The organism is Vibrio chemaguriensis (assembly GCF_012275705.1).
GTDB lineage: Bacteria > Pseudomonadota > Gammaproteobacteria > Enterobacterales > Vibrionaceae > Vibrio > Vibrio diabolicus.
Map to the genome: position 1 here is coordinate 115,344 of NZ_SHOE01000004.1, position 57,671 is coordinate 173,014.

A 57,671-nucleotide genomic window follows, 5' to 3' on the forward strand; every position below is an offset into this window, starting at 1 on the left:
GATGATGCTATTCCTAGTGGGGTTAGAGCTAGAGCCTAAAATGCTCTGGTCAATGCGAAATCGTTTAATGGGCTTAGGCGGTCTTCAAGTTGGCGGTACCATCGCGGCGATTATGGGTATTGCCCTGTACTTTGAGCAGCCTTGGACCATTGCCTTAGCCATCGGCTTGATTTTCGCCCTTTCTTCTACCGCGATTGTTTTGCAAACTTTTAGCGAAAAAGGGTTAACGAAGACAGAAGGCGGACAAAACGCGTTCTCTGTTTTGCTTTTCCAAGATATCGCTGTTATCCCGATGTTGGCCTTTATTCCATTGCTGGCCCTGCCGGAGTTAGTCGAACAAGCACAAAATGCTGTTCAAACGGCTGCGCAGCATCATGACGATTTAAACCTCGTGGCCGATTTACCGGGCTGGGCGTACGGAATAGTCATCACAGCATCGATAGCGATTGTTGTCGTTGGTGGTCACTTTTTAAGTCGACCTCTGTTGAGCTATGTTGCTAGCTCTGGGCTGCGTGAGATTTTTACCGCCACCGCATTGATGCTGGTGATCGGCATCGCAGCACTGATGAGTTTGGTTGGCTTATCTCCTGCTTTAGGAACTTTCTTGGCTGGCGTTGTATTGGCGAACAGCGAATTTCGCCACGAGTTAGAGTCCAATATCGAACCATTTAAAGGGTTGTTGCTGGGTCTGTTCTTCATCACCGTCGGAGCTGGGATCAATTTCTCGGTTCTATTTGGTGACTTCTGGTTGATCATGGCACTGACCATTGGCGTGATGGTATTAAAGGCCTTGGTGCTATTTATTCTCGCGCTGATATTTAGAGTGAAAGGCAGCAACCGCTGGCTGTTTACCTTAAGCTTGGCTCAAGCGGGTGAATTTGGTTTTGTGTTGCTAAGCTTCTCTGTGCAAAACCACGTCATTCCGTTTGAACTCTCGCAAACTCTTGCGCTGGTTGTTGCTATCTCAATGTTCTTAACGCCAGGTTTGTTCATTCTATTTGACAAATTAATACTGCCGCGTTTTGAAACTCAATCAAACGAAAGGGAAAGCGATACGATTGAAGAAAAAGGCACAGTAATCATCGCTGGTATCGGCCGTTTTGGTCAGATTGTTAACCGCTTGCTTGTTTCTAATGGTGTAACAACAGTGGTGCTCGATCACCAAGCCAACCAAGTTGATAACATGCGCCAGATTGGCACTCGTGCTTATTTTGGCGATGCGACTCGACCAGATATGCTGCACACTGCAGGCATCGAGCATGCGGCTGCGTTGGTCGTCGCAATTGATAACCAAGAATCGAGTGTGGAACTGGTGAAGTACGTCAAACACACGTACCCCAAAGTAACGGTGATCGCACGCGCCTTTGACCGTGGTCACGGCTATCTTTTGCGTCAAGCTGGGGCTGATATTATTGAATCGGAAACCTACCATTCCGCATTGGAGATGGGTGGTCACACGATGAAAGCACTTGGTATTCACCCCTTCTTTGTTGAGCAGCAAAAAGCGACATACAAGCGTGTTGAAGCACGCAAGTCCGAAATACTCTACAAAGCTTGGGAAGATGATTCTGAAGGCGAACGTTATGACAACAATTTCCGACAACTGTTTATTCAGTTAGAGGAAAAAATGGCGGAAGAGATGCAAAAAGATCGCCATGACAAACTCTCGCGCTCAGAACGTGGATGGACTCCACCGCCGAAAGGTTACGCCGATGACTTCAATGAAGATAACGTTCAAGAACTAACACCGCCGAGAGAAGAGCCGATCTGACGGTAACTTGCTCAATATTAAAAACCTCCCGTTTGGGAGGTTTTTCTTTTTCAGTACCGAGTCACATGCCGTGCAGGATAAAATGATCCTCTCACGAGATTACATAAGATCATTCATTAAAATCTCATATTCTTCGTTTGCTTCTTCCACTAAGTGAGAAAGCTCTAACGCATCAGTAACTGCAAGATTGAACTGCCACGGAGTTGTGTCTTCTTTACCACAGATTCGAGTTTCACACCCACGGCTCTCAAAAGACAAATCATCAAACTCTGTGGTATGGCGCTCTTGAAGTTCTACAATCTCAACTTCTAATTTACCGACAGGGTTAACTTTAACGTGAGCATGTAAATCTGAACTGTTAGACAAACAATAATCTCTATGAACCGCAATCATGGCCGCCTCCTTGGTCTGCCAACTGACAACTCACCCATGAGTGTAGACGAGGGAGTTTGAACGTGGGGTGAAATAATAATGAAGATTGATCTGTCTCATTGGAGTAGACAATTATTGTTGTGCTGGTATGAGCCGGTATGAATCTCATCTGATTTAAATCGTTCCTAGATCACAAGAGTTGGCATTTACCGAGACTTTCCCTATTATCGAAACAAATTTACTGTAGTCATTCTTTAGAGGTCAGTATGGAGCTTGAAGCCGTCGCTAAAGCACTAAAAGAGTTAGGTCATCCTACTCGTTTAAGTATTTACAAAGAAGTTGTCAAAGCGGGATACAAAGGTATCGCGGTAGGCGGCGTACAAGAAAAGCTTGGCATTCCTGCATCCACTCTCTCTCATCATATTTCTAGTCTAGCCTCAGCCGGGCTTCTCACCCAACGTCGTGAGGGGCGAACCCTTTTTTGCGTTGCAGAGTACCAATGTTTAGATGATGTGATCGGCTTTTTAAAGGCTGAATGTTGCGTTAATGAGTGCTCATAACTTCATAGCAGACGCGAAAGACTTCGGTTTTACATTAGACTTTACCCGTTCTTGAATGACCGCCGACAAAAATAAAACACCGAGCTCGCTAAGCTCGGTGTTTTATTTTTTAGTTTTCGACGAGCAACATTGAGGCTTTAGGTGGCACAATTAACTTACCGTCAGATGGAACGTCCTGATCCGTCATCAAATCCACCCAGTCACCATCCATTTTCAATGTCAAAGACTGCTGACGCTGCGATTTATTAAGCACGACAACGCCTTTGCTCCCTCGCTTAAATACCAGCATATCATCGTTACCTTCAAGAACACTCATCGACTCGCCATGCGTCATACTATGGAATTGGATCATTTTCGCCATTCGCGGATCGTTCCATGCACCTTGCCATCTTGGTTTGCCATTTTTATCTGTAATACCGCTAGTGTTTAAGTCGGTATAAACCAATGGCACACCACCATCGCGGCCTAGAATGTAGGCATAAGCTAACCATTCGTTTTCCTCATCCATGATCAGATCAAGAAAAACGTCATTGTTAGGAATGTCATGCGTGACAACAAATGTAATCGCGCGACCAGGCGAAAGGGCCTGACCGAAACAGTATGGGTCAATCAACGACTTGAAACTGCCCTTTTTAGCAAACGCCTTAAAAATGGTCGAGAACAACGGGAAATCGTAAGCGCCTAAGCGTGTTTCCTGTAAATACGGCTCAAGAAACAACTGATACTCTTCTTCTGTCGCACCGCCATCAGTAATAATTTCGCCAAATATATGCACATCGCGTGTGATGTCGTCTGTCCAAACACGTTTAAGATGCTCTAACGTCATGTGTTTCGCGGCATCAATACGAAAACCTTTCACACCAATGGCTTTCAGTGCTTTTAGGTAAGCGCGTTGCTGCTCAACGACATGGTCACAAACACGGAGGGTTGGCAAGCCAGGATCGGTTGGTCCACCTGTGATGCGTCCATTTTGTACCTGCCATTTATCTTTCCAGTCTTTAATACCGAACGCTTCAACAAAGTCCTCTTCATCAAAAAGCGGTTGAGATAAGTCGCCAAATAACGTTAGCGACTGATATTTCTGTTTGTTTTGTTGGTATTCCTCCAAGACCTCTTGCCTTGGGTATTGGAGGTCTCGGCGAAGATGGGCCTCATTTGCCATATGGTTAAACACCACGTCAGCGTAAACCCACACGCCAACTTGCTCCAGTTCACGAACCATACGGATAAAGTCTTTGGTATCACCCAACGCATTGTCGATGACACGGTAATCTTGAGGTTGATAGCGCTGCCACCAGCGATCATCGTGGGCGCTTTTCATTGGTGGCGAAACCAACACGGAGCCGTAACCTAGCTCGTGGATTTCTTTTGCTCGTTGGGCAATGTCAGCATACTTCCAATCAAACGCATGTAAGATAACATTCGCACCGAATGATTGTATTTCCTGTGAGCCACTCATGTTGTTCTCCTACTCGTTTTCACTCACGATTACTTGTTTGCATTTTTTTGTGAGTGAATTCAATAGTCGAAATTATAAGAGCTATTCATCAGACGCCCTCACCCTTTTCGCCCTAACTCAAGGCTGAAAATGAAGGCGTAGTGACTCCTCCATTGCACAAGTAGAAACAGTTCTGGACGTAAACGAGTAGATGGCATTCAAGCACACCGCACATAAAATAAATTAAGTCATTGTTTTGTATTGCAAAAAATTGCATTCAAAATATATGAAAGAAAATGCCCGGGTACGCCCTAAAGGAGGCCAAAGACTAAAAACAGCCAAACCACTCTATTGAGTAACTAATTTTTAATAAAGTGAAACTGGCAGGTGGATCACGTTTGGCGCGTATTCAAAATAGCCCCCTTCTGCGTATCCCACCTTAAAACATGGAAGATTACCGTTTGTATCTATCCCGAAATGACTTCAAAATGCGGAACTTAGCTTATGCCTATTGGTATGAATTACCTTGGAGGGTAATCATGAATATCAAAGAGTTTTCTAGCCTCGTCGGCTTGTCTGCTCATACACTTCGATACTATGAAAAAATTGGCTTACTTAAACATGTCCATAGAAACGCGAGTGGGCATCGAGTGTATAGTGCGAAAGATCTAAGCTGGATTAGCTTCGTAAAGCGATTAAAAGAAACTGCAATGCCACTTGAAGAGATTCTGGAATATGCAAAATTAAGGGAAGTCGGCTCAGAGTCTGTACGACAACGCCAAGCCTTGCTAGAGCAACATCAAGAAAACCTCAAGATCCACATTGAACAGCAGCAGAAGCACTTAACGGCTCTAGAAGAAAAAATTGCCTTGTATAAAAGTGGAAAAGTTCGTTGACTTAGAGTTAACTCTAAGGATTAAGGTATGTTTGCATTTATTCACTAGGAACATATCAATGGAACAATCACGCTTTAACAAAGGATTAGAACTACTCTCTCACATTGATGGCGACGCTGGTCATAACGTCATCGAAAGCTTACAAGATATTTGCCCAGATTTAGCTCAGTACACCATTGAGTATCCGTTTGGCGATATTTATGCTCGTCCAGGCTTAGACCTAAAATCGAGAGAAATCGCAACCGTCGCCGCGCTAACGGCAATGGGGAATTGTTCGCCACAACTGAAAGTACATCTCAATGCAGCACTGAATGTAGGCTGCAGCGAGGCTGAAATTAAAGAAGTCATCTTACAGATGTCCGTCTACGCAGGGTTTCCAGCGGCATTAAACGGCATGTTTGCCTTCAAAGAAGTGCTGGCGGAAAGAGCAGAGTAATCACGACGTTGAAATCAATTTAAAGGCAATTAAAAACGGCCCTTGGGGATCGGGCCGTGATTTAAACAACGAGTGAATTAGCGCTCAGGGGTTTCAAGCAGTTTAACCGCGCAATCTACCGCGTTGTTAATGCCTTGACTACTCTCCAACTTGCCTGAACTTGCAGGACCAAGGGCACAAGAATACAAAGCCAGCTGCTTATCGAACGGCAGATCCAACTGTTCATATAGATTTTGTCGGATTCTTGCATGTTGTTCTGGTTCTTGGTTAGCAAGGCTAATCAACGTTTCATAAATAAGCGTTTTCATGTCTTTCCCTTTTCACTTTATTGCACGGGGTGCATATATATTGTATCCGTTTGGAAAGCACAAATCAGAAGCTAGGTCACAGAACGCGTCGCTAAAAAAGTTTATGTGCACGGTAAATTGTAATACAAACCTAAAGCCGTTTAGAAAAAGAGCAAAGGATAACTCGATAAATCAGCCGATTAACTAGCATTCGCCGCTGTTTGATCACAATAGCGTCCGATACAAACAAAAACGCCGCTCAATGAGCGACGTTTTTATCTCGATTTCAGCTAATCAAGCATGTTTTAGTTGAAGTGCACTAACATTTCAACGTCATCACCTTGTTCTGGTGCTTGAAGAGAGAAGTGCACATAACCAGCTTCAGTAACAGGAATCGCAAGGTATTCGTTGCTACCTGCATAGTTGGACACGTACTCGTGTTGCTCAACCGTAGGCCAATGCTCTCTGCTGGCGTATAGATCGACATTACCCGTTTGAGAGTGAGCCGTTAGCCATACACGAATCTCTTCAACACCTTCAGGTACATACACTGCCGCATAACGCTGCTTGTGAACGGTCAGCATTTTTGCTTCACCAGACTCTAGTACCACCGGTGCCGAATCGTCTTGCACTTGTGTTGGCGGTGTTTGCGCTTCAACGTCTAAAGCAGCCACAAGATTCACAGAGTCATAGCTATCACGGCCAGTTAAACTGATGTAGTAACGACCTGCTTTCACGTAACCATCCTGCTCTGGCTCAAATACAATCTCTTCATTGCTGCCATCGCCATACTGGCTCATTTCAAAGTCGTAGTAATGCGCAACTTTGTTGTAGCTCATGTAAAGATCCGCATCCCCCGCACCTTCAATAGATACATTAAAGCGAACGGTGTTGGCTGGTACGTCAACGTAGAACAGTTTTTCGCTGTACGCTTCGCCACTGAGTTGAAGGCTTTGGTTCGCCGTCAATTCAGTCACTTGTGCTTCAGGTTCTGTTGGCTCTTCTGGGTCAGTACCTGGTTGCTCTGGCTCCACTTCTAACGTATCCAACCAGCGCTCAAACTCTGCGTCATATTGTTGGCCTAATGTCGTCACCTGTTGCGCCCACTGTTCAAACTGACCAGTGCGCGACAACGCCAACAAGCTTTCTACGTCTTGCGGATGATTTTCTAGCATGAATCGAACGGCCAAGTAACCCCAACGATAGATACGATTAGTGTCGTGAGAATATGTGGTATCAAACACAGTTGAAAGGCTCAGTTTACCGCCTGCAATCAGTTCGATCGCCGCTTGGTAGCCTTGTTTGTAATGCATGTATTCCGCAAAACCTTCTAGCCACCAAACAATATGACCATGAGCCAAGTTATCACTGAACGAGCCGTACTGGTTAAATCGCGCATCCAAATAGTGCGTGTACTCATGCTCTAGATTCAAGATCGATAAATCTTCGCCATTCGCATAGCGATAAGCCACGAAACGGGCGGTATTGTCCGCTTTTGATGGATTCCCCTCAAGGTACTGACCACCGTTGTCCGTTGTATTACCAAACAGGAACGAAGAATAATCAACGTAGCTGTCGTTGCTAGCAAACACCGCCACTTCAACACGATCATTCAAGTCATCAGCGACAGGTTGATTGCCCGTATTCGCCACTTGATGGAAGTCGGCTTCTTTCGCAGCCAGCACTTCACACGCTTTCGCAGCTTGAGCATCGGTTAGATCTTCAGAGCGAATGATGGCAGGTCCCTGACACTCAAAACGATTTGGCATCACGCGCGCTGCTAGATCTTGCTTCGCTTGGTCTAGGTCCAGACCGTTTAAGCCTTCTGGTGCGTAGTAGCTCATCATCTCTACGGCAGCAAGCCACAGTTTGTCATGCTCACTGCCCAATGGGTAACGCTGCATCACTTGTTGCATCACAGCCAAGGCTTTGCGTTTGGTCTCCTGATCTGGGCTCGCAAGCAAACGACCAGTTTCACGTAATGCATTGAAAACAATAAAGCTCGCATCCGTATCCAATGCCCAAGCGTTATCAGATGCGAATCTCGCTAATGTATCAATATGGTGAGTATTGTTTGCCATGTAGCGGTAGAACTCATCGTTTGCTACATGACCTGCCATAGAACGGAACAGGTTGTTTAAACCATCGACCCATTGCGTGTCCTGCGCGGTTTCACGGTTAAAGTGCATCAACGCGGCCATCATGCTATCCATGGTCAGCGGCAACTGCTTCACGTTATCAACCATCAAAGTCAAGCTCTTCATTGCGCCAACTTGTTCACGGCCTTGATCCAAAGCATGAGGGTTGTTAAGGAATAGGTTCGTCGACTGAGCAAAACGCTGACTCAACGCTTCTGAAAACTCAGGTGTACCTGTGCCAGCATTGTAACGAACGTAGTATGCAGCACGAATAAACTCGCCCAGATTTTCTAGAACACGAGCTTGCTCTGCTTCTCCACGATAGCGGGCAATTTCTTGATCCAACGCGACTTGGATACGGCTTAAGCTCGCTTCGCTGTAAATATCGTTCAGCGTTGCGGAAGGAGCTGAAAACCAAGCGTGGTAGCAATCATACTCAGCACCAGAAACGGCAGCAGCCAAGTCTCTCGATTGTTGTAGATCAGCAACAGCGCACTGGTTTTGTGCAAAAGAGAAGCTAGACACACTCGCTAGCATACAAGCAAGCGCCAAACGATGGCGCGGGAAAAAACGGATATGAGACATAACAACACTCATTGATTATTAACATACATTGAGTGGGGGTTTATATTCTTTACAGCTCAAACAGTGAAATCAGTATCATAAAATTTATGAAATCGCTCCCAAAAATAGGCTTTTTACTCTAAATTTATGGGATCAATCCCAACCCAAGATTTCTCACAATTATCAATAAAAACATTAATTTACCTTTTTCTAAATAACGACTTCATGAGGAAAATTGCCCTTAAACGCCACCCTTAACTCTTCCAGATAGAGTTCACGACAATCAAAGGTTCTAAATTAAATTTTGATGCTTGATACCATCTATTTTTATTTGTGACTCATTTCCAATAAGTTATCGAGTGCATATCAAAAGGCTGGCGTTAATGGTAAATTCTCTGCCAAATCAAACACATTTACTCCTCGAGTCATTGATGAGTGAATAAAGCAGATATTTGGCTAGGGATAATACATGTCACTTTGGGGATTTTTGGGAGCGGGGCTTGCCTACTTCATGACAACGTTTGCCTTTGTTTTTGGCGGCATTTTTTGGTTATGTGCTGAAGGTAATACATTAAGAGAAACAAAGCGCCAGTCATCAATAATGTCCGGGATTATTGCTTGTACTATTGGAACTTGGGTGCTTGCTTTTGGTGTTTACGCTTACGGTTACTTTTGGGATAACTCTTCTCACTATTATTTTTATTTGCTCGCTCCATGGGGACTTGCCATTTTTGGGGTAAAACTTCGTAACCGCTGGGTTAAGCAATACGCTCGTGTAAAACACGCAAAAGAAGAACAGTGGCAAAAGCGCTGGCGAGAATTATTAGGGGAAGATACTGAAGATCTTCCACCATATCCACATGATTACGGGCTCTACTCGGGCATTTGGCAAGCCAATGAAGCGCTCCGAGAACAGTGCTTTGCAGCGCTTCCTCACGGGAAAGCAGTCTACGAGAGAGTGAAAGCCTTCCAAACGATGACCTCCCCCGCTGGTGACATAAACAATCAAGTTTTGCTGAGTAAACTCGACCAACTAGAGGATGAAATCATTCAAGTTCTTGAGCAACACTCGCAAAAGAAAGTAAGCATTGAAACTGGCGCAGGTACTTTACGCAAAGAGTCAAAACGCAATGTTTATCGCCATGAGAATAGCCCAACAGAAGAGCAACTGTGCGATTCAATCAATCTCCAACATGATTTGGATCGAGAGCTACGCAACATTATCTATGATCGGCTCGGTTACGATGGCGAAGATGAGTACTTTTTCCTCCGAGCGCCACTCGAAGAGCTTACCGAGAATGAAACCGCAATCAACTGGATGCTCTGGGGTTTAGTAAGCGACCATTTTGCTGTTGACCCATACCAAACGGCGTTGGATCTCAGCCTAATGAATGCGGAACCAAGATGGGGGCAAAATGAACGGTTTGTAATGATTACGGCTCAATAAACGCAAGTACTAAGTCTAACTTTAATACCACCTATTCTGAAACCACCCTCGCGTTGGTTAACTTAGCCAATAAGCCGCCAACGCGATCACGCATTTCACGTCTGTCTACAATCATATCTAATGCACCATGTGCTAATAAAAACTCACTTCTTTGAAACTCGTCTGGTAGCTTTTCACGTACCGTTTGTTCAATAACACGCCTTCCCGCAAAGCCGATGCTTGCTTTAGGCTCACCAATATTGATGTCTCCCAACATGGCTAAACTCGCCGAGACGCCACCATAAGTTTGGTCCGTCAATACTGAGATATAGGGTAATCTGCGCTCAGATAAGTGGTTTAACGCGGCGCTGGTTTTTGACATTTGCATTAGTGCTACCAAAGACTCTTGCATGCGCGCCCCTCCGCAAGCAGAAAAACACACTAGCCCAGATTTTGTATTAATCGCAGTTTCAACGGCGCGGACAAATTTCTCGCCAACCACCGCCCCCATCGAGCCAGCCATGAAAGAGAATTCAAACGCACAAGCTACAACAGGCAAGCCTAGTAACTTCCCCTGCATCACAACCAAGGCATCTTTTTCTCCAGTCGTTTTCTGCGCGATGGCAATTCGCTCTTTATATCGCTTTAAGTCTTTAAAACCCAAAATATCCTGCGGTTCCAACTCACTTGCCAACTCTTGCTGTGTTCCATGATCCAGAAAAGTGTTCAACCTTTGACGTGCAGCCATTCTCATGTGATGAGAGCACCTAGGACATACTTCCAAATTCTCTTTTAATGCCGCGCGATAAAGTATTTGTTCACATTCAGGGCATTTTGTCCAAACGCCCTCAGGAATAGACGCTTTGCGCGAACCTATTATATTTTTATTCTCAAATAACCTTTCTAGCCAACTCATGAGTACCTCATTATTTATCACCTCGTAGCAGGACATCTGCATCGTTTGCCCGCTCTGACTTTTAAATAAAATTGTATGCTACTCAGTATGAGGATAAAGTGGGATATGCTGGCTTGATAATCCAATAAAGTGGGACAATAGAATGTTTGATAACGTCGACCAAACCTGGTTAAAAAGTTTTCATTGTGTTTATGAGAACAACAGCTTTAAGCGAGCCGCTGAGTGTTTGAATATACCAACATCGAATGTCAGCCGACATATTACCCTGCTTGAAGAAAAGTTAAACATCAGGTTGTTCAATAGAACAACAAGGCGAATGACGCCTACCGAGGCTGGAGAAGAGCTCTATAGCAGCACTCGTCCATTATTGGAACAACTCAACAACGCGCTAGAAACCGTGACTCGCCACTCGCACACCGTAACTGGAGAGCTACGTATTCTTATGCCAGACACACCTGTACTGGCCAAAGCGGTTGTCACCTTTTGCACGCAATACCCGTCAATCTCTTTATCTTGCGATACAACGCTAAACCCTAAAGATGAGATTATTGATAGCTTTGATGTCATTTTGAGTTTTCATAGAGGGACTTTGTCTGACTGCAATTGGGTAGCAAGGGAAATCAAACGCTGGCCCAGTGCTATTTTGGCTGCGCCTCGACTGCTTAATAAGTACGCCAGCCCTTACAAAATTACGGATTTAAATCATGTTCCCTGTATCACGACACTTACTGCAGTAAATGGCGCTCCCTGGGTATTTAAAAATCCCGACGGAGGTCATATTACGCAAACAGTACAATCCTCGTTCAAAGTAAACAGTGGCCATCTCGCTAAATCTGGCGCGTTATCAGGGCTTGGATACGCAATACTTCCAATAGAATCATGCAAAAGTGAGATCGAGAGCGGCAAGCTTGAAGTCATCCCTCTAGAATACGAACCTGAAGATTTAGTGCTTTATGCGTTTTACTCTTCTAGAAAGCACTTAGCCAAGAAAATCTCTATGTTTGTTGAGCACTTAAAACAACACGCGAAGCTTAACGCCTAGTTAAGCATTAATCATTTATCACAATAACTATAAAAACTGGCATAGTAGAGCAATTCGACATGCGATTTTCTCAAATAAAAAAGCCAGCAATCGAGATTTACTGGCTTTTGCAAAAGGATTTCCGTTGGCGTTTAAATTCTAAACGCTCCTACGTGACGATCGAGAGTTCTCGATAATTCCGCAAGTTGTTGACTTGATTCTTCCAATTGCTCACTCGCCGTTAGCGCGTTTTTCACGGAGTGACTGACGGTATCCATATTCATGTTAATTTCATTTGCTACCGTTGATTGCTGTTCTGTTGCCGTTGCCACTTGAGTATTGATATCCAAAATAGTAGTAACTTGATCAGCAATTGCCTCTAGTGCTTGTCGAGCGAGCTCCGTTTCTGCAGTGCCTTCTTCAATTAGGGTTCTACTATTACTCATTGAATTAACCGCACTTTGGGCTTCGGTTTGCAACTGATGGATCATGTTGTCAATTTCATCAGTGGACTGAGCCGTTTTAGTTGCAAGATTACGAACCTCGTCTGCCACTACGGCGAAACCTCGTCCGGCATCACCGGCGCGCGCTGCTTCAATAGCGGCATTTAACGCCAATAAGTTCGTTTGCTCAGAGATCCCTCTAATGACTTCGAGAATACTACCAATCGACTGAGTGTTGTCCGCAAGGCTTACGATAATATTGGAAGTACTGTTCATCTCGTTTTCAAGATTCGTCATCGCCGTCTTGGTGCGTTCTAGCGTCTTGTAGCCATCTTGAGTCTCATTACTTGCCGTGCTCGCAGCACTTGCTGCACCAGCAGCATTTGACGCGATTTCGTTGACGGTCGCGATCATTTCGTTCATAGACGTGACAACCAACATGGTTTGCTCATTCTGCTCCTGCCCTCTTGCGAGCGCTTGTTGAGATTGTCCACGCAGCGCAACAGCAGAACCATTCAGATCCACACCAGTATTTACAACTTGTGTAATGATTTCATGTACCTTGCCAACAAACACGTTGAACGCCGAAGAAATTTGTGCGACTTCATCATTACCTTTTGCTGGTAAACGAACCGTTAAGTCTCCGTCACCTTTCGAGATGTCTTGCAACGCCTCCTTAAGCGCAGATAGCGGTCGCATCAGCTTGTTGAGTAGAAGCGATAGAGCCAAAACACACAGAACGAAGATCACCACCATGGAAATCAGTTGGGAAGTAATAATTCCATTCGTCGCTTGGCTTACTTCTGTAATAGGAATACCAATATCAAACGTACCGTACAACTGACCATTCACGTAGATCGGCGCCATGATATCAAACACCCACACTTTCTGGACATCGGCATACCACTTTGAATACTGTTGTACACCCTTGGTTGCACCTTCAACGGTGTAGTTATCATTGTAGGTTTTATTTAGCTTTTGCTTATCACTGTGAGCAACCGCCGTCACATTGCGATCTATTACGACTGCATAGCTTACGTCTGAACGTTGTTTCAAACCCTCAACAAGCGATTGTAAGTCTTGCATTGGGTTGGCTGAGTTCTCCAAAATATAACTTGCATTTCCTGCTAAAAACTCAGCTTGAACTTGGGATTTGTTTAAGATGATGTCATCGATTTTCTGACTCGAAATTAGGTACGTTGATGCCATACTTGCCACGACAGCAATACCAAACATGGCGCAAACGGCTAATAAGATGATTCTTTTCATTTTAATTGTCTCGGTACAATTCAATGTGATGCTCACGACAGAGCGTTAAGCCTTTCGCCTCTTATAACCAACACAAACTGTATTTTTAGCCTGTCTGGCAAAGCTAGACGTAACTTTGTAGCCACTGTATCTGCCTGATTACCGATAACTTTAGAATGAAGGAAGAAAAGTCTTCAAAACGTCACATTTCTACGAGGTTTGACTGAAAAACAAGAGAGTAATCGATAACTTCAAGTAAGCGGCCACACTAGCATCGAGAGTTAAAAAAAGAGTTCTAGTTAGAGCCTTGAAAATATAAATAAGCGAGCGCTTCGACCTATATTCTTACAATTCTCCTTTGCTCAATTAAGTTAATTCTATTCCAAATTCTTTGATAACGATGGTCACAATAAAGAAACAAACGATTGAAATAATGGCGCAAATTCCCAAAGAGAACCAAAACGAATATCGGCTCAGTAAGAAAGGAAAAACTAGAAACATCGGCAATGTAGGCAGTACATACCAAAAAGTATAAAACGCGTGGTTCGCGAGCTTTTCCTGACCTTGCCCTTCAATATACATCCAAATCAAAGCTAAAATAGTGACCGTCGGGAGCGCGGCAATCAGCGCTCCCGCTTTATCACTTCTCTTGGCAACTTCAGATATAAGCACCACTATTCCTGCGGTTAACGCGTACTTAGTAATCATCCACAACATGAAAGAGCTACCTTTAATAAACAAAAAGCGACGTAATAATTACAACAGAGCCTAGCTCATTAACGTCGTAAACCCGTGCATGCCCATATATACACCAACGGCACTAATCAAGATCCCCGATAGATAAGGTGCACGACGAGCCACATCGTTCAAACCACTCCACTTCGATGTTGCTTTTTGAACGCCCACTGCCGCGACAACACCAACCGCAACTAAAGTTAACGCTAGACCAATACTGAAAGACACCACCAAGGTTGCACCAAGTGTCATGGCCTTAAGTTGCAAACAAATGAGTAAAACAGTGACCGCCGCCGGGCATGGTATTAACCCACCAGTCAAACCAAACAGAAGTATTTGTCCATTGGTAACATCTCGATCGCCAAAGCGCTTTTGAATATCTAGAGCGTGAGCACGCTCATGAGCATCTTGGTACTCTTTATTCTCACTTTCCGAATGGGAATCCGCATGAAAATGCACCTCGAAATCGTGGGTGTGATCATGGTGCCCGACCATCAATGTGACGAAAAAATCATCAGAGGCTTCAATACAGGAGGCGGATTCCAAATAGCCATCGCGCTCAATAAAGTGATAAATATCAGAAGGCTGCCTGATTGCGTTAGGTAGCACTAGTTTAACGTTTTCAGCCGTTAAAGGCTTACCGTTAAGTGTGCGTAACTGAAAACGGCAGTGATGCCCTTCTTCTACGATAGAAAGCGATAGATGCCCATGACCAGAATCGACAACTTGCGTTCTCCAGTCTCGAGCTTGCTTATGAGCTTTGTGCCAAGCTCGCTCATCACTCCACGTTCTCCAGAACATCCATAAACCCGTCGAAACGATAATCACCCCAGAGATAAGCTGCATCCATGGCTCCGCAGCTTCTGCAGTAAATCTTTGACTTATATACATCCCACCCGCAGCAATTATCCATACGATCGCCGTATGGGAAAGCGTTGCAGCCAACCCCAACATCACCGCCTGCTTCACTGTTCCTTTTACGGCCACAATAAACGCGGCCATCATCGTTTTTGAATGTCCTGGCTCTAATCCATGTAACGCTCCTAATAAAATGGCGCTGGGTATAAAAAACCATCCGTTACCTTGTTGTAATAATGTGACGAAATCCATTGTTATTCTCAATATGCTCTTCTAAAGTTGCCCTAAACTATACTCCCCCCCAGTATTTAATACTACCCCCCAGTATAAGATGAGTGCTACATTATCAGTTAGAATCTCGCAGTCAGTAACTTAAAGAAGATAAGTCATGTCCCATACAACCAGAGATCAAAAGAAGCTCAATACCCGTGTCAGCAAAATACAGGGTCAGGTGAATGGTCTTAAAAAAATGCTGGAAGAAGAACATGAGTGCCAAGATGTGTTGCAACAAATCGCTGCAATTCGAGGGGCTGTAAATGGCTTAATGAAAGAGGTGATAAAAGGCCATCTCATCGAACACGTCGTATTGGAGGAAGAATTAGAAAAGCGTGAAGCTGATATGGAAGTTGTACTGAAAGTGTTGGACTCCTATATCAAATAACACGATTTCATTAATTTTTTGAAGTGCCATTATCGATTTTCATTAAAATAGATAACGCAAGTCCTAAGGCGATAATTTGCAAATGCCTCGCTCGATATCCAATACATAAACATTTATTTTTATAAGACTCGAGTCGCAACGAACATATTGCCTGCATAGTAAACTCCATGCATTTAAACTGTACATGGAGGTTACTATGCCTGGTGCTTTCGCACATATCACAGCGGTAAATGAAGCTTCTGCTAATAATGCATTGATGAAGTTAAACATACCTCGAGAAGCAAAAAAGGCTTTAGCTCAAAATAAACGGTATTTAGAGCTCGGTTGTGTAAGCCCCGACTATCCTTACCTTGCTCTAATGAGTTCTGCGCAAAATAAGTGGGCAGATAAAATGCATTACAACCACGTTGGTAAGCTAATTGATGCTCTTATTCAACAGGTAAAAGCCGAAGATAACGAACACTTTGAAAAAGCCTTCTCATGGTTATGTGGCTTTGTAGCACATGTAGCAACCGATATTACTCTTCATCCTGTTGTTGAATTAAAAGTGGGCCCTTACGCAGAAAACGCCCAGCAACACAGAATTTGTGAAATGCACCAAGATGCTTATATTTGGCTGTCCAGGATGCAACTCGGAAGTATTGGCCTTGCAGATAGAGTCAGAGAAAACATCGGCAGTTGTGTGGACCAGAATAACAACAACCTAATAGATCCTGTTATTCGTATTATTTGGTCTAATGCTCTTTCAGCTACTTATCCCGAATATGCTAAAGAATGCAAACCTGACGTAAACGTCTGGCACGAAGGATTTCAATCCGTTGTGGACAATGCTGAGGAGTCGCATCGCTTATTTCCTTGGGCGAGGCATGTGGCTTCTAAACTAGGGTTAACTTACCCGCTTCCAAACGAAGTTGACTCTACTTATATTCAGGATTTAGAAACGCCAGATGGTATTAAGCACTACGATGAAATTTTTGATAAGGCGATTAAGACAATCCAAATATTTTGGGAAAAGCTGGCAGCTACCATTTATGAAAACCAATATACTGGCTTTTTTGAAAATTGGAATTTAGACACTGGCCGAAATGAAAGCGGACAGCTTAGTGCTTGGAGAAATCTATGAAGCTAATCATCGTTATCACCCTTCTTCTCTCATTGACTTCTTGCGCTAACAGCTCTCAATATCCTGAAGAGGTCATGTTTGATATGGCCTCGATTTTAAAAGATGTAGCCCAAGCTGTTGACGGTGAGCTCAAGTTTGGAGACACAGCAGGACTAACAGAGAAAGAAATATTCGAAAATGCGATGTCAGCTAATCCAGCTCAAATCACCAAACTCTCACAGTTAGCTATCGATGGAAACATTTCTAATTATCGAATTCTTTCAGAGTTTCAAGGTAATAATGCAGTTATGTTGATATGTGACGGAGATATAGCATTAATGGAAGATGCAGGTTGCAACTCAGAATTTGATAAGATCTATTGGGACTCTCCAAAACCTTACTCATGCCAAATCAAACTTGATGCGGCAGCTCTTTGTGCTGATTAACAGTAGGGAAAATAGAGGAAATTTATGAGTAATACATGGCTTTAACTTATGCCTGTCATGTATTACTCACAATATGCAGAAACAGGTAATATTTAAAAAGCTCAAGCTTACCTGTAAGAAATCACTACGTTCTGTAAAGCACCTTTACAACATGCCAGCCGAACTTGGTTTTGACTAGATGTGGCGTCAGAACCTCGCCAGAAAAGCACACTTTGTCGAACTGAGGTACCATTTGACCACGGCGGAACTCACCAAGATCACCACCGCGCTTGCCTGACGGGCAAGTGGAATACTTCTTCGCTAGTGTCTGAAACTTTGCGCCTTTTTTCAGTTGCTTGATAATGTCTTCTGCTTGCTCTTTGTGCTTCACAAGAATATGTAATGCGGCTGCTGTATTTGCCATTGATCTATCTCTCACTATTCTGGTCGCGCAAGTGTACCCAATCCCTTTTAACACGCCAAACATTTCTTGTTTATACCTAGGCGACTTCAAGGATCAAATACATGGGACTATAAAACTTTCGGCATAACAAGATTAAAATACAACCAAGTTTTGCTCAGTTAATCACTATTCTTTAAGAGATTGTCTAAAAAGCTCACATTTGTCTCTCCGATAGTTGAAGCCTTCGTCTGATAAGATTAGATTAGACACAATTCGGTGGTATTTATAAGGTTATTTCATGGCAAAAGTCGTTAGTAAAGCGAATCAATCTCAGGGCATGTTGATGTTCAAACTCACCCTGCAACAGAGTTTCGCGATAGGCACGCTAAAAGTCCGTGAAATTGTTCCGTATATGCCAACCACGAAGATCCCTTACTCGCATCATCACGTCATTGGCACCGTTACAATACGTAACTTAACAGTGCCTGTGATCGACATGTCAGCGGCTGTCGGCTTTCGTCCTATAAGTGAAGAAGAATACAAAAATTGCTACTTGATCGTGACAGACTGTTTGCGAACCGTGGTCGCCTTTATGGTTCGTAGTATTGAGAAGATCATTGAATGCGATTGGAAAGCCATTGAAACCCCACCTGCGAGTGCCGGGAAAAATATTTTCGTAACGGGTATTACTCGCTACGAAGACAAAACGGTTCAGATGCTGGATGTAGAACTGCTGCTTTCCAAAATTTATCCGCAATACGAAAACTCAAAGATCCCGATGCTGACAGATGTTGAACGTGAGCGCCTAAAAGCATTAAGCATTCTTTTGGTGGATGACTCTTCCATCGCTCGTAAACAGCTGTGTGATGCTCTTGATAGTATCAATATCGGATACCAAATTTGTAAAAATGGTTTAGACGCATTAGAGCTGATGAAAAGCGAGGCTGAGGCTCATCGACCAATCGATATTTTGGTCAGTGATATTGAGATGCCAGGGCTTGACGGCTACGAGCTAGCATTCGAAGTACAAAATGACTCCGCTCTTAATCACTCATACCGCATTTTGCATACGTCGTTATCGAGCGAAATCTGTGTAGACAGAGCTCACCAAGTTGGCGCACACGAGGCGCTTGAGAAGTTCAATGCTGGTGAGCTGATTGAAGCCATGCTGCGCGGTGCAAAAGAACTAGAAGCCAAAGCTATGGCTTCTTAACTCTTAACTAAACAGCCAAGAAGCAAATTGTCGAATATGGTGTTTTGCGGCCATTTTTTCGCGCAGAAGCTTTGATGTTCGCAGCTGCTAGTTTCTCAGGTCACTTCTTTGGCATCGAGTAACTACGAGATACAAACTCTGTCTCTTCGACTTGATTGATGTGATTAATATAAGAAGCCAAGCTATAAAGTACATTCGCCAATAAGTTCGCGTAACGAAATAGAATGGGGGCAGGTTGCTTCTTACCTGCATGTTCGATCGCAACTAATGCTCGTACCGTTTTTTTAGCTTGGCAACGGCACAAATGCAATTGACTGGATGCAGGGTGCCCTCCGGGTAGAACGAAACCTTTGAATCCACCATCAATGCGTTGCTTAAGCAATTCATAATCTGCCTTTAGCTCTTCAACTTCCGCTTCTGTAATCGCTAGCTTTCCGCGAACCGAACCATTTAGGTGATAAACATTAGGCTGCATTCTTGTCAGTATGTCGCGGCTAAACTCGTCCAGATCCATCGCGAGAACTAAACCAATACGACTACAAAGTTCATCAGCCGTGATTTCAAAGTCACAAACCGGGCTGTCCTCGTAAATAAACGGATAGCAAATCTCGCTCAATTCCTTGCTCACAGGCTTCATGCTTTTGTTCCAATATAAAAAAGGGAGCCAGTATAACCTAACTCCCCTTATGCGTTCATTATTCCGAATGATCGATATTTACATGACCGATTTACAATCAAGCACTTTCGATTTTCTTGTGACCTTCTTGAAGGTGAACAAAATCTACTAAATCATCACCAGACACTTGATACGCCTGACCAAAGCCTTTAACAAATAGCCCCGACTCTGGCTTTAAGTTAAACAACACGAAATCCTCTAGTTGGCTGAGACCATCAATTATCTCCCCAAAACGTTCTTTCATTTGTCCAACAACTTGGTGCCACATCTCCGTGTCACGCTCAACCACATTTGCCACAGCATCAAAAGTTAAGCGCTTACGAGCAAACAACTGCTTTGAAGATTCTTCATCTTCGATCATCATCAAAGAAACGTTTGGGTTTTCTAGAAGGTTACGAGCATGACGAGCGATTTTAGAAATGAGTACGAAGTAGCCTTCCTGATTTTGGACATAAGGCGCGTAGCTTACATTAGGGCGAGCTTCTGCATCGACAGTTGCAAGCTGAAGCGTACGACGCTCCTGACGAAACTCTTTGATCTCTGGCCCTAAACGACCTTGCAAACGCTCTTGTTTAACTTGTTGATCCATATTGATACCTGACTTTACTAATTAGTATTCGAGTTGAGCCTCGATTATGTTTGTGATTACTTTTTCAATTCGGCTTGCAGGGCGCGGAATGCCGTGACTTGATCTTCAAGTAGCTCGCGCTTTTCGTTACGGCCTAAATAAACTTTGAAAATATTGCTTCCGCACTCAGAGAAAAAGCCAAAATAGTGACTCTCTCTGCCCATAAACGGTTTGCTGACCAATGCAACATTTTTAACATTATCTAGCTTCAAGTGACCGTGTAGCTCACCTTCTCTGCCCATTAAATTGTAATAGCCACGCGCTACTTTTCCCTTTGGGAATGGCGCTTTGACTTCAAAAATAGAGCCAAAAGAGTGAACAATAGTCGTCACTGGGCCGAAGCCAACCAAACCTTCTAGAATGCTTTGTGCTTGCGCTCCTGGAGCGATGGCCACCATTTCCTGCGGCAAAGCCGCAACAACCTCAAATTCAGAAATACCGAGACGTTCTGCCATCGCTGCTGGCAATAATTGCGGTTCTTGCTCTAGTAATGCTTCAACTTGTTGTTTGATTGATTCCATATGTTTTCCGTCTTTTTTCAATTTTTTCATTAATTATTGGATACTTTCGGTACGGTTTCGTTCATCTCTGACGTAAGTACCTGAATACAACCTTGAGCCAATGAAACAGCCCAGAAACTACCAGCAAGAGTAAGAACTAGGCTGCGTTCATTCAGTTCCACTAAACCTTTTTGCTGCCACACTTTAAATAGGGGCATTAAAAATCCGAACGTGTCCTCCCCCATAAACGATGGCAGTTGGTTTGCCTGAACGATACCGCGATCAAACCCGGATTTGAGTGCAGCAAATAGTGGCTCTAGAGGGCTTTGCTTCATCATCATAGCGATGGTGCTTTGCCCTTCTTTGATGGCTTTAATATAGGTCGCCAATGTGCGATGTTGCATCACCCCGTAACCACCGATATTACCTCCAGCGCCACAGCCAATTGGCAGTACCTCTGCATATGTCTTGGCTAAACTGTTGTATAAACTACGTTCACGGTTATCGATTGCCCAATGGTTCACACTCAGTTGCTTCATATGGTGTTTGTCCATAAAGTTCACACCGAGCTCATACATGCCTGCTTTTTCTGGCGTGGTAGCTGGTGGGGGGATTTTTCCTTTTTCTACAAGGTTAAGCATGGGTGCTGAACCACCGACTACCAACTGATATAAGTCCAACCCGTGTGCGCCAGTCGAGAGAAAATCATTTAAATCTTGCTCTAGCACTTCTTTGGTTTGATAAGGCAAGCCGTAGAGTAAATCGATAATGACAGGAATTTTGTCTTCGTTGGCAATCTCGCTAACTCGCTTGAGCACATCTTCTCTATCATCTAATCGTTTCGCGCTGCGACGCACTTGTGTATTAAAACTTTGTACACCAAAAGAGAAACGATTAAATCCACCGTCGAGAGCGCCTTGGTATAGCTCATCAGAAAAACGGTTGATGCGACCTTCTAAGGTGATTTCACAATCCGCAGCCAAAGGAAAGTGATCATGAATCGCCTGACCTAACACGCGAACCTGTGCTGGAGACAGATCCGTTGGCGTTCCACCACCAATATACACAGCATGGAAAATACCGTTTTGTGTCCAAGGCAGTGCAGCTTTCTCCTTGAGCTCCTGCATCAGTGCGTCAAAGTACTCATCAACCAGTGCGCGGCTCGCAGCATTTTGAAAGAAGTTACAAAAGGTGCAACGTACGCGACAAAATGGAACGTGAATATAAAGACAACGTTTATTGGTCGCTTTAACCGAGTTAGCGGTAACGCTTGAAAAAATCGCCTGTTGCTGAGGTGGAGGTACAGGCACGCTCGCTCCGCCAGCGTGTGCCGAATGTTTCTTAACAAAGGCAAATCGCAATGGGTCAGGGCTATCGCTTCCCAACACTGATTCGTCAAATTTATCGATATCGACGCTCATATATACTCGCTTAGCTCCCACCATATAAGGGGTAGAGGCTCGTCTTTAAAAATCTGCAAGAATCATAATTTGAGCGTAATGATAATGCAATTGATAATTGATCTTATTTCGGTTGTGAGTAATAATCTGCTCAAGTTTTCATAGTTTCCCGAGATATTCCGTGAACGTACAAAGATATGTCATTGCAGGAGGTGCTTCCCTTGCCATCCATGCCGCACTTCTTTTTGTTTCTCAAGAAACGAAAGTGTTCGCGATGCCTGCTGGAAATCCAGCAAGTTCGGTAAGTTTAAACCTTGTATCGGCACCACCACCTACCGTCGAAAAATCCACGCCAGAAAATGTGGCGCCACCAAAAGAGCCGCAGCCTCAGGAGCAGCCTGAGCCAGAAAAGAAGATCGTAAAGAAACAGGTCGTTAAGAAAGACGCTGTTAAGAAAAAGGTAGTGAAGAAAAAAACAGAGCCGATTAAACAATCTAAGCCTAAGACGGTGGAACCAGCCAAAGCCGTAACAAAACAAGAGAATCAGCCCGAAGCCAAACCGAAGAAAAAAACGGAACCGGCGAAGAAAGAGATGGTCGCTCAGCAAACCGCGCCAGCGAGCCAATCCAAAGGGGCAACGTCTCAACCTATTTTGGTCGACAAACCAACGTTTGTGAATCAACCAACTCAGCCTCGCTACCCAAGATCTGCACAAAGACGCGGTATCGAAGGCGTAGCCTTATATGAAATATGGCTCGATGAAAATGGCAATCAAATTAAACAGGTTTTGATTGAGTCTTCCGGCACAGAATCGCTGGACGCCTCAGCGCTTCGTGCCATCAAACAGTGGCAATTTACACCACATATTTCGGGCGGGCTAAAAGTGGCTCACCGAGTACAAGTACCTGTTCGTTTTAAGTTGGATGGATAATGGAACAACTACAAGAATTACAAACTCAACTTGGCCTAATGACATGGCCTTTGATCATTTGCTCAGCCCTCACCGTCATGATCATTACCGAGCGGTTATTCCACGTTTTGATTAGCCTTGGCGTCGGGAAACGAGCCATTCGCCAAAAACTCATTGGGTCAGACCCAACGAATGGAAACGATCTTGAGACGCTTGCAGAAGAATTGTCGCATAAGCGACCGCTCCTTTATCGTGGCGTTGCCATGTTGCTTGCCCATCACTCTTTCTCAAAGTCTCTAAGAGAAGATGCCGCAGGCATTTGGCTACAAGAAAAACGTCATCAGCTGCATTCTGGCCTTCGCTTACTGACGTTGATTGGCGTCATTAGCCCTTTGATTGGTTTGCTTGGTACGGTACTTGGCTTAATTGAGATGTTCAAAGGCATCGCTGTCTCAACGGGGAATATCACCCCGAATGATTTGGCAGACGGTCTAGGTTTGGCCATGCGCACTACTGCAGCAGGTCTTATTATCGCCCTTCCTGCGATTTCAGGAGCACAAATCATTAGTTTGTGGGCGGATCGTGTGATCGCCAAACTCGAACACACATTAAACTATGTCAACTTATGGCTTGAAGGTATCTCTCTGCAACACGTGTCGCCAGACAATTCAACATTAGCAGTGCGCTCTTCTGCAAAGGTCGAGGCAGAAGCACAATGATTAAAACGCCACAAGACAACACTCGTAACGACTTAACTCCTGATTTAACACCGCTGTTGGACATCATTTTTATCGTAATGGTTTTCCTGATGTTAACTGCAGCGGTCAAGCTCGATTCATTAGATGTCAATTTACCGAGTACAGAATCTCAGGCCGTTGCAGATGTCGATAAGCAATCCATCACGGTAAACATTCTTAAAGACGAGCCTTACTGGGCCATTAACGGCAAGACATACATCGATTGGGACAATTTTACCCTCGCGCTGCTAGAAGAGAGTAAATCAAGCGATAAACCGATTGTGATTGGAGCAGAAAAAACCGCGAACATTCAGTCGCTAGTTCAACTTCTCGGCTTTTTACAAGAAAACGGAATTCAGGCAACTCAGTTACTCACTGAAGAGCCATCATAAAAATAAGTAAGATAGAGATCCTTTCAAAATGAAGAACACACGTGCCACCATTCATGCTGTTGTTACGGCAGCCATTTACCTACTTGCGAGTAGCCAACTTTTTGCCAATGAAACACCATCATCAGAGCGTGTTGTTAGTGCAGGCAGTGCCGTCACTGAACTGTTGCTTGAACTCGAAGCCAAAGATAGCTTGGTTGCTATCGACGTAACCAGTCAGTTACCAAAAGGCATGGATCTGCCTAAAGTAGGCTACCATCGCCGCCTTTCAGCAGAAGGGTTGCTCGCCTTACGTCCGACAAAAGTCATTGGCTCTGATGAGATGGGGCCGAAAACGGCATTGAACCAATTAAAAGCAGCGGGGGTAGATGTAGAAATCGTCAATACCGATGCCAACGTTGAGGGCCTTTACCAACGTATCGATCAAATTGCGAACCTTATGAATCGCCAGGCTAAAGCTGAAGATTTAAAGCAAGATGTGAAAGCGCAAGTTCAAGCACTCAATGCAAATCAACCTGCTCAAGCTCAGAAAAAGAAAGTACTGTTTCTACTCATCCATGAAGGTCGACCTGCGAACGTTGCAGGATCAGAAACCACACCCGATGCAATTATCCAGCTAGCAGGCGGACAAAACCCAGCTGCTGACCAGTTGTCTTCTTACAAGCCTTTATCCACAGAAGCCATGGTAGAGATGCAGCCTGACGTTATTCTCGTTAGCGGTCGCAGCTATGAAACGCTGGGCGGTGCCGATGCGATTTTAAAAGCAATGCCACTTCTCGCCGCAACACCTGCGGGAATGAATAAAAATATCATCACGATTGACGGTCACGCCCTTGTTGGTGGTTTGGGTCTTAAAAGCCTTGCAGAAGCCGAGCGTTTGAATGCGCTGCTTTACCCATAGAGACATGACATGTTGTTCAGACGTATCTCCCTTTCAACGACGTTATCCGTACTTAGTGGCTTTTTAGCATTTGTTGCTATCGCCTCTATTACAGTAGGTCCAATGAGCATTAGTTTCACTGACAGTTTGCGTAGCCTAACAGGAAGCAGTTCTGATCTCGCTCCTCACATTCAGTTGGTGATTAATGAGATCCGATTACCTCGCACCATTTTATGTATGTTCATCGGGGCTATTTTGGCGATTTGTGGCGTGGTTATGCAGGGCTTATTCCGTAACCCGTTGGCCGAGCCCGGCATCATTGGCGTGTCTGCTGGCGCTGCTCTTGGTGGTGCATTCGCTATTGTTGTATTTGCTGAGTTTAGCCAAAACTATCCGCAGCTAATGAACTTAGCTGCGCTGCCTCTTTTTGCTTTCCTAGGTGGTGCGTTGACGACCATTCTCGTTTATAAGCTCGGCACAAGTAAATTTGGTACCTCAGTTACGATTATGTTGTTAGCTGGTGTTGCCATCAGTGCGCTTTCAGGAGCGGCGATCGGTTACATGAACTTTATTGCTGATGATCAGATGCTACGAGATCTAACACTTTGGTCGATGGGCTCATTAGCTGGCGCAAATTGGTCGGGGATAGGCCTATCCGCTGTCACGCTGGCCATCCTATTATTCTGGTTCCAGAAAAAATCGATGGCGCTAAATGCTCTTCTGCTAGGGGAATCAGAAGCAAGACACTTGGGAGTTCCGGTCCAAAAACTCAAACGACAGCTTATTTTGCTCTCTGCATTGGGGGTTGGTATTACGGTGAGTATTAGTGGTGCAATTGGTTTTATCGGGCTCGTGATTCCTCACTTAGGACGCATGCTAGCAGGCCCCGACCATCGAACGCTACTGCCAATCTCTGCACTAATGGGAGCGCTGCTTCTTACCGCTGCTGATATGTTTGCTCGTATTGCCGTGGCACCAGCAGAATTACCCGTCGGTATCGTGACCGCCTTGATCGGTGCACCCTTCTTCATCTACTTATTGTTCCAGCAGAAAGGGAAGATTTTGTAATGAACCAGATCGTTTTATCGGGTAAAAACATTTCGATGAAATTTGGCAAGCGCGTTGTTCTCGATGACATCAATATTGATATCCGAGCTGGTGAAGTGACCGCCCTACTCGGCCCCAACGGTGCGGGCAAAAGTACTTTGCTCAAGCTTCTGTGTGGTGAAATCTCTTCAAATCATGACATCGCCTACTTCGGTAAACAAAAGCATGATTGGGAGCCAGAAAAAAGCGCAAAACACATTGCGATGCTTCCACAGCACAGTACGTTGACCTTCCCATTTTTAGCCAGAGAAGTGGTCGAATTAGGCGCGATTCCGCTATCGCTGTCCAATAAAGAAACCACTAAGTTAGCTTTACATTACATGGAACAAACCGATGTAATGCATTTGGCAGAAAGCCTCTACCCATCTTTATCTGGTGGCGAAAAGCAACGATTACATCTAGCACGCGTGATGACACAGCTACACCAATCTGGCGAGGAACGAATCTTGATGCTTGATGAGCCAACCTCTGCGTTAGATCTCGCCCACCAACACAACACGTTAAAGATTGCTCGTGAGGCCGCGAAAATACAGAACGCCGCAGTCGTTGTCGTGTTGCATGACTTGAATTTAGCCTCCCAGTACGCAGACCGACTTGTACTTTTGCATAAGGGAAAACTGGTTTGTGATGACACACCATGGAATGCACTGACGCCAGAGCGCATTGAGCACGTTTATGGCTACCGCTCCATCGTGACAAAACATCCAACTTTAGACTTTCCTCAAGTTCACGCCGCCGCTTAGCGTGTATCTCTTCTGAGCCGTCTCTTCTGCTTTCCAAACGACAAAGGCCCGCAATAATCATATTGCGGGCCTTTGCTTTGATATTTAATCGAATCTTGGGCTCAAAAGAGCGGCGAGAAAATTACTGTGTTCTGCCTTGGCTTTACAACCAAAGCAGCAAACAAGTGTTCATCTATCGCTCTCAATTGCGATTACTTACTCATTTGGATCAATGAACGACCAATCAACCACTCGAGCTCTTTGTCACCACCTGCGCCAAACTGGCTTTCAACCATTTTGTATAAACGGTCAATTCCGTTAGCAGCAAATTCTTGCGCATTTTCGGCCGTGACAATGTGATGGAATAGCAGTCGTAAAATCGCGAGGAACTCAGCATCTTCCAGTGCTTTAATCCAACTTTGTGAAAATGCACTTAGCCCTTTATCAAACTCTAGGTGTTCAATAAACATTTTAAAGATACGGCCATCCAGTGCGGCGGTGAAGTCCGTTTTCTTAGGGAAGTGATGGCTAATACCGGTACGAGATATACCTGTCTGCTGACTTAGAGTCGTGTACGACATTTTGTCGTAACCTAGTCTTAGTAGCTGATCAACAACGGCATCCATGATCTTTTGGATAGTGATTTCGGTATCTTCTTTACTACGCTTTGGCATATTTTAAGCTCTTCTCTTTGTAAATCCATCTAACTCACTATTAAATGAGGCCAGAATGAAATCATTCTTAGCATTATACCCAAGTTGCCCAAGGCACTTCGTTAAGCGAAACCTAAAAATTGAACCGCTAACACCTGCGCATTAAGGCCATTTGGATATATGTACTGCGACTACTTAATATAAAGTTAAGTTCCAAATCATAACGTCTTTACACTGCGTAATGTGCAATTTGCAGTTATGTTTTTGTCAATACATGCTACTCAAAATAAGGCGAAAAGTTAGTCTCATCAAAACCTTGCGCCATTTATTCATCGAAACTATTCAAAGACCAAGAATGATAATTATTAAAAATAATCAATCAAGAAATAGTCTTATAAATTGTCCATTAGTTCAACTGGGCTGAGCGAAATCTCGTCACTATGTTCGTTAATTGATTTTAAATGTTGATATATATCACATTAACGTTCTTGATGATTTAGTAATCCAATCTTTAACCCTTACTTAACAAGCGCCTATTCTGTTCTTTTTTTATTCAAAACTCGTCATTTTTGTAGATACAGATCAAATACCTGATAGAATACCCTTAGTATTTACAAGAGGATTCGTTATGAGTGTCGAATTAGAAAAAAACCAAGTATGTGAAGCTTGCGGCTGCGCGGGCGAGATTGGCTTCATCATCAAAGAAGGTGACGAAGTTGCCGACGTAACGGTTTTCGCACAGACAAAAACAGAGCTAGAGTCTGAACTACAAAAATACATTGAGCTCGCTAAATCAGTATGTGCTGATGTTGAATACAATGTTTCTGAAATAACAGAAGAGTCAAAACAAGCGACGGCTCGATTCAAATTTGAAGTAAGTGCTGAAAAGCTTATCTTTGAATTAAAAACTCGCTCACTCGCGCGTTAATGGAAAAAGCGAGCTCTGTGCTCGCTTTTTTATTTTTCCGCTACCCTAATATTAAACAGACCGTTTTTTGGCGTTTATTTATCTTTTTTGAATACCACCCACTTTAACGAACCATTCGTTTCAAAATCGTTCTCAGCTGTACACATCAGTAATACACCCTCAACATTAATCACGGCTCCGGTGGTGTAGGCTTTATCATCGTAGTAACAGATACGCTGACCTACCTTGCCGTCAGCGACCACCAGCGCTTTGCTTTCTGGCGTACTGTATGATTTAGCAAAAGCGGCCCCAGATAGTAGTACTACTACAGCACCAGCGGCAAAAATAGACACTCTTTTTAACTTCATGAAAATCTCCCTCAGACGCTCATGATACTAACAAGGACGCTTGTTCAGTTCTTGGCAGAACCTCATATTCTTCATATCTCTACTGATATTTTTCTCACATTTACTTTTAAATAAACTATATAATCAATCACTTAATCATTCCCTAACTTGCACACTGAAGCAACTCGGCATCGTGAGAGCGTGTATGCTTTCAGATAAAGCCCTAATTTGAAGTTCTTGGGCTAAAAATCAAAAACTGTTAACAAAGTATGCATAATGAGTCTATTTAAGTATAAGATGAGCACTTAAGATCTCTATGTTTAACTAAGTCTCTGGCTATGCGTTTTGTTTCCCTTTTCCTTACCTTGATGCTGCTCTGCTTCCCATCTTTCGCATATGAGCTAGATTACTACTCTAAGTTTGGTCACACCGATAATTACGGTAATCTTGATCTACGAAACAAACCTTACACCCAATTACCTTCTGGGTTAGTGGTCAAAGGCAACTTAAATATCTCGCAAACCCCGATCAAAAAGCTGCCTAAGGGGCTTGATGTGGGAGGCAGTTTGGAAGCAACCAACAGCGCACTCAAAACCATTCGCTCAGGTACAAAGATAAAAGGTTATGCGAATCTACTGGGTAGTAAGATCGAAAACTGGCCTAGGGGCATCAAACTCGGCGGTTATCTGAACTTGACGGATACACCATTAAAAACGCTCCCAGCTAAACTTCGAGTCAAAGGCGATTTAAGTGTTATTCGCACTCCTATCTCTGCTCTTCCTGAAGGATTGGTGGTTGATGGTAACCTTTATATAGGAGGATCCGCGCTACAAGTATTTCCAGACACGATGACGGTGAAAGGGAATATCTTTTTAGGTGGCAACAAGATTACCAAGTGGCCTAGCAATTTAACCCTTGGCGGGGCTGTTGCTCCTTAAAAAGTAGACGAAAAAAAGCCCCGGAAAACCGAGGCTTTAAGGCGTTCATAATCCATCAAGTTCAGTGATTAATATTACTCTTGATTGTTCACTGGGTTGGCATAGCTCGCCACCAAATAAGGTCTTGCACCTTCAGGTAACTGCTCCAATTTATCCGCGAGGTGACGCTTCACCGCCTCTGTGATGATGCTCGAATCTTCGCGTCCAGCAGCTAACAAGTTGATTGGGTACAACTTGTAGTTATTATGAATTTGGCGGTCGATTTCACCGGCAAGAGATTCTGGCGTTTCAAACTCTTGATCAATCACATCACCAAACGCGACATGCACACGGCCTTTATAACCAATGATGCCCTGAATAATGCTTTCGATATCTTCAAATTCACCTTTTTCATAACGGCCATTTTCTGCTTTTTCGTACAGCTCTTTTGCTTTGGCAATGTCACATGGATCATTTTCATAGGCAATCGAGACAGGAACGATTTTCAAAGAACGCGTGTATTCACCAAAGCTGATCTTCTGCTTGCGGCCTTCAACATGGAACATTTTTAAAATCGCAGGATCAGTAAAGTCGTTTCCATCTTTGGCACGACCTTCCTTTTGGGCAATCCAAATTGAATTACCGGTATCAAGCGAGTGTTTAATGTAGCTCGACAGTTGTCCTAATGCTTTCATCATTTCTCTAGGCGCCTTAGCAGAGCGCTTAACGATGAAGCTTTTATTGAGTCGCATCAATTCAGTCGCACATGGCTTCTTCAGCAGGTTGTCACCAATCGCAATACGAACTGTACGGTGCCCACTTTGGTACAAGCCATAGTTTACTAGCGCAGGGTCCATCGCAATATCACGGTGGTTAGAAACGAATAAGTACGACGTGTTTTTATCCAGCTTATCCAAACCAGAAAAAGTGACGCCATCCGTTGTCTTATTCAATGTATCTTTCAGATACTTCTTCACTTCAATCTGAATCGCTTCTACAGAATCAAGCTTGCTCCATTTAGCTTTCAGATAGATGCGCAGGATCGGGCTCATTAGCGTTTTAAACCACGCTGCTTTATTAGCAAAGCGATGATCGAGAATAGCAGTGATAAATTCATCATCTTGGATTAGACGATCCAGCGCTGCTGGAATTTCTTCGTCATTGTAAGGACGAATTTCAATATAAGGATCGGTATTGGCAGTCATTGTTCATTACATATCAAAAAAAGCTGGCACATTTTACGCATAGTTTTGCTGACAAGCAGCATTTCAACCCATACTTTTAACATGGTCATACCAGTTAGGCTACAATTTCTCATGCTAAAAAATTCTCTCAGCTGGTTGGAATCGTATAGGTTTAACGTTACCCTTAGCGCCAAAAAACACTGGTACTCATAATGAACTACGCAATTGAATTTCACGACGCTAAATACCCCTTTCTTGAAGTAGCTGCGCGCAAAAAAGCACTGAAGCACAGTCTGCTGTCTGTCGTCGAAGGGTTAGCCGTCATTAAATTGGGTAAGCAGGAGTATGCCATTGAACCAGGCCAATATTTTTGGATTCCTCAAGGATGTTTGAGCTCCCTCACCTTTTTACCTAATTCTCGTGTATATCGTTGTGATTTTTCTGTGCGTTTAAATGATGACTTCTCACAACAAGCAGGGTTTGTGAAACCTTCACCGCTGCTAAAAGCCCTCGTCGAGAAACTAGCAACAACAGCCGAGCGCTCAGATCTGCAAACCGATCTGCTGACGGTAGTAAGACATGAAGTATTGACTCTCTCTCCTAAACTAGCGCACTCAACGTTAACAAAAACCATCAATCAGTGGACGCCTGGTTGTGACATGGACATTTCTAAAGAGCTGTGCTTGGTACTCACACTCCGTGAAGCAAGAAAAATGAAGCTGTCGGGAAAGAAAGAAGAGCAGATTGTCGATACGCTTTTTGCGGGTAACACAGAAGAATATGAGCAACTTTGCTTTTTGGTCTTTGGAGAATCGCTATAAGTCGCACTCTAACGAGCCATCTTTTCAGTATTACGCAGAGTAACGCGCGCAGAAAATAGAGACTCAGATAAAAATAAAAAGGGCGTACATGGATGATGTACGCTCTTTTTATGTTCGCTCAAGGTGACTAGAAGGGAACTTCAATCTGCATCATCCAGTCAGCGTCGTAATATTCGTGCCAACGATAATCAAATCGCATTCTTGGCTGTCCGTCGGATTTATCACCAAAACCCACGCTAAACATCAGGCCATGACTACGGAGCCACTCTTCTGTGTCCATTTTGCTCTCTTCGTCTCGGAGCTCTTCCGGCATCCAAAAACCAAGCCCAAAATAATTCTTTTCTAGATTTTGGGTTAGGAGTGGTGTGTCTTCCGGCTTAATCGCCCACTCTTCCCAATAGTTTTCTGTTGGCCCTTCGAATTTCGCTTCCGCAGCATACCAAATCAACGCATCCGTACTTAATACGCCAATGGAATCTAAAATTTCTTCACAGATAGGAAGGGTGTTATCTTCAAACACAACAGAACGATCAGAAAAATAGTTACACGCAGAATGAGCTTGTGTGACCACAAGCAGCGCACATGCACTAAATACGGCTAATCTGACCATGAAAATCTGACCTCTCAGTTCCCAGATAATGTTTCTTTGTATAAGCCTTCGTTAAGCAACAATTCACAGACGGACGGGGTTGTGTAGGCGTTTATGTCTTCACCCGTAACCAATGCGTTACGTATATCCGTGCTTCTGACTTTTACTTTTTCAGGGCACGCCATAACAGTCCAACGTTCCATAATCTCGTCTGCTCTACTAAATTTAGCAAATTTGAAGAAATTATCAGGACCTATGACAAAAGTTATATCGGCTGTTGGGTAGATTTCTTGAATTTTTTCTAACAACGCATAGGTTGTCACACTTTGTCCGGGTTGGTACAAAGCTTGCTCTGCATCAGAACGCTGAACATTAGAAAGCCCCATATCTTTGATGAATGCATCAACCATTTTGCACCGAGTTGGGTAATCGAGCATATTCTTGCCCCAAGCGTGTGCAATGCTAGGTTCAAGTAGCACAAGGTCAAAGTGGCTCAATGACTCAATAACACTTTTGTGCCCTAAACTAGGTGGGTTAAATGCACTACCAAAAATGGCGATTTTTTTCATATCCGGTGATTACCTGGTTGAAGAGAGTTTTCTAATCTGATGATTTCGGTATGATACTACTAATCTTTACAGCTTTTGACCCTAAAGTCGTATTTATCAGTCTCAATTGCATGGTTTATCACCATTTGAGCAAGCGGGCTTTGGTGTCTGAAATATTTGCAGGAAAAGGAACCCTAAATGGAACAATCCATCCGTGATGAAATGCGTGTACTCCCTTCAATTGATCCGCATTTTGAAATTGAACGCCGTATTGCTTTTATTAAGCGTAAGCTACAAGAAGCAGGTTGTAAGTCACTGGTGCTTGGCATTAGTGGCGGTGTTGACTCAACCACGTTAGGTCGCCTTGCCCAGCTTGCAGTAGAACAATTGAATGCGGAATCTGGTACTGACAAATATCAGTTTATCGCAGTACGTCTGCCTTACGGTGAGCAAAAAGATGAAGATGAAGCGCAACTGGCACTCTCTTTCATCAAGCCAACACACTCTGTGTCTGTGAACATTAAAGATGGTGTTGACGGTTTGCATGCGGCGACTGATACCGCATTGCAAGGGACGGGCCTGCTTCCGACTGAAGCCGACAAAATTGATTTCGTAAAAGGTAACGTAAAAGCGCGAGCTCGTATGATTGCACAATATGAAATCGCTGGTTACGTTGGCGGCTTAGTATTGGGAACAGACCACTCAGCAGAGAACATCACCGGTTTTTACACTAAGTTTGGTGACGGCGCGTGCGACCTTGCCCCTCTATTTGGTTTAAGCAAGCGTCAAGTCCGCGAGTTGGCTGCAACATTAGGCGCACCAGAACTACTTGTTAAGAAAGTACCAACGGCAGATCTAGAAGAACTAGAGCCGCAAAAAGCAGATGAAGATGCTCTGAACTTAACTTATGAACAGATCGATGACTTCTTAGAAGGCAAACCCGTTCCACAGCAAGTGAGTGATCGTCTGGTAGCGATTTACAAAGCAACGCAGCACAAACGTCAGCCAATCCCAACGATTTACGACTAAGCGATATTTTCCGTTCACTTTTAAACTCAAAACGCTGCTAAAGTTAGCAGCGTTTTTATTGAGAACCGGGGAGCCTTCTCGCTTAGTTTGTTACCGTCACGTCCGTCTCTGGAACAGCACAACACGCCAATACGGTTCCCATCGCACGTTCCTCATCTGTCAACGCAGGCACGTCCGGATGATGTACTTGACCCGACGTAAGCTGAACCTTACACGCGCCGCATAAGCCAGCACGACAGCTATTGCTAACAACCTTCCCTGCGTCTTCAAGCTGATCTAACAACGTTTTCTGATTATTCCCTACAACTTTCGTCCCATTGAAATCGATCGCTATGCTCTTCTCTGGTCTTGAAGTGACTGAAGATACGCCAAACGCTTCTTGATGGTAGTTTTCTTCTGGCAGCCCTTTTCTTAGTAGGAGATTTTTCGCTTTCTCCATAAAACCATCAGGACCACACACAAACACTTGGCGCTGTTCAATATCTTTGATTTGCTTAATGTGTGACAAACTTAAACGCCCTTTTAACCCAAACCAATCAACGGCAGGCTGCGTCAAGCAGATTTTCACTTCTAACCCCGGGTGCTTACGCTTTAACTGCTCCAACTCAGAGCGACAAGGAATATCATTCTCGGTGCGACATTGATGGTAGAAAACCACGTTATCCAACTGATTGTGATCCGCTAAGTAACGCACCATTGATAACATTGGTGTTACTCCGCTACCCGCAGAGAGTAACAGCAGAGGCTGCGCTTCATGCGTTTTAAGGTGGAACTGGCCATCAGGTTGTTCTGCCTCTAAAACATCACCGACTTGTAAATTGTCTAAGAGCGAATTAGAGACTCTTCCACCTGCAATACGCTTAACAGAAATAGCATAGCGACCCGGACGAGACGGACTGGATGATAGCGTATAGCGTCGGCCCACTTTCTTACCATCAATATTCACCTCTATTGGCAGGTGTTGTCCTGGCAAGTAATTAGGTAAAGAACCTTTGTTTGGTTCTAACCATAAGGTCAAGAAGTCTTGGGCGATTTCTTCACGCTCAACACATGTTAACGTCATGCGCACTGGCGAGTTATCTGCGTAAAACTCCGGTTCTTTGTACTCCAATACTTCAACTTTATCGCCTTGACGAATAATGCCTTCATTTCGCGCGACAAGATTTTGCCCGAAGAACACACCACCGACATCATTTGCACGGAACTGTTGTAAGGTTTTAAGTGGCTCCTTGCTCTCTCGGAACGTGCCTCTTTGAGTATTCACCGTAGTCAGGATACAGCGCTCGCAAGGTTTGAGAGACTCAAACTCTACCTCACCGATTCGTATGCGCTTCCATGAATCTTCTTCAAACGGCTTGGTATCAGAGACCACTAAGTTAGTACGGAACTGATCCATAGAGTGTTGCTCAGAGCTTCTTCGGTTCAGTTCATCAAGGGAAGCCTGGCTAATCACTAACACCGGATAACCATCGGCAAAGCTAACGTTTTGTCCTAGCTTTTCGCGAACACGATTCGATTGCTCACCACTAAACAACAACTCAACACGTTGACCCAATACACGACTAAACCAATCATCTGCATCATCTGTGGTGGTATATGCAGTAAAGGTGTCTTTCCAAACTGTTGCTGGCGTTTCCTGCATTTTAAAGTCTTGATAACGGATTTTAAGCGGCTCCATCCCCAAACTGCTAAACACAACCCCATCGGATAATAAGGCAGACTTAATGGTTACCATTTGCGGATACTTTCGCGCGGTAATCATAGCGCCATCAGCTTTCGCAATCATAAAACGACGATCGAAGCTCAATCCTTGCTTCTCAACCCATACTGACGACAGCGATAATCCGCCAACTGACTTAACCGGAAAAACATTAATTTGGGACAAAATGGGTTGCGACATAGCCTTCTTCCTACAGGGTGTTTTTTATTTGTTGCAGTATTGTATACCCAAATCACATTAAGGTGCAGAGTCTATTGCCGCTTCATCCAACTCAATTTTTTCTGAATGCTATTCTTATAAATTTGGTTTGAGCGACAAGTATTTACTACACTCAACATTCGCGTTTTTTAACATCGTTCTGACCAAATACCGTTTGATAAAGTGTGATACGACACACATAATTCATCTGAGTTATCACTGCCCCCATTTATTGATTTGGAGCTTAATTATGGATACAAGAAAACTGGTTCTGATTTTGTTATGTATCTTTCTTCCGCCTGTCGCGGTGTTTATGGAGAAAGGTCTAAATAAAGACTTTTTGATTAACCTAATCTTGACGTGTTTCTTCTTTCTACCAGGTACGATCCACGCGCTTTGGTTAACAATGAAGTAACCACTTACACTCTCACTCTGTAGAAAAGTGAAAAATGGGATGAAATGTGAGGGCAATTCCTCTATCATCCTGTCGCCTAAGCGCAAGCGTTTGCTCAAAAGCAAATACGGCGCTTAGGCTCCAATCAGACAACTTTTCAATGGTGGGAGCAATTAATGACAACACTGACAATCACTCGTCCTGACGACTGGCACGTTCACTTACGCGATGGGGAAGTTCTTAAAGACACCGTTCGCGACATCAGCCGCTACAATGGCCGTGCGCTGATCATGCCAAATACCGTCCCACCAGTTACTACAACTGAGCTCGCCCTAGCCTACCGTGACCGAATTCTAAAAGAGCAACATGGCGAACAGTTTGAACCTTTGATGGCGCTTTACCTCACAGACAACACCACACCAGATGAAATACGTAAGGCTAAAGCCACCGGAAACATTGTTGCGGCCAAGCTTTATCCTGCTGGAGCTACCACAAACTCAGATTCCGGTGTGACCAATGCGAAGAACATTTACCACGTTCTCGAAGCGATGGAAGAAGTCGGAATGTTACTTCTGGTTCATGGCGAAGTAACACATCACGATGTTGATATCTTCGACCGAGAGAAAGAATTCCTTGATACTGTCCTCGCTCCTATCGTCAATGACTTCCCTAATCTTAAAATCGTTCTAGAACACATCACCACTGCCGACGCAGCAAACTTCGTTAATAACGCCTCAGATAACGTAGCTGCTACCATCACTGCTCACCACCTTCTTTTCAACCGTAACCATATGCTTGTGGGTGGTATTAAGCCTCATTTCTACTGTTTGCCAATTCTTAAGCGCAGCACCCACCAGCAAGCGCTGATCGAAGCTGCAACCAGTGGTAGCAAGAAGTTCTTCCTAGGTACCGACTCTGCGCCACATGCGAAAGGGGCAAAAGAGTCAGCTTGCGGTTGTGCTGGTTCTTACACCGCACACGCAGCGCTAGAGCTTTATGCAGAAGTATTCGAGAATGAAGGCAAGCTGGAAAACTTGGAAGCGTTTGCAAGCTTCAATGGTCCTGATTTTTACGGCATTGCGCGCAACACAGATACGGTAACGTTAGAAAAATCCGCTTGGGATGTGCCGGAAACGATGCCATTTGGCAATGATATCGTTGTGCCTATTCGAGCAAATGAACAGATCGAATGGAAAGTGAAGTAAGTACTTTACTTTCCATCCATAAAAGAGGGTCATGCCTTTCAGTGAAAAGAAGTCATGACCCTTGTTGTTCTTGTCTTGTTTTGAGCTGTGATTATTAGTGGCCGCGAATTTTTTCTACAGCAGTCCACACAGCAACCACAATCAAACCCGCCACAAAGCCGATAATGCCGTTAAGCAAAATAGGCAGAATCGCTGTAGCAACCGAATGACCACTAAAGTTCATAATAATCGGCTCTACAAAGTGATGAATGGCAGGCACGTTGTGCACTACAATCCCCCCACCGACTAAAAACATCGCGGCAGTACCCACAATCGTTAACAACTTCATCAGCTTTGGTGCAAAAGCAACTAAAGCACTGCCGACTTTCGCCATCCAGCCCTTACCTTTTGAGCGAATTTCAAGGTAGAAGCCCAAGTCATCCAATTTCACGATGCCTGCTACTAAGCCATAAACACCAATGGTCATGATGACTGCAATTAAGCTCACCACTAAGATTTGCGTCACAAGGCTCGCCTCAGTCACGGTACCCAACGCAATCACAATGATTTCCGCTGAAAGAATAAAGTCCGTTCGAATCGCACCAGCAACTTTGCGTTTTTCATACTCTTCTATCGACTCGCCAGTATTAACTAACTCTTCTTTTTCTTCGTGCGGATGGGAGTGAGGGAATACTTTCTCAAGCACCTTTTCTGCCCCTTCAAAGCAGAGAAACAAGCCGCCAATTAGCAATAGTGGCATGATAAGCCATGGAATAATCGCGCTAATTAGCAATGCTGAAGGAACTAAAATCAATTTGTTTTTGAACGAGCCTTTCGCAACCGCCCAAACCACTGGAATTTCTCGCTCAGATGCAACACCAGACACTTGTTGAGCGTTTAACGCTAGGTCATCACCCAACACACCTGCGGTTTTCTTTGCCGCCATTTTCGACATTAAGGCGACATCGTCGAGTACCGTGGCAATATCATCCAACAGTGTGAGTAAACTTGCTCCAGCCATTTTTTGTCTCTTATATGAAATTGAGTAAGTAACAAAATGTAACACCAATAAATCACTCATCAAAGTGATGATTTTGCAAAGAATACTATCCCAAATGGTGTTTTATATTGCCGTTAAGATAAGACAGGTCTAGTCTTGTGGTACCTTTCAGCAGTCAAAAGAAAAAGTATAGATGAAAAGTGGATACATTTACCCAATCGGTACCCCTGGCCAACCTTGGAGCGAAGAAGAACGTCAAGCTTGGTTAGCAACTCAAGAAGTAAAACGTAGCTACCAAGATGAAGTCGTCAGTAAAATCGATGCCCTACGCGAGCGTTTTGATGTTGAACAATACGGTGCGCTCTCATACAACGAGGCACGTTTCCCTCTGTTTTGTATCAAAACTCGCAACTGGGATTCAACGAAGCCTGTTGTTTTGGTCACAGGCGGCGTACACGGTTATGAAACCAGCGGTGTACATGGCGCTTTAAAGTTTGTAGAAACAGAAGCAGAGCGCTACGCAGAGCATTTCAATATTGTCGTTGCACCTTGCGTGAGCCCTTGGGGTTACGAGGTGATCAACCGCTGGAATCCAAACGCGATTGATCCAAACCGCTCTTTCTATAAGGATAGCCCCGCCGAAGAATCCGCCAACCTCATGAAGCTCGTTGCGACATTAGGCGATGTATTCATGCACATTGATTTGCACGAGACGACAGACTCCGATGAAACAGAGTTCCGTCCTGCGCTTGCCGCTCGTGATGGCATTGAGTACATCGAGGGCATGATCCCAGACGGTTTTTACACAGTTGGAGATAGTGAAAACCCTCAACCCGAGTTTCAAAAAGCGGTGATTGAATCGGTTGCGAAAGTGACTCACATTGCACCTGCAGATGAAAATGGCGAAATCATTGGTTCACCAGTCGTACAGTTTGGCGTTATCAACTACCCAATGGTGAAGCTGGGTCTGTGTGGCGGCGTAACAAATTGCGTTTACGGCACGACAACGGAAGTGTACCCAGACAGCCCAACGGTGACCGACGAAGAGTGCAACGATGCGCAAGTTGCAGCCGTGGTCGGTGGTCTGAATTACGTTCTGGCTCAGTTATAATAAGCGGTTCTTATATTGCTCCGGTGTCATGCCGGAGTATTTCTTGAACATTGCGATAAAAGGGCTAGCTTGGTTATAACCTAACGTCAACGCGACTTCCTTTACGGTCTGCCCTTTACGCAGCAACTCCATAGAATGTAAATATCGCACACGTAAGCGCCACTCAGTAAAGCTCATGCCCAACTCACTCTGGCAATGTCTCGCCAACGTGCGTTCTGTGGTATGCACTTTTTCCGCCCACTCCGCCAAACTGATCTCATCCGTCGGCGATTCTTCTACTGCTTTTAAGATCGGTTCAAGATACTTGTTATCGGTCGTTGGTAAAAAGTGGTGTTCCACTTCTTGCTTTGCGAGCTGGTCCAATAACACCTGGACCAAGCGCTTGTCTTCATCACTTTGCGCCACGTTAATGTCTCGTTGGCGAAAGTCCTCAATAATGGACGACACGATTGGAGTCACTTTGATCAGACTCGTTTTGGTAGGAAAGTGCGCCGTCAATTCAGGGGCAATGTTCAAAGAACAATATTCGATAGGTTTACGGTTGTAACTAGTATGACGGATTCCAGCAGGAACCCAAATTGCAAGATGCGGAGGCGCTAGAAATCTTGTATCTTCTGCATCCATCTCTAGGATCCCACCGCTGATCAGCTGCACTTGCCCCCAAGGATGGCTATGAATTCGCGTTTCTGTATTAGAGAGAAAGGCTTCAAAATTCATAAATACATCCGATGGTGCGCGGTCGATTGATAATGAGGGATGAAGATTTCTGGCGCTCTTTTTCAAAATTGTCTTCCTATCGCTTACGATGTCTTTTAAGAGATACTTTTTATTATAAAGACCTGCCAGACTAGCGCCATCAATAATTGTGCTATAGGGTTCTCATGATTTATTTACTTCCGTTTTTCACCGTTATGATTTGGGGTGGTAACTCAATTGTGAATAAGATGGCAGCAAGCGCCATTGAACCAAGTGCGATGAGTTTCTATCGTTGGTTTGTCGCAATGGTACTTCTAACTCCATTTTGTCTGCCTGCGATCATCAAACAACGACACATTATTCGACCTTACTTAACTAAGCTGGCATTTCTTGCGTTACTTGGCATGGTGCTCAACCAATCACTTGGCTACTACGCTGGTTTAACGACAACGGCTTCCAACATGGCACTGATTACCTCTTTGGTTCCTTTGATCAGTGTGTTTTTAAGTGTTCCTCTGTTAGGCAAGTCTGTATCAATGTTAAGTATCGTCGGTGGTGTGATTTCGCTCGGCGGCTTGGCGTTTATGCTTGGTCATGGTGATATCACCTACTTTTTACATCAAGACATGACCCAAGGTGATAGCCTTATGCTGATTGCAGCCATGGTATACGCGGCTTACTGCGTGCTGCTAAAACGCTGGAAGATGCCTTTCAGTAGTTTGACTCTGGTTTACATGCAAGGCTTCTTCTCGGTTGTGATGCTTACACCACTTTGGCTCTCTAGTGAGCAACTGCTACCAAGCCAAGACGCGCTACCATTAATCGCCTATGCTGGCATTGCGGCTTCCATTTTTGCGCCGTTAATGTGGGTGAAAGCGATTGATTCAATTGGCGCTGATTCAAGTGCCATGTTCATGAACTTAATGCCCGTGGTTTCTGTCGTACTTGCTTCAACGTTGATTGGTGAGAAAATTTACGCTTACCACATTATTGGTGGGCTGTTAGTCATCTCTGGCGTTATCCTGTCGCAAATAAAAATACGACACAGAAAGCCATTGCCCAATTCTGAGATTGCCTCCACCGCCAATTAATCCCAGTTCCCCAAGCCACAGAACCACTCTGTGGCTTTTTGTTTTCATCGTTCGAATAAAAGTTAATATTTTGTTTCATTCTCTATTCCCGAAAATTCATCTTACTGCTAAATTGGGAAAACAATAACCCATCAAGGAAAGACAGATGAGCAGTGGTCAAAGAGACATTACCCTTCGCTTTTTAGCAGAACCCAGTGACGTCAATTTCGGCGGAAAAGTGCACGGCGGCGCCGTAATGAAATGGATCGACTTAGCAGCCTACGCCTGCTCTGCAGCGTGGAGTGGCAAATATTGCATTACTGCATACGCAGGTGGTATTCGTTTTGTTGCGCCGATTCATGTCGGCAACTTAGTCGAAGTTAGCGCGAAAGTCATTTATACCGGACGAAGCTCAATGCACATCGCGATTGACGTGCAAGCCAGTGATCCAAAGCAAATGAAAAACAGACTCACCACCCACTGTATCGTTATTATGGTTGCTGTAGATGAGAACGGAAAACCAACCGACGTGCCGAAATGGGTTCCAGAATCTGATGAAGATAAAGCCTTGGAGCAATCCGCGATCCGCCTTATGAACATGCGCAAAGAAATCGGGGAAGAGATGGAAGCGCACGTAAAGTATCTCAAGTAACCTACATCCGTTAAGAACGCTATTGACTACCTCAACGTTACTTATAACCAGAGTGTGGAGCAACATCATGGTTTTGCCATTTGCTTCACACTCGGCCTCCTCTGTCATAAATCCTTCACCTAGCTTTGCTTAAATCCTTCCACTATTTTGGAGTTGGATAGAGTTTGGATCTTGAGACTAAAAGAAACGACCTTAAGTGAAGAGACGTTGACCAATTTAAAAGCGGTCGAGTACCAGTGGGTAAGAACCATGTACGTCGAGGGGTATAACGAAACAGAAATTAACCATTACATTCAGACCTGCTTTGGCGGTGATGTCACCTTTGCAAATTTATTTCGTCGCGTCGCACTACAGCAAGAAAGCTTATACACGCTGCTTCAATACGTTGGATGTGCCCCCTCCAGTCGAGAGTTTTAATCCTTACCTACCTCAATTTTACTGATACCTGAACTCAGGTTATTTATGTGAAGTGCTACGCAGGGCATTCTCCTAGCCCTGTGTAATCCATTGCAAAGCCGCTAATCTTTATCCGCTTATTGAACAACTGTATTTAACAGGTATAAAAAAACCTGAGTCTAAACTCAGGTTATGGTTACAAAAACTGTTAGTGATTGAATCGTAAGGAACTAAGCTAACAGCCAGCTATGCGTAACGCCAATAAAAGCCAAGATATTACTGATCGGCGGCCAAACCAAAATTGTAATATCCGTGCTACGTATAAGGGCGACCATGTGGTCGCCCTTTTCTAGTTATTCTTATCAATCTCAGACCACAAGAGATTATCCTTTCACACCACCAGCGGTTAGACCACCAACCAACCAGCGTTGAGCAAGTAAGAATACGGCAGTGATTGGCACTGCTGAAAGTACAGCAGCTGCTGCAAAGTCACCCCACAAGTAGTTTTGTGGATATAGGTATTGCTGCATACCCACTGCAAGTGTGTACGAGTCTACATCAGAAAGTAGTAGTGATGCTACAGGAACTTCACCAATTACCATGATGAACGACAAGATGAATACTACCGCTAGGATTGGTACAGACAATGGAAGCAATACCAAACGGAATGCTTGCCATGGTGTCGCACCATCCAGTGCCGCCGCTTCTTCTAACGAAGAGTCAATACTTTCGAAGTAGCCTTTAATCGTCCAAACGTGCAGTGCGATACCACCTAAATAAGCGAAGATCAGACCGCCGTGCGTGTTCAGACCAAGGAATGGGATGTACTGACCCAATTTGTCGAACAACGCGTATAGAGCAACCAATGCCAATACCGCAGGGAACATTTGGAAGATCATCATCGCTTTTAGGATAGTGTTCTTACCTTTGAACTTCATACGAGCAAACGCATAAGCTGATGTGGTAGATAGCGCCACGATTAGGATTGCAGAAATACCACCCACTTTTACTGAGTTCCACAGCCATGTCATGACTGGGAATGGTGGCGGTGTAACTGTACCGTCTGGGTTAGTCACCGAGAAACCTAATGCCAATTTCCAGTGATCAAGCGTTGGGTTGTCTGGGATCAGACTACCCGTTGCAAAGTTACCTTCACGGAATGAAATCGCGATGATCATCAGTAAAGGGAAAATAATCAGTGCCAAGAATGCCCACATCGCAATATGAGTAGCCCAAACACGATACTTTAATGACTTACCTTGTACCATTGCCATTGTAATCTCTCCTTAGTCCTGAGCTACTTTAGTTACGCGTAGGTTGATAAGTGCCAATGCGCCAACCAATAGGAAGATAAGTGTTGCTACTGCACTTGCTAGACCGAAGTCTTGACCGCCCGCACCTTCGAATGCGATTCGGTAGGTGTAACTTACCAATAGGTCTGTGTAACCCGCAGGTTCTGACGTACCAATCATGTTTGGACCACCGCCTGTCAACAACTGGATAAGCACGAAGTTGTTGAAGTTGAAGGCAAAGCTCGCAATCAACAGCGGTGTTAACGGCTTCAACATCATTGGTAGCGTGATACGAGTAAAGTTAGTAATAAAGTTCGCACCATCAATTGCTGACGCTTCATATAAATCATCAGGAATCGCTTTGAGTAGACCCATACATAGAATCATCATGTAAGGGAAACCAAGCCACGTGTTCACAATCAGGATCATGGTTTTCGCCATGAACGGGTCTGAGAACCAAGCAGGGCTAATACCGAACAAACCTTCCAGAAGCATGTTGATCTCACCAAAGCTTTGGTTAAACAAACCTTTAAAGATCAAGATAGAAATAAACGCCGGTACCGCATAAGGCAGAATCAGTAAGAGTCGGTAAACCGAGCGGCCTTTTAATGCTTCCCACTGAACAACACTTGCTAGAACAAGACCAATTACAAGCGTAAATAGTACGGTGAGTGCTGAGAACACAATCGTCCAAATAAAGATACTGATAAACGGCTCTTTGATGCCATCATCTTTCCACACACGCTCAAAGTTGTGTGTGCCAATGTTCACCACAAAGCCAGGAGACACTGTGCTACCAACAAACTGACCGTTTTCATCGACAGGTTGGTAGTAACCTACTTCCATATTTGGACGTAACGTCTCTTCAGTACGATTGTTGTAAAGCGTTTCGCCGTCTTCTTGCAGCGTGTACAAAGGCACAACTGCCGCAAACTTACGTAACCCGCTCATGCGGATGTCTTCACCGCTCGGCAGATGCAAATCAACACTGCTCAACGTATTACGGCTCTTAACAATCGTCTTGATTGATTCTTTCTCGCCCGTTGCTTCTTCAATTGGTGATAGGTCAAGATCCGATGCTGAGAGGCTATCTAGTTGAAAAGTGGGCGTAGCAAGTAGCTCACCATCTTTTTCAACCACAAGCTGATGTCCTTGATCCGTTTTATATAAAGTGAACGGGTAGCTATCACCACTTTGATAAGTTCTGTCCAAAAGTACGCTCTGCGCACGATCAAAAGAGAGTTGGTTTTTCGCGCTGTAGTTGGTAAACGCCAAACCTATGGTGTACGCCAGAGGGAAAAGAATGAAAAGGATCATCCCTGCGATACCAGGGTAGATGTAACGGTGTGCGTACGTCTTTTTACTACCAAAGATGAACAACGCTAAAGCGGTAAGAATGATCGTAAGTAGTGCAAACGCAATCTCACCGCGTGAATACATAAGGATTGTTGCGTAGCCATTGATAATGCCGACTGTGCCTAAAAGTGACCATTTCATGAACACTTTTTTGCTGCTCGGAAGGCTGGCTTCTGGTGCTGTCATAGCATTTGTACCTTGAACTGACTGCATAGGGAACCTGCTAGCGAATATAGAATAAATATAGAAAAGTAAGGAGGAGTTTCCCCCTCCTTAAAAAGGTCTTACTTAATTATTTAGTCATTTGTTTTTCTGCGTCTGCCAATGCTGCATCGACAGTTTGACGACCATCAACTACGTTGATGATTGCGTTCTTAGCCGCGCCCCAGAATGCGTTCATTTGAGGAATGTTTGGCATAATTTCGCCGTTCATCGCGTTGTCCATAGTCGCAGCGATACGAGTATCTGAATCTAGTTCACGTTGGAACGAGTTAAGCGCTACCGCACCTAGAGGCTTATCGTTGTTAACCATACGTAGGCCATCGTTTGTTAGTAGGTAGTTCTCAATGAACTCAACCGCTAGGTCTTTATTTGGAGACGCAGTGCTGATACCAGCCGTTAGAACACCAACGAATGGCTTAGAAGATTGACCTTGGAACTTAGGTAGCGTAGTCACGCCGTAGTTAACGCCAGACTTCTCGATGTTGCCCCAAGACCATGGACCGTTGATCGTCATCGCTGTCTTACCTTGGTTGAATGCAGACTCAGATACTGAGTAGTCCATATCTGCAGAGATTACGCCTTTGTCTACCAAGCCTTTTACGAAGCTCATTGCGTCTTTAACGCCTTCTTTCGCGATACCAGCGTCTTTAACATCGTAACCTTCAGAAGTGTATTTGAACGCGTAGCCGCCATCAGCAGCCATTAGTGGCCAAGTGAAGTACGGTTCTTTTAGGTTCCACATGATTGCAGACTTGCCGTCTTTTTTAAGTTTTGCATCTAGCGCTGCAACTTCTTCCCAAGACTTCGGTGGGTTTGGAACTAGGTCTTTGTTGTAGATTAGAGATAGAGACTCAACCGCAACTGGGTAGCCGATCAATTTGCCGTCGTAACGTACAGCATCCCAAGCGAAATCAACAATACCTTCTTGAATGTTCTTAGAAGGTTTAATTTCTGCTAGCAGGCCAGCTTCTGCGTAACCACCGAAACGGTCGTGAGCCCAGAATACGATGTCAGGACCGTCACCAGTCGCTGCAGTTTGAGGAAATTTGTCTTGAAGGCCATCTGGGTGAGCCACTGTCACTTTAATGCCAGTGTCTTCTTCGAATTTTTTACCAACTTCAGCAAGGCCATTGTAACCTTTGTCGCCGTTGATCCAGATAGTAAGTTGTCCTTCTTCGATGGCAGCATTAGCACCAAAAGAACCCAAAGCAACAAGAGTACCTAGTGCTACAGCGCTTAACTTTTTCATGTTCGTATCCTTTTTATATTTTTGATGTAGGGCTAGTCCATTGAGGTTCAGCCGTATTTCGACATATATCATCTGAAATAATCCAATATGTCTCATCCTCCTAATCCCTACGCCCTTACAATTATGACGTATTTTCGTGATCTAAATCGCCAAGGGTAAGAGACTCAAATCACAAAACGGATACTTCCTGTGATCGGTTTCAACTTTAGGTGGTGCAATAATGTGATTTCCGACCAACTGCTTTATTCCTCCTCCTTTTTTACTCCTCCCTACCTACTCCCCCTGCAATTATTTCTATTAGGAGGATGTCGCACCTCGCACAATCTTACAAACTTCAGTCATCCAAGAGTGGATGGTAAGAACCCTTTCCCAGCAGTGCCTACGTATTAGGAAAAAGATTTGCTGGTTTTGCATTGCCAGACGAGTGGAATGTCATTATTGGTGTTGTTTGTGGTAATTATTTCACGGGGGAGACAACACGAATAATGTGGGGGAGAGAAACTCGTACTTGGCTATGATGGGTAGCACTTCTATTCAGGACATTTTATTGAAGTGCTACCCTACTTTTCTTACCAACCGCAATAACTTACCGATTCCTACTGTTACTGCTCGCTAGATAATTCATATAATGATGAGCGGTGAATAATAAAAAATTGATCGAGGACGAGCTACATGGCGAGTGTCACGTTAAAAAATGTTTGTAAAGCGTATGGCGACGTACTGATTTCTAAGAACGTAGACCTAACAATCAACGAAGGTGAATTTGTTGTTTTCGTAGGTCCATCAGGTTGTGGTAAATCTACCCTTTTACGTTGTATTGCCGGTCTTGAAGACATTACTTCAGGTGATTTGTATATTGGTGACCAGCGCATGAATGACGTCGAACCATCCAAACGTGGTGTTGGTATGGTATTCCAGTCTTACGCTCTTTACCCACACCTTAACTTATATGACAATATGTCATTTGGCTTAAAATTAGCAAAAGCAGACAAAGCAGAAATCGACAAACGTGTTGAGCAAGCTGCAGAAATTCTACAACTGGGTCACTTACTTGAACGCCAACCAAAAGCGCTTTCAGGTGGTCAGCGTCAACGTGTGGCTATCGGTCGAACACTGGTATCGCAACCTAATGTATTCCTTCTGGATGAACCACTATCAAACTTGGATGCCGCACTGCGTGTAAACATGCGTGCGCAAATCACTAAGCTACAACGTCAACTTGGTTGTACCATGATCTACGTAACGCACGATCAGGTAGAAGCAATGACAATGGCAGATAAAATCGTTGTACTAGACGGCGGTTATGTATCGCAAGTTGGTAAGCCGCTTGAGCTTTACCATTACCCACAAAACCGCTTTGTAGCAGGCTTTATCGGTTCTCCGAAAATGAACTTCATGAGCGTATTCATTGATGAAGTAGAAGCAGAGCGCGTCAAAGTTCAACTATCTAATGGCGTATCTTTCTGGATTCCAGTGGATGGCACGACGGTTAACCGTGGCGACCGCATGTCTTTAGGCATTCGCCCTGAGCACCTATTATCCGCTTCTGAAGCTGATGCAAGCATTCACGGTGAAGTGATGATTGTTGAGAAGCTAGGTAACGAAACTCAAGTATACCTAAACCTAGAAGGTGCGGACGCGGACGTTATTTTCCGTCAGCCTGACACGCTCGCAGTCGATACCGGCGATAAAATCGAGATTGGTATTCCAGCACACCGTTGTCACCTGTTCCACAGTGATGGTCGTGCATGCCGCCGCCTATACAAAGAAAACGGCGTAGAAGTCGAATAATTCTTTCGTCCTGATTCACAATAAATCCCTCTCACTTGAGAGGGATTTTTTTATCCTAATAAATATAAGTAATTCGATACTAAATCATTAATCGTTAACGAATAAGATCACCCGTTTCTTCTACCTTTACATAAACCATTGTCTTTGTACTGATACTTCATTTTTAATACTTTTCCTCATCCCTCATGAGTAAGTACCAGCTTTTTCCTAACCCGCCAAACTTAGCCAAAGGTCTAAATTTCATTCTTATTTCCACTTACCTCAACAACGCAAATTTTTACACTTATCAACGAAATTACACGTGACAAAAAACTCAGAAGCATTCAACAGAATGCTCTGTTCACCAACTACTAATAACGCTCACGACACGGCAATTGGGGGAGACACCCAAGGGCGGTAGCGTGTAAGAAGGGAAACTGAGTCATGAAACAAAAAGGACTTATCCGCTCTCACGAGATGGAGTTCGCTTTTTTATATCGCATCTCAGATCTTGCTGTCATCGTCTCTTTTATGCTGCTTTTAGTGTTCAAAGACATGAATACTGCGATGGGGAAAGATTACGTCATACTGGCTTTTGTTGGAGGCATCTCCTTTCTATTTATGGCAGAAAGCGGCAATCTGTACCGCTCTTGGCGAACCAGTTCGTTTAAAGAGCAGATGATTATTGTCTGTGTGGCCTGGGCAGTAACTTCCGCGCTTATCTTTATTGTTCTGTATTTTTCGGAAGTCTATGACTTATTTGATAACACTATTCTGGCATTGTGGTTTGCGATTACGCCCGCTCTACTTTTGGCATGGCGAGTGACATTCCGTACCGGATTAGCCTATTTAAGAAAAAAAGGATTCAACACTCGTACTGCAATAATCATCGGCCAAACTCCTCACGGCATTACCCTTGCTAACGAAATTCAAAACCACACTGAACACGGTGTACTTTTTGATGGCTTTTACGATGAGCGTTCTTCCGACAGATTGCCAAATTCTGCTTACCCTATTAAAGGGGCAGTTGACCACGCTCTTGAGCGAGCCAAGAAAGGGGAAGTGGATTACGTCTATATCGCAATGCCAATGCACGCAAAAGAACGTATTGCATCGCTTCTTAACCAATTCTCAGACACCACCGCAAATACGTATCTGATTCCTGACTTCTTTACCTATAACCTTTTGCATTCTCGTTGGGCGCAAATCGGCCAAGTTCAAACGCTCAGCGTATTTGATACGCCATTTGCTGGAATTTCTTCCTGGGTAAAACGGTTTGAAGACATCTTGTTTTCGAGCATTATTTTAGCCTTGATATCTCCAGTCCTGCTCACCATTGCGATTGGCATTAAGCTGACCTCTAAAGGTCCGGTCATTTTTAAACAGCATCGTTACGGCCTCGATGGACGCAAGATTGAAGTATGGAAATTCCGTTCAATGACCACTATGGATCAAGGCCCTCACGTGAAACAGGCGACAAAGAACGACCCACGCATTACGCCTTTTGGTGGTTTTCTGCGTCGCACCTCTTTGGATGAACTGCCTCAATTTATCAATGTACTGCAAGGGACCATGTCTATTGTTGGTCCACGCCCTCACGCCGTGGCGCACAATGAAGAGTATCGCCAGATTGTTGACCGCTACATGCTACGTCACAAAGTAAAACCGGGCATTACTGGCTGGGCGCAAATTAATGGCTATCGCGGCGAAACAGACACCTTAGAAAAAATGGAAAAGAGAGTCGAGTTTGATTTGGATTACATCCACCACTGGTCGGTTTGGATGGACATCAAAATCATCTTTATGACCGTTTTCAAAGGCTTCACTGGTGCTAACGCTTACTAAGGTTGAGATTATGAAGAAACTGACAATGGCAATAGCATTGAGTCTGTTTTCAACTGGCTTACTCGCAGAACCGATGGCTTACCAAACCGAGTCTGGCATTGAGTTTATTCCCCTCGTAAGAACTTTCTACGAGGGCGATGACAACATCAACAAAGCGGAGGAATCCGGCAATGTAGAATCGGTCAATATTTGGGGTATAGAGCCAAGCTTATTAGCACGTATAGAAAGGAATCGCTATCGCGCAGATATTTTGTACAAGTTGAAAGCAGGTTTTTCATCCGATGACCGCAACGACTTCGACGATCATACCTTTCAGTTTTCCAACTTTTTTGAGTTCAATCATCGTCATCGTTTAGTGGTTGATTATCGTTTTCGCGCCCAGCATGAAATTAGAGGGGAAGACATTACCGAAGGTAATGGTAGCGCAATAGACTCACCAATTGAGTTCAACCGTAACGATATCAAAACCAATTATGTCTTTGGCTCTAACGGTGCAAAAGGCAGACTCGAATTCGGTTTAGGCTACAGTGATAAAACCTATCAAAACTACCGTGACGGATTACCTGGGCGCCCAAACGCTAAAACGAAATACAACGATTTTCGAGCTCCCAATGCACACTTGGAATTCTATTTAAGGGCGACGCCAAGAACCTATTGGTTGGTTGGGACAAAACAAATAGTAACCGACTATCAGCACCGAAATTCTGCGCAGCCTTCCAAAGATAATAACACCAGTTTCTATTACACCGGTGCCGAATGGGAAGTCACAGGAAAAACCAAAGGCATCGCTCGACTCGGTTATCAAATCAAAGATTTTGACAGCGCTCAACGAGAGACATTTAAAGGCTTCAGTTGGGATATCGGCTTTGAATGGCTGCCTCAAGAACAAACTCTAGTCAGCGTGAAAACCACTCAAGCGGCAGTTAACCCAGATCAAGATGGCGATTACAACCTACAAACTCGTTATCGACTGAACCTCAAGCACGATTGGAATAGTTACCTTGCAACTCGCTTAGGTGCTATTTATCAACAAGATGACTATACGGGGATCACCAGAAACGACGATCGCTACACCCTATCTTTTGGTATCGATTATCAAATTAAACGCTGGATACAGCTGCAAGCCGATTGGCAATACCAAGATAAAACCTCTAACCGACCAGGTTATAGCTTTGAACAAAACATTTGGACTTTAAGCGCACAGTTTTCTCTGTAACAAGGATTTTTAATGAAGTCATTCATCACATTCATGAGCGTCGCGTTATTGCTATTTAGCACCTTGGTAAACGCTGACTCAAGCAAAGAAGATTACTTACTCGACACGGGCGATACCATTTCCGTGCAGGTCTACGGTGAAGAAGATCTTACGATTAAAAATATTCTAATAACGTCAGATGGCTATTTTGATTACCCCTACCTTGGCCGAATCAAAGCAATCAAAAAAACACCGAAACAACTCAAGTACGAAATAGAAACGGGTTTAAAAGGCGATTATCTCATCAACCCAAAAGTGATGGTCACTATTAATAACTTTCGTCTGTTTTATGTCAATGGCGAAGTCAGGAAACCAGGTGGATTTGAATATCGACCAGGATTAACTATCGAAAAGGCCATCGCTTTAGCTGGTGGCTTGACCGACCGAGCCTCACGCAAAGGCATTAACCTCACCAAACATAAAACGGGTCAAACGATAGAGGGTGTCAGTATGCACCGCAACGTGGAACCTGGTGACATTGTATTTATCGACCAGAGCTTCTTTTAAGTGACAGGGAATCAAATGAACGGGACTCATCCAAATAATCTCCAGATGAACAAAGTAGAACTGATTCGTTTTGGTCATCACTTTAAAGCGATTAAAAAGAATTGGCTAAGCATCGCAGCTTTCACGCTTCTGTTTTCATTAACTTGTACTTGGTATATCTACTCCAAAGCATCGATATACCAAGCTACAGCAACGCTACTCATCCAAGAAGAGCAAAAAAGCGCCCTTTCAATCGAGGAAGTATATGGCGTCGACACGACAAAAAAAGAGTACTTCCAAACGCAAATCGCCATTTTAAAATCGAATCATATTGCAGATAAGGTCATTAGAGAGCTGAACCTCACTCAACTACCGGAGTTCACAAGTTCAGGGGGGTTAAATAAAAAAATCGACCAAATAAAGTCGATTCCTCTTGTTCAAGACCTACTGAATGTGGCACCAAGCCCAAAAGAAACCGCTCAATTTTCAGAGTCCTATTATCAGGCACTTCAAGCTTTCAGAAGTAAACTCGATATTGAGCCAGTACGTAACACCCAATTAGTCAGAATTCGCTTTCGTTCTACCGATCCTAAGCTTGCTACAACAATCGCCAACGCGGTCGGCCAAGCCTACATTGACGCAAATTTTGAAGCCAAATTGGTCGTTACACAAAATGCGGCCACTTGGTTGACAAATAACTCACAAAAATTGGAGGAGCGATTACGTAACTCTGAGCAAGCGCTGCAAGAATTCTTGTTAAAAGAAGGGTTGATCGATATAAACGGTATTGATGAAATTTACGCAAATGAGCTAGAAGAACTCACTCGCAAGCTGAATGTCGCTGTTAATAAGCGTATTGAAGCACAGACGTTAATCCAACTGTTAAGACGTAAATCTTCACAAAGTTTAGACAGCTTGCTGTCAATTGATGAATTCGCTAATCAAGCGCAGATCCGCGACCTCAAATTATCGGAAGCTCAGGCAGCCAAAAATCTCTCTGAGCTGGCACAGCGCTACGGCCCCAAGCATGACCGAATGATTCAGGCGAAAGCGCAGCTCGCTGAAATTCAAGCAAGAACCCAGCAACTCATTCGTGACATTTCCTTTAGCAAACAACAAGACCTTCTTGCTGCAAAGGCGCAAGAGGACATGCTTCGAGCAGAACTCGATAACAAAAAGTCCGACTTCCAATCGTTAGGGTCACAAAAAGCGCGTTACGAACAGTTAAAACGCGAGGTTGAATCCAATAAGGCACTCTATGAAGCGTTCTTAATTCGTGAGAAAGAGACCAACGCCACCAGCGACTACAAGAATGTCACTGCACGCTTTACTGACAAAGCCATTATTCCTCTATTCCCGGTGGCACCACAACGAATCAAACTGGTACTGATTGCCACCTTTTTTGGCTTTGCCATTGCTTGCGCTCTGGTCATCATCTTAGAAACGATGCGAGAAGTTATCCGAAGCACAGCCGATGTGCAGGAAAAACTTGGTGTTACGTGTTTAGGTGTGATTCCTATGGTCAAAAAACGCAATTTGCGTAAAAACGGCGTCAGTTATACCGCATATTTAGATGATGAAGAAAAGCTATTTAGTGAAGCTTGCCGCTCCGTCAGAACCTCGCTTCTGCTCAGATTAACCAACACGAAGCAAAAGATATTGCCCTTTACCTCTGCTATTCCAGAAGAAGGAAAAACATCGACCAGTATCAATATGGCGGTGTCGTTTTCAAAAATGGAAAAGGTATTGATCATCGACTGCGATTTACGCCGACCTTCCATCGCAAAACGGTTTGGTATTGCTGAATCAAGCCCAGGCTTAACGCATATCCTGACTATGGATACGCCAATCAAAGATTGTGTTACACATATAAAAGAAGCCAACTTAGATGTATTACCAGCAGGCCTAATTCCGCCAAACCCACAGGAACTGCTAGCTTCTGATCGCTTTAAAAAGTTGCTCGAACATTTTCAAAATAAGTATGACCGGATCATTATCGATACACCGCCCCTACTGTCAGTGAGTGATGCACTTATTCTTGGTCAGTATGCCAATGGTCTGATTACCGTCATTCGCTCAGAATCGACAAAATCATCACTGGTTAACCTTGCGTTATCTAAACAAATACAACACTCAGTTCCATCTCTTGGCGTCTTAATCACACAAGCCAAGACTAAGGAAGGAGAAACGCTTTATGTCCAGAAATACGCCTACTAACTCAAACGCATCTTGGTACCAAACGTTGAAAAGCCAAGAACAACCAGTATTGCTCTATCAAATGGGCAAAGTAGGTTCGAGTGCATTAGAACATTCCATTCCTAACTCGATTCACTTGCACGATCTTATGACTGTCGATGCGCAAAAACAGATATCCCCTGTAAGAGCGCAATTGTATAAACCTCAGATCAATGCGTTAAAGCGACGACTCAAGCGCATAGCGATGAGCCGTATGTTAAAGCGCAAGAAAAAAGTTCGAATTATCTCGCTGGTGCGTGAACCGATCGGACGAAATGTCTCAATGTTCTTTCAAGCACTTCCGTTTTGGATGGCGGATAAATATCTAAAAGATGACAGCGCAATACGTACCGAACGACCGCAATTACTCCAAGAGGCATTTGATAAGCACATGAATCATCAATATGCGCTGCAGTGGTTTGACAACGAGATCAAACAACTAACAGGGATTGATGTGTTTAACGAACCTTTTAATCACGAAGTAGGCTATCAGACATACCATAACAATAACTTTTCACTGTTGGTCATTCGAAGTGACAAGCTAAAGCAGGCTAACTCCGCAGTTGAAGGCTTTTTAGGTTACCCCGTGGATGTTGTTTATGAAAATCAGTCAGACAACAAATGGTACTCGCCACTAATGAAAGAATTCAAAACGCAATTTCAACCTACACCCGAGTACGTTGAAGAAATGCTGAATTCTAAATTGACGAAGCACTTTTTCTCAAATGCAGAAATCACCGACCTTAAACAGCAATATCTGACCAATTAATCATGAAAACCAAGATTCTACATATTATTAATGATCTTTCTCAGAACGGCGGTGCTCAGAAGTTCTTAGTCGACCTTGTTTTAGAACATAAGCCTGAATACGAAATCAAAATTTTGGTCTTGTGTGATGAAAATGATTACTTACCAACGCTATCCGCCCAAGGGATAGAGTGTTTTAACTGGCGCACTTTGTCATTGAGTGAGAAATACTGTTTGCTGCGTTGGCCGCATGTCGTTCACGGGCACCTCTACCCTTCCATTTATCTAGCGCTATTGGCGGTAGGTAAAAAACGAATCCAGACTGAGCACTGCTCTTACAACCGTCGACGTGACTATCCGTTGTTTAAGTTCATGGAATATGTCTTGTATTGGGGCCACGACTTGACGGTCAGTATTAGTGAAAAAGTACAAGATGAACTGGTGAAGTTCATGCCTCGCTACCAACATAAATATCACGTGGTGCACAATGGCGTTGATTTAAAAAGGTTTCCTATGATGCCGAAGTGCGCCAGCCACCTGATCGACAAACCAGTCATCAAGATTGGCATGGTGGGCCGACTTCACCAACATAAAGATCATGAAACGCTTATCCAAGCACTTGTCCATTTACCAAGACGATACGAGCTCCATCTTGCTGGAGATGGCGAAAAAAAATCGCCACTGCAAGCATTGGCAACAAAGCTCAACGTCACGCAACGTGTTCACTTTCATGGGGTAGTTTCTGATGTTCCAGCGTTTTTGAACGACATGGACATTTACGTGCAATCATCGCATGTCGAAGGCTTTGGCTTGGCGGCGGTTGAGGCCATGGCAGCAGGCTTACCCGTATTATCATCGGACGTACCCGGTTTGGATGACGTCACCGGACGTGCCGAATATTTATTTCAGGTTGGTAACTCAAATGAGCTGAGCCAGAAAGTGCTCCAGCTGTGTGAAAGTGTTGAGCGGTATGACGCTGCAAGTCAATACTCAGTCAATAGGGCCTCTCTCTACACCATCGATAAATTTCGTGAAGGTTACTATGGAATCTACCAGCAGCTTTGCACCAACAAATAGCTCCGCGCCATCGAGCCATCGAGCCTCATGGTTTGCAGCATGCCTATTAGCATTGTTCTTTATTCCTATGAAGTTTCGTGCTGGAGGAATAGCACTAGCACCATCAGACATCGTAAGTCTTTTGTCCATTGGTTTTACAGCGTTAGTGGTATTGGAAGGAAAAGCTGAAAAACTCATGCATCCCTGCATGGGGTTCCTCGTATTGTTCACTGGGTATGTGTTCTTAAATGGCCTGCTAAATCGCGTCCCCCTAATGCCGCTAGTTATAGAAACCGTGCAATGGCTGGCGATTCTCTGCTTGCTTAGCCTAATGTACGCCTATGGCGTGTTTGATGATGAATGGGTAATGGTTTATTTCACTTATCTGCTGTTTTTCATCTGTACGCTCGTTGCCTTATGGCACTTTGCTCAAGGCTATCAAAGCGGGTTTAAGTTACTCGGGGTAAGTAAATACGGGTTCGGTGTACTTTGCTCACTATTGTACCTTTATCGGGATAAAATTCGCGCTTTCCACCTTTTGATGCTCGTTGCTTTGGTATTACTGGTGTTGTCGCAAGAAAGAAAAGCACTACTTGGTTTTTGTCTGCTTTTCTTCTTTGACCAGCTGCTCGTAAAAAACCTGATGAGAAAATCGCTTAATGAAACGTATACGTGGACCATTTTATTGGCCTTAAGCTTTATGGTGTTCACTGCCGTCGCAACTACACTCTATGTTGGGTTTGAAACGTTAGCAGACACATTGGAAATAACCCAAGAAGACGTCTTATTTGCCAACCAAAGTGAAGCTCGCTGGGTGTCGAACCTTCATAGAAAACTCTTACTTGCCAATGGGCTAGATATTTTACTTCAACACCCGGTGTTAGGTGTCGGCGCGAAAATGTTACCCAACTTTATGATCAGTTACTTTAACTATGATGAGCTGGCGATCTACACCCACAACTTTGTGTTAGATACCGCAATTGAATACGGGTTGCTCGGTATCGCCCTATTATTTGGTGGTTATTTTCTTTTTATTCGCTTTTGCTTCCGTAGTCTCAATGACAACAGAAAAAGCCTCTTACTCGCGATATACGCCCTCATCATGGTGTTCTTCGTTGCGGTAAATACCACCATCATTTTAATACTCTTATTACCCGTCATGATAAGCATGAGCCGCGAGTCAAAGGTCAACACCATTACTCATACTTTTCCGGTAAACCATCACCATGAATTTGAATAATCAAGGATAGGATAGATGAAGTATTCAATCTCTCGACAATTTGAAAAGAACCGAGAACTCCAAGCTGACAATTTTGTTTTAGTTTACCAAATGGGCAAAGTTGGCTCATCGTCAATTGAGCACACGCTGGGAGAAAGAAATATCCCGAGCTATCACATCCACACCTTTGATGATCACGAAGAATTTCACATGTATCACAATAAAAAAGACGTGAGTAAATTTTTCGATTTCAAAAACCGTGCGCTCTACCGCTTAGTACTCAAGCAACGAAAACGTATCTTACAAAAACGCGAACAGATCAAAATCGTCACACTGGTCCGCGATCCAATCGCAACAGTCTTTTCTCGTTTCTTTCAAGACCTCCATTTGCAATTTATCGAAGGCAAAAAGAATGATGCAATTCACCGAGATATGGCAGTCACGTATCAGCACCTCGAACATTGTTTCGATAACTATATCAATCTCAACTATTTTGCGGACTGGTTCGACAACGAGTTAAAACGTAACTTCAATATCGATGTGATGCGTCAAGAATTGGACAACACTCAACCTTTCTTCACATTCAAGAACGAGCAAGCCAACGTCATGCTAATCAAATGCGAAAAGCTCAGCTCTCTCGATAAAGAAATTGGCGAGTTTC

59 protein-coding genes (2 of these 59 cut by a window edge) are annotated in these 57,671 nt (G+C 44.0%); 35 read left to right on the top strand and 24 right to left on the bottom strand.

The genetic code is table 11. The annotated features are described in order from the left end of the window. A protein-coding gene (locus tag EX191_RS06000; RefSeq protein ID WP_104972817.1) for a monovalent cation:proton antiporter-2 (CPA2) family protein crosses the window boundary here: on the top strand, positions 1-1,771 show its 3' portion. Its footprint begins 188 nt before the window's first position; 1,771 of the gene's 1,959 nt are visible here — the last part of the coding sequence; its start codon lies beyond the left edge, outside the window; it ends in the stop codon at positions 1,769-1,771. A gap of 99 nt (positions 1,772-1,870) precedes the next feature. Here the strand turns inward: EX191_RS06000 and EX191_RS06005 are convergent, their stop codons facing one another. Beyond that, positions 1,871-2,164 carry a hypothetical protein gene (locus EX191_RS06005; RefSeq protein ID WP_005392536.1) on the bottom strand — a complete coding sequence of 98 codons (294 nt, stop codon included), beginning with the start codon at positions 2,162-2,164 and terminating at the stop codon, positions 1,871-1,873. A gap of 245 nt (positions 2,165-2,409) precedes the next feature. Here EX191_RS06005 and EX191_RS06010 point away from each other — a divergent pair, with 245 nt between their 5' ends. Beyond that, positions 2,410-2,703: an ArsR/SmtB family transcription factor gene (locus EX191_RS06010; protein WP_005375388.1), complete on the top strand. Its 294-nt coding sequence runs from the start codon at positions 2,410-2,412 to the stop codon at positions 2,701-2,703. Positions 2,704-2,812: 109 nt separating this feature from the next. Here EX191_RS06010 and EX191_RS06015 read toward each other — a convergent pair whose 3' ends face one another. Continuing rightward, positions 2,813-4,162: an alpha-amylase family protein gene (locus tag EX191_RS06015; RefSeq protein WP_193447346.1), complete on the bottom strand. Its 1,350-nt coding sequence runs from the start codon at positions 4,160-4,162 to the stop codon at positions 2,813-2,815. A 518-nt stretch (positions 4,163-4,680) separates the two neighbouring features. Between EX191_RS06015 and EX191_RS06020 the strand changes: the two genes are divergently transcribed. Beyond that, a complete protein-coding gene (locus EX191_RS06020) occupies positions 4,681-5,037 on the top strand; it encodes a MerR family transcriptional regulator (RefSeq protein ID WP_053809604.1) in 357 nt (118 codons plus the stop codon). Between the two features lie 58 nt (positions 5,038-5,095). After that, the gene (locus tag EX191_RS06025) at positions 5,096-5,473 is read left to right on the top strand and encodes a carboxymuconolactone decarboxylase family protein (protein ID WP_053809605.1); all 378 of its coding nucleotides are present in this window, start codon (positions 5,096-5,098) and stop codon (positions 5,471-5,473) included. 77 nt (positions 5,474-5,550) lie between these two features. Here the strand turns inward: EX191_RS06025 and EX191_RS06030 are convergent, their stop codons facing one another. Both EX191_RS06030 and EX191_RS06035 read right to left on the bottom strand, forming a co-directional pair. Beyond that, positions 5,551-5,781 (bottom strand): PAS factor family protein, encoded by a 231-nt coding sequence (locus EX191_RS06030; protein ID WP_005375384.1) that lies wholly within the window; start codon positions 5,779-5,781, stop codon positions 5,551-5,553. Between the two features lie 284 nt (positions 5,782-6,065). Continuing rightward, positions 6,066-8,483 (bottom strand): M9 family metallopeptidase, encoded by a 2,418-nt coding sequence (locus EX191_RS06035; protein ID WP_193447347.1) that lies wholly within the window; start codon positions 8,481-8,483, stop codon positions 6,066-6,068. Between the two features lie 448 nt (positions 8,484-8,931). On the opposite strand from EX191_RS06035, the gene EX191_RS06040 reads away from it, so the two are divergent. Further along, positions 8,932-9,909 (top strand): hypothetical protein, encoded by a 978-nt coding sequence (locus EX191_RS06040; RefSeq protein ID WP_193447348.1) that lies wholly within the window; start codon positions 8,932-8,934, stop codon positions 9,907-9,909. A 31-nt stretch (positions 9,910-9,940) separates the two neighbouring features. Here EX191_RS06040 and accD read toward each other — a convergent pair whose 3' ends face one another. Then, on the bottom strand, positions 9,941-10,804 hold the full coding sequence (accD, locus tag EX191_RS06045) for an acetyl-CoA carboxylase, carboxyltransferase subunit beta (RefSeq protein WP_176319678.1): 864 nt from the start codon (positions 10,802-10,804) through the stop codon (positions 9,941-9,943). A gap of 142 nt (positions 10,805-10,946) precedes the next feature. On the opposite strand from accD, the gene EX191_RS06050 reads away from it, so the two are divergent. Beyond that, a complete protein-coding gene (locus tag EX191_RS06050; protein ID WP_193447349.1) occupies positions 10,947-11,846 on the top strand; it encodes a LysR family transcriptional regulator in 900 nt (299 codons plus the stop codon). A gap of 131 nt (positions 11,847-11,977) precedes the next feature. Here the strand turns inward: EX191_RS06050 and EX191_RS06055 are convergent, their stop codons facing one another. The 3 genes from EX191_RS06055 to EX191_RS06065 form a co-directional block, all read right to left on the bottom strand. Continuing rightward, positions 11,978-13,537, bottom strand: coding sequence for a methyl-accepting chemotaxis protein (locus EX191_RS06055; protein ID WP_047008423.1), 1,560 nt, complete (start codon positions 13,535-13,537; stop codon positions 11,978-11,980). Positions 13,538-13,882: 345 nt separating this feature from the next. Continuing rightward, positions 13,883-14,233, bottom strand: coding sequence for a DUF3147 family protein (locus EX191_RS06060; protein ID WP_005392525.1), 351 nt, complete (start codon positions 14,231-14,233; stop codon positions 13,883-13,885). 51 nt (positions 14,234-14,284) lie between these two features. Then, complete coding sequence (locus EX191_RS06065; RefSeq protein WP_193447350.1) at positions 14,285-15,361, bottom strand: nickel/cobalt efflux protein RcnA; 1,077 nt, start codon at positions 15,359-15,361, stop codon at positions 14,285-14,287. 136 nt (positions 15,362-15,497) lie between these two features. Between EX191_RS06065 and rcnR the strand changes: the two genes are divergently transcribed. The 3 genes from rcnR (at position 15,498) to EX191_RS06080 (ending at position 17,318) form a co-directional block, all read left to right on the top strand. Continuing rightward, positions 15,498-15,770 (top strand): Ni(II)/Co(II)-binding transcriptional repressor RcnR, encoded by a 273-nt coding sequence (rcnR, locus tag EX191_RS06070; RefSeq protein WP_046873754.1) that lies wholly within the window; start codon positions 15,498-15,500, stop codon positions 15,768-15,770. 196 nt (positions 15,771-15,966) lie between these two features. Further along, positions 15,967-16,893, top strand: a complete 927-nt coding sequence (locus EX191_RS06075; RefSeq protein WP_193447351.1) for a zinc dependent phospholipase C family protein — start codon at positions 15,967-15,969, stop codon at positions 16,891-16,893. Beyond that, the gene (locus tag EX191_RS06080; protein WP_193447352.1) at positions 16,890-17,318 is read left to right on the top strand and encodes a hypothetical protein; all 429 of its coding nucleotides are present in this window, start codon (positions 16,890-16,892) and stop codon (positions 17,316-17,318) included. Before EX191_RS06075 ends, EX191_RS06080 begins: the two co-directional genes overlap by 4 nt. A gap of 124 nt (positions 17,319-17,442) precedes the next feature. Here EX191_RS06080 and ppiC read toward each other — a convergent pair whose 3' ends face one another. Beyond that, positions 17,443-17,784: a peptidylprolyl isomerase PpiC gene (ppiC, locus tag EX191_RS06085; protein WP_074189873.1), complete on the bottom strand. Its 342-nt coding sequence runs from the start codon at positions 17,782-17,784 to the stop codon at positions 17,443-17,445. Positions 17,785-17,998: 214 nt separating this feature from the next. On the opposite strand from ppiC, the gene EX191_RS06090 reads away from it, so the two are divergent. Continuing rightward, a complete protein-coding gene (locus EX191_RS06090; protein WP_005392519.1) occupies positions 17,999-18,913 on the top strand; it encodes a chemotaxis protein in 915 nt (304 codons plus the stop codon). 100 nt (positions 18,914-19,013) lie between these two features. Here EX191_RS06090 and EX191_RS06095 read toward each other — a convergent pair whose 3' ends face one another. The 4 genes from EX191_RS06095 to hutW all read right to left on the bottom strand — a co-directional run bounded on the left by EX191_RS06095 (position 19,014) and on the right by hutW (position 22,138). Next, on the bottom strand, positions 19,014-19,550 hold the full coding sequence (locus EX191_RS06095; protein WP_048625311.1) for an ATP:cob(I)alamin adenosyltransferase: 537 nt from the start codon (positions 19,548-19,550) through the stop codon (positions 19,014-19,016). A gap of 97 nt (positions 19,551-19,647) precedes the next feature. Beyond that, positions 19,648-20,178 (bottom strand): heme utilization protein HutZ, encoded by a 531-nt coding sequence (gene hutZ, locus EX191_RS06100; protein WP_065645732.1) that lies wholly within the window; start codon positions 20,176-20,178, stop codon positions 19,648-19,650. Between the two features lie 56 nt (positions 20,179-20,234). Beyond that, positions 20,235-20,738 (bottom strand): heme utilization cystosolic carrier protein HutX, encoded by a 504-nt coding sequence (gene hutX / locus EX191_RS06105; protein ID WP_047008487.1) that lies wholly within the window; start codon positions 20,736-20,738, stop codon positions 20,235-20,237. 29 nt (positions 20,739-20,767) lie between these two features. Beyond that, positions 20,768-22,138, bottom strand: coding sequence for a heme anaerobic degradation radical SAM methyltransferase ChuW/HutW (hutW, locus tag EX191_RS06110; RefSeq protein ID WP_193447353.1), 1,371 nt, complete (start codon positions 22,136-22,138; stop codon positions 20,768-20,770). 160 nt (positions 22,139-22,298) lie between these two features. On the opposite strand from hutW, the gene EX191_RS06115 reads away from it, so the two are divergent. Genes EX191_RS06115 through EX191_RS06140 form a run of 6 tightly spaced genes read left to right on the top strand, consistent with a single transcriptional unit; the run spans position 22,299 to position 26,883 of the window. Continuing rightward, the gene (locus EX191_RS06115) at positions 22,299-23,048 is read left to right on the top strand and encodes an energy transducer TonB (protein ID WP_041853118.1); all 750 of its coding nucleotides are present in this window, start codon (positions 22,299-22,301) and stop codon (positions 23,046-23,048) included. Further along, the gene (locus tag EX191_RS06120; protein WP_193447354.1) at positions 23,048-23,746 is read left to right on the top strand and encodes a MotA/TolQ/ExbB proton channel family protein; all 699 of its coding nucleotides are present in this window, start codon (positions 23,048-23,050) and stop codon (positions 23,744-23,746) included. Before EX191_RS06115 ends, EX191_RS06120 begins: the two co-directional genes overlap by 1 nt. Next, positions 23,743-24,156 carry an ExbD/TolR family protein gene (locus EX191_RS06125; RefSeq protein ID WP_005392512.1) on the top strand — a complete coding sequence of 138 codons (414 nt, stop codon included), beginning with the start codon at positions 23,743-23,745 and terminating at the stop codon, positions 24,154-24,156. Before EX191_RS06120 ends, EX191_RS06125 begins: the two co-directional genes overlap by 4 nt. Positions 24,157-24,184: 28 nt before the next feature. After that, a complete protein-coding gene (locus EX191_RS06130) occupies positions 24,185-25,054 on the top strand; it encodes a heme/hemin ABC transporter substrate-binding protein (RefSeq protein WP_193447355.1) in 870 nt (289 codons plus the stop codon). Between the two features lie 9 nt (positions 25,055-25,063). Beyond that, positions 25,064-26,101 (top strand): FecCD family ABC transporter permease, encoded by a 1,038-nt coding sequence (locus tag EX191_RS06135; protein WP_193447356.1) that lies wholly within the window; start codon positions 25,064-25,066, stop codon positions 26,099-26,101. Beyond that, a complete protein-coding gene (locus EX191_RS06140) occupies positions 26,101-26,883 on the top strand; it encodes a heme ABC transporter ATP-binding protein (RefSeq protein WP_182018264.1) in 783 nt (260 codons plus the stop codon). Before EX191_RS06135 ends, EX191_RS06140 begins: the two co-directional genes overlap by 1 nt. Positions 26,884-27,074: 191 nt before the next feature. Here the strand turns inward: EX191_RS06140 and EX191_RS06145 are convergent, their stop codons facing one another. Beyond that, complete coding sequence (locus EX191_RS06145; protein ID WP_005392508.1) at positions 27,075-27,536, bottom strand: TetR/AcrR family transcriptional regulator; 462 nt, start codon at positions 27,534-27,536, stop codon at positions 27,075-27,077. A gap of 607 nt (positions 27,537-28,143) precedes the next feature. Between EX191_RS06145 and EX191_RS06150 the strand changes: the two genes are divergently transcribed. Next, the gene (locus EX191_RS06150) at positions 28,144-28,443 is read left to right on the top strand and encodes a YfcZ/YiiS family protein (protein WP_193447357.1); all 300 of its coding nucleotides are present in this window, start codon (positions 28,144-28,146) and stop codon (positions 28,441-28,443) included. A gap of 74 nt (positions 28,444-28,517) precedes the next feature. Here EX191_RS06150 and EX191_RS06155 read toward each other — a convergent pair whose 3' ends face one another. Next, entirely contained in the window at positions 28,518-28,790 is a 273-nt protein-coding gene (locus EX191_RS06155) for a YnjH family protein (protein ID WP_047008434.1), read from the bottom strand. Positions 28,791-29,107: 317 nt separating this feature from the next. Here EX191_RS06155 and EX191_RS06160 point away from each other — a divergent pair, with 317 nt between their 5' ends. After that, positions 29,108-29,707, top strand: a complete 600-nt coding sequence (locus EX191_RS06160) for a hypothetical protein (RefSeq protein ID WP_124007542.1) — start codon at positions 29,108-29,110, stop codon at positions 29,705-29,707. 74 nt (positions 29,708-29,781) lie between these two features. On the opposite strand, the gene EX191_RS06165 is transcribed toward EX191_RS06160, so the two are convergent. Next, on the bottom strand, positions 29,782-30,891 hold the full coding sequence (locus EX191_RS06165) for a 1-acyl-sn-glycerol-3-phosphate acyltransferase (protein WP_006742201.1): 1,110 nt from the start codon (positions 30,889-30,891) through the stop codon (positions 29,782-29,784). A 191-nt stretch (positions 30,892-31,082) separates the two neighbouring features. On the opposite strand from EX191_RS06165, the gene EX191_RS06170 reads away from it, so the two are divergent. Further along, complete coding sequence (locus EX191_RS06170; RefSeq protein WP_005392502.1) at positions 31,083-31,691, top strand: cupin domain-containing protein; 609 nt, start codon at positions 31,083-31,085, stop codon at positions 31,689-31,691. Between the two features lie 127 nt (positions 31,692-31,818). Here EX191_RS06170 and EX191_RS06175 read toward each other — a convergent pair whose 3' ends face one another. Next, positions 31,819-32,301, bottom strand: a complete 483-nt coding sequence (locus EX191_RS06175; RefSeq protein ID WP_006742203.1) for a hypothetical protein — start codon at positions 32,299-32,301, stop codon at positions 31,819-31,821. 14 nt (positions 32,302-32,315) lie between these two features. Then, a complete protein-coding gene (locus EX191_RS06180) occupies positions 32,316-32,849 on the bottom strand; it encodes a nicotinate-nicotinamide nucleotide adenylyltransferase (protein ID WP_104973047.1) in 534 nt (177 codons plus the stop codon). A 177-nt stretch (positions 32,850-33,026) separates the two neighbouring features. On the opposite strand from EX191_RS06180, the gene nadE reads away from it, so the two are divergent. Further along, on the top strand, positions 33,027-33,857 hold the full coding sequence (gene nadE / locus EX191_RS06185) for an ammonia-dependent NAD(+) synthetase (RefSeq protein ID WP_006742205.1): 831 nt from the start codon (positions 33,027-33,029) through the stop codon (positions 33,855-33,857). A gap of 82 nt (positions 33,858-33,939) precedes the next feature. Here nadE and EX191_RS06190 read toward each other — a convergent pair whose 3' ends face one another. Then, positions 33,940-35,757 carry a hybrid-cluster NAD(P)-dependent oxidoreductase gene (locus tag EX191_RS06190; RefSeq protein WP_193447358.1) on the bottom strand — a complete coding sequence of 606 codons (1,818 nt, stop codon included), beginning with the start codon at positions 35,755-35,757 and terminating at the stop codon, positions 33,940-33,942. Between the two features lie 268 nt (positions 35,758-36,025). Here EX191_RS06190 and EX191_RS06195 point away from each other — a divergent pair, with 268 nt between their 5' ends. Continuing rightward, on the top strand, positions 36,026-36,190 hold the full coding sequence (locus tag EX191_RS06195; RefSeq protein WP_005375297.1) for a YqaE/Pmp3 family membrane protein: 165 nt from the start codon (positions 36,026-36,028) through the stop codon (positions 36,188-36,190). Between the two features lie 155 nt (positions 36,191-36,345). After that, a complete protein-coding gene (pyrC, locus tag EX191_RS06200; RefSeq protein WP_046873770.1) occupies positions 36,346-37,374 on the top strand; it encodes a dihydroorotase in 1,029 nt (342 codons plus the stop codon). Positions 37,375-37,468: 94 nt separating this feature from the next. On the opposite strand, the gene EX191_RS06205 is transcribed toward pyrC, so the two are convergent. Then, on the bottom strand, positions 37,469-38,374 hold the full coding sequence (locus tag EX191_RS06205) for a DUF808 domain-containing protein (protein ID WP_193447359.1): 906 nt from the start codon (positions 38,372-38,374) through the stop codon (positions 37,469-37,471). Positions 38,375-38,546: 172 nt separating this feature from the next. On the opposite strand from EX191_RS06205, the gene EX191_RS06210 reads away from it, so the two are divergent. Further along, the gene (locus EX191_RS06210) at positions 38,547-39,464 is read left to right on the top strand and encodes a M14 family metallopeptidase (RefSeq protein ID WP_193447360.1); all 918 of its coding nucleotides are present in this window, start codon (positions 38,547-38,549) and stop codon (positions 39,462-39,464) included. Here the strand turns inward: EX191_RS06210 and EX191_RS06215 are convergent. Beyond that, on the bottom strand, positions 39,459-40,247 hold the full coding sequence (locus EX191_RS06215) for an AraC family transcriptional regulator (protein WP_048625321.1): 789 nt from the start codon (positions 40,245-40,247) through the stop codon (positions 39,459-39,461). The two genes, EX191_RS06210 and EX191_RS06215, sit on opposite strands and share 6 nt — an antisense overlap. 98 nt (positions 40,248-40,345) lie before the next feature. Between EX191_RS06215 and EX191_RS06220 the strand changes: the two genes are divergently transcribed. From EX191_RS06220 to EX191_RS06230, 3 genes are all read left to right on the top strand, one after another. After that, complete coding sequence (locus EX191_RS06220) at positions 40,346-41,251, top strand: DMT family transporter (RefSeq protein WP_074189861.1); 906 nt, start codon at positions 40,346-40,348, stop codon at positions 41,249-41,251. A gap of 145 nt (positions 41,252-41,396) precedes the next feature. Beyond that, complete coding sequence (locus EX191_RS06225) at positions 41,397-41,882, top strand: acyl-CoA thioesterase (protein WP_005392490.1); 486 nt, start codon at positions 41,397-41,399, stop codon at positions 41,880-41,882. A 171-nt stretch (positions 41,883-42,053) separates the two neighbouring features. Then, complete coding sequence (locus tag EX191_RS06230; protein ID WP_005375277.1) at positions 42,054-42,299, top strand: hypothetical protein; 246 nt, start codon at positions 42,054-42,056, stop codon at positions 42,297-42,299. Between the two features lie 362 nt (positions 42,300-42,661). Here the strand turns inward: EX191_RS06230 and malG are convergent, their stop codons facing one another. The 3 genes from malG to malE all read right to left on the bottom strand — a co-directional run bounded on the left by malG (position 42,662) and on the right by malE (position 46,397). After that, positions 42,662-43,552, bottom strand: a complete 891-nt coding sequence (malG, locus tag EX191_RS06235) for a maltose ABC transporter permease MalG (RefSeq protein WP_005375275.1) — start codon at positions 43,550-43,552, stop codon at positions 42,662-42,664. Positions 43,553-43,564: 12 nt separating this feature from the next. Next, positions 43,565-45,139, bottom strand: a complete 1,575-nt coding sequence (malF, locus tag EX191_RS06240) for a maltose ABC transporter permease MalF (protein WP_031780258.1) — start codon at positions 45,137-45,139, stop codon at positions 43,565-43,567. 79 nt (positions 45,140-45,218) lie between these two features. After that, positions 45,219-46,397 carry a maltose/maltodextrin ABC transporter substrate-binding protein MalE gene (gene malE / locus EX191_RS06245; RefSeq protein WP_005375272.1) on the bottom strand — a complete coding sequence of 393 codons (1,179 nt, stop codon included), beginning with the start codon at positions 46,395-46,397 and terminating at the stop codon, positions 45,219-45,221. Between the two features lie 672 nt (positions 46,398-47,069). Between malE and malK the strand changes: the two genes are divergently transcribed. From malK to EX191_RS06290, 9 genes are all read left to right on the top strand, one after another. Then, entirely contained in the window at positions 47,070-48,188 is a 1,119-nt protein-coding gene (gene malK, locus EX191_RS06250; protein WP_005375271.1) for a maltose/maltodextrin ABC transporter ATP-binding protein MalK, read from the top strand. A gap of 423 nt (positions 48,189-48,611) precedes the next feature. Continuing rightward, positions 48,612-50,012, top strand: a complete 1,401-nt coding sequence (locus EX191_RS06255; protein ID WP_005392488.1) for an undecaprenyl-phosphate glucose phosphotransferase — start codon at positions 48,612-48,614, stop codon at positions 50,010-50,012. A 10-nt stretch (positions 50,013-50,022) separates the two neighbouring features. Continuing rightward, a complete protein-coding gene (locus tag EX191_RS06260; RefSeq protein ID WP_005392487.1) occupies positions 50,023-51,228 on the top strand; it encodes an outer membrane beta-barrel protein in 1,206 nt (401 codons plus the stop codon). Positions 51,229-51,261: 33 nt separating this feature from the next. Beyond that, on the top strand, positions 51,262-51,774 hold the full coding sequence (locus EX191_RS06265) for a polysaccharide biosynthesis/export family protein (RefSeq protein WP_225311846.1): 513 nt from the start codon (positions 51,262-51,264) through the stop codon (positions 51,772-51,774). A gap of 15 nt (positions 51,775-51,789) precedes the next feature. Then, entirely contained in the window at positions 51,790-53,970 is a 2,181-nt protein-coding gene (locus tag EX191_RS06270) for a GumC family protein (protein ID WP_193447361.1), read from the top strand. Continuing rightward, the gene (locus EX191_RS06275; RefSeq protein ID WP_193447362.1) at positions 53,948-54,757 is read left to right on the top strand and encodes a putative capsular polysaccharide synthesis family protein; all 810 of its coding nucleotides are present in this window, start codon (positions 53,948-53,950) and stop codon (positions 54,755-54,757) included. Before EX191_RS06270 ends, EX191_RS06275 begins: the two co-directional genes overlap by 23 nt. Before the next feature lie 2 nt (positions 54,758-54,759). After that, on the top strand, positions 54,760-55,812 hold the full coding sequence (locus EX191_RS06280) for a glycosyltransferase (RefSeq protein WP_006742216.1): 1,053 nt from the start codon (positions 54,760-54,762) through the stop codon (positions 55,810-55,812). Beyond that, on the top strand, positions 55,778-57,031 hold the full coding sequence (locus tag EX191_RS06285; RefSeq protein WP_193447363.1) for an O-antigen ligase family protein: 1,254 nt from the start codon (positions 55,778-55,780) through the stop codon (positions 57,029-57,031). Before EX191_RS06280 ends, EX191_RS06285 begins: the two co-directional genes overlap by 35 nt. A gap of 15 nt (positions 57,032-57,046) precedes the next feature. Continuing rightward, positions 57,047-57,671, top strand: partial view of a putative capsular polysaccharide synthesis family protein gene (locus tag EX191_RS06290; protein WP_006742218.1) — the 5' portion only. It continues 209 nt past the right edge of the window; only the first 625 of its 834 coding nucleotides appear in the window; it begins with the start codon at positions 57,047-57,049; its stop codon lies beyond the right edge, outside the window.

Coding starts and splice junctions, on each gene's coding strand:
- EX191_RS06005 (WP_005392536.1), bottom strand. CDS start 2,164: ATGATTGCGGTTCATAGAGATTATTGTTTGTCTAACAGTTCAGATTTA.
- EX191_RS06010 (WP_005375388.1), top strand. CDS start 2,410: ATGGAGCTTGAAGCCGTCGCTAAAGCACTAAAAGAGTTAGGTCATCCT.
- EX191_RS06015 (WP_193447346.1), bottom strand. CDS start 4,162: ATGAGTGGCTCACAGGAAATACAATCATTCGGTGCGAATGTTATCTTA.
- EX191_RS06020 (WP_053809604.1), top strand. CDS start 4,681: ATGAATATCAAAGAGTTTTCTAGCCTCGTCGGCTTGTCTGCTCATACA.
- EX191_RS06025 (WP_053809605.1), top strand. CDS start 5,096: ATGGAACAATCACGCTTTAACAAAGGATTAGAACTACTCTCTCACATT.
- EX191_RS06030 (WP_005375384.1), bottom strand. CDS start 5,781: ATGAAAACGCTTATTTATGAAACGTTGATTAGCCTTGCTAACCAAGAA.
- EX191_RS06035 (WP_193447347.1), bottom strand. CDS start 8,483: ATGTCTCATATCCGTTTTTTCCCGCGCCATCGTTTGGCGCTTGCTTGT.
- EX191_RS06040 (WP_193447348.1), top strand. CDS start 8,932: ATGTCACTTTGGGGATTTTTGGGAGCGGGGCTTGCCTACTTCATGACA.
- accD (WP_176319678.1), bottom strand. CDS start 10,804: ATGAGTTGGCTAGAAAGGTTATTTGAGAATAAAAATATAATAGGTTCG.
- EX191_RS06050 (WP_193447349.1), top strand. CDS start 10,947: ATGTTTGATAACGTCGACCAAACCTGGTTAAAAAGTTTTCATTGTGTT.
- EX191_RS06055 (WP_047008423.1), bottom strand. CDS start 13,537: ATGAAAAGAATCATCTTATTAGCCGTTTGCGCCATGTTTGGTATTGCT.
- EX191_RS06060 (WP_005392525.1), bottom strand. CDS start 14,233: ATGTTGTGGATGATTACTAAGTACGCGTTAACCGCAGGAATAGTGGTG.
- EX191_RS06065 (WP_193447350.1), bottom strand. CDS start 15,361: ATGGATTTCGTCACATTATTACAACAAGGTAACGGATGGTTTTTTATA.
- rcnR (WP_046873754.1), top strand. CDS start 15,498: ATGTCCCATACAACCAGAGATCAAAAGAAGCTCAATACCCGTGTCAGC.
- EX191_RS06075 (WP_193447351.1), top strand. CDS start 15,967: ATGCCTGGTGCTTTCGCACATATCACAGCGGTAAATGAAGCTTCTGCT.
- EX191_RS06080 (WP_193447352.1), top strand. CDS start 16,890: ATGAAGCTAATCATCGTTATCACCCTTCTTCTCTCATTGACTTCTTGC.
- ppiC (WP_074189873.1), bottom strand. CDS start 17,784: ATGTTTGGCGTGTTAAAAGGGATTGGGTACACTTGCGCGACCAGAATA.
- EX191_RS06090 (WP_005392519.1), top strand. CDS start 17,999: ATGGCAAAAGTCGTTAGTAAAGCGAATCAATCTCAGGGCATGTTGATG.
- EX191_RS06095 (WP_048625311.1), bottom strand. CDS start 19,550: ATGAAGCCTGTGAGCAAGGAATTGAGCGAGATTTGCTATCCGTTTATT.
- hutZ (WP_065645732.1), bottom strand. CDS start 20,178: ATGGATCAACAAGTTAAACAAGAGCGTTTGCAAGGTCGTTTAGGGCCA.
- hutX (WP_047008487.1), bottom strand. CDS start 20,738: ATGGAATCAATCAAACAACAAGTTGAAGCATTACTAGAGCAAGAACCG.
- hutW (WP_193447353.1), bottom strand. CDS start 22,138: ATGAGCGTCGATATCGATAAATTTGACGAATCAGTGTTGGGAAGCGAT.
- EX191_RS06120 (WP_193447354.1), top strand. CDS start 23,048: ATGGAACAACTACAAGAATTACAAACTCAACTTGGCCTAATGACATGG.
- EX191_RS06125 (WP_005392512.1), top strand. CDS start 23,743: ATGATTAAAACGCCACAAGACAACACTCGTAACGACTTAACTCCTGAT.
- EX191_RS06130 (WP_193447355.1), top strand. CDS start 24,185: ATGAAGAACACACGTGCCACCATTCATGCTGTTGTTACGGCAGCCATT.
- EX191_RS06135 (WP_193447356.1), top strand. CDS start 25,064: ATGTTGTTCAGACGTATCTCCCTTTCAACGACGTTATCCGTACTTAGT.
- EX191_RS06140 (WP_182018264.1), top strand. CDS start 26,101: ATGAACCAGATCGTTTTATCGGGTAAAAACATTTCGATGAAATTTGGC.
- EX191_RS06145 (WP_005392508.1), bottom strand. CDS start 27,536: ATGCCAAAGCGTAGTAAAGAAGATACCGAAATCACTATCCAAAAGATC.
- EX191_RS06150 (WP_193447357.1), top strand. CDS start 28,144: ATGAGTGTCGAATTAGAAAAAAACCAAGTATGTGAAGCTTGCGGCTGC.
- EX191_RS06155 (WP_047008434.1), bottom strand. CDS start 28,790: ATGAAGTTAAAAAGAGTGTCTATTTTTGCCGCTGGTGCTGTAGTAGTA.
- EX191_RS06160 (WP_124007542.1), top strand. CDS start 29,108: ATGCGTTTTGTTTCCCTTTTCCTTACCTTGATGCTGCTCTGCTTCCCA.
- EX191_RS06165 (WP_006742201.1), bottom strand. CDS start 30,891: ATGACTGCCAATACCGATCCTTATATTGAAATTCGTCCTTACAATGAC.
- EX191_RS06170 (WP_005392502.1), top strand. CDS start 31,083: ATGAACTACGCAATTGAATTTCACGACGCTAAATACCCCTTTCTTGAA.
- EX191_RS06175 (WP_006742203.1), bottom strand. CDS start 32,301: ATGGTCAGATTAGCCGTATTTAGTGCATGTGCGCTGCTTGTGGTCACA.
- EX191_RS06180 (WP_104973047.1), bottom strand. CDS start 32,849: ATGAAAAAAATCGCCATTTTTGGTAGTGCATTTAACCCACCTAGTTTA.
- nadE (WP_006742205.1), top strand. CDS start 33,027: ATGGAACAATCCATCCGTGATGAAATGCGTGTACTCCCTTCAATTGAT.
- EX191_RS06190 (WP_193447358.1), bottom strand. CDS start 35,757: ATGTCGCAACCCATTTTGTCCCAAATTAATGTTTTTCCGGTTAAGTCA.
- EX191_RS06195 (WP_005375297.1), top strand. CDS start 36,026: ATGGATACAAGAAAACTGGTTCTGATTTTGTTATGTATCTTTCTTCCG.
- pyrC (WP_046873770.1), top strand. CDS start 36,346: ATGACAACACTGACAATCACTCGTCCTGACGACTGGCACGTTCACTTA.
- EX191_RS06205 (WP_193447359.1), bottom strand. CDS start 38,374: ATGGCTGGAGCAAGTTTACTCACACTGTTGGATGATATTGCCACGGTA.
- EX191_RS06210 (WP_193447360.1), top strand. CDS start 38,547: ATGAAAAGTGGATACATTTACCCAATCGGTACCCCTGGCCAACCTTGG.
- EX191_RS06220 (WP_074189861.1), top strand. CDS start 40,346: ATGATTTATTTACTTCCGTTTTTCACCGTTATGATTTGGGGTGGTAAC.
- EX191_RS06225 (WP_005392490.1), top strand. CDS start 41,397: ATGAGCAGTGGTCAAAGAGACATTACCCTTCGCTTTTTAGCAGAACCC.
- malG (WP_005375275.1), bottom strand. CDS start 43,552: ATGGCAATGGTACAAGGTAAGTCATTAAAGTATCGTGTTTGGGCTACT.
- malF (WP_031780258.1), bottom strand. CDS start 45,139: ATGCAGTCAGTTCAAGGTACAAATGCTATGACAGCACCAGAAGCCAGC.
- malE (WP_005375272.1), bottom strand. CDS start 46,397: ATGAAAAAGTTAAGCGCTGTAGCACTAGGTACTCTTGTTGCTTTGGGT.
- malK (WP_005375271.1), top strand. CDS start 47,070: ATGGCGAGTGTCACGTTAAAAAATGTTTGTAAAGCGTATGGCGACGTA.
- EX191_RS06255 (WP_005392488.1), top strand. CDS start 48,612: ATGAAACAAAAAGGACTTATCCGCTCTCACGAGATGGAGTTCGCTTTT.
- EX191_RS06260 (WP_005392487.1), top strand. CDS start 50,023: ATGAAGAAACTGACAATGGCAATAGCATTGAGTCTGTTTTCAACTGGC.
- EX191_RS06265 (WP_225311846.1), top strand. CDS start 51,262: ATGAGCGTCGCGTTATTGCTATTTAGCACCTTGGTAAACGCTGACTCA.
- EX191_RS06270 (WP_193447361.1), top strand. CDS start 51,790: ATGAACGGGACTCATCCAAATAATCTCCAGATGAACAAAGTAGAACTG.
- EX191_RS06275 (WP_193447362.1), top strand. CDS start 53,948: ATGTCCAGAAATACGCCTACTAACTCAAACGCATCTTGGTACCAAACG.
- EX191_RS06280 (WP_006742216.1), top strand. CDS start 54,760: ATGAAAACCAAGATTCTACATATTATTAATGATCTTTCTCAGAACGGC.
- EX191_RS06285 (WP_193447363.1), top strand. CDS start 55,778: ATGGAATCTACCAGCAGCTTTGCACCAACAAATAGCTCCGCGCCATCG.